This window comes from Bacillus sp. XF8 (assembly GCF_017498755.1).
In the GTDB taxonomy this organism is placed as follows: domain Bacteria; phylum Bacillota; class Bacilli; order Bacillales; family Bacillaceae_G; genus Bacillus_A; species Bacillus_A bingmayongensis.
In genome coordinates this window covers 57,672-112,728 of the sequence record NZ_JAGDQK010000027.1, presented here as the reverse complement: position 1 = coordinate 112,728, position 55,057 = coordinate 57,672, and the positions used below count along the sequence as shown (strand labels likewise).

The following is a 55,057-nucleotide window of genomic DNA, read 5'->3' as shown; positions in this document are numbered from 1 at the left end:
ATCTAACAAAAGTATCCAACACAACTGTGCGAAAGACTGTGTTAGAATACATTCATTACTACAATTGTGTGCGAATTCAGGAAAAATTAAACTACCTATCCCCTAAAGAATATAAGGAACAGGTAGTTTAGGTGTTTTGATGTGTTTCCCATTTTCAGGGTTCACTTCAAGAAGGAGATAGGGGCTTTTTGTTTTTGAATCATAATTTAGTGAGACTCACGTACTGTTACAATTTTCTTACCTACAAAAAGAATTTGTCCTCCTATAGCCAAAAGTAATATACCGCCTATTATATAAGGCAAATTGATTGGATCTACTCCTTTCTCTAAAAATATTCCGTTTGTCATTGTCCCAATGGAACCGGAAAAATAATTAATAGAGCTAAGTAAAGCAATTGAAATGGTAGCATGATCTGGACTAATTTCTAAGAGTGTTTTTTGCTGGGTAGCTAGTGCCGCCCATCCTGTACTTCCCCAGAGAATTAAGCAGATGGCTAGCAATAATGCAGTTTCATGGAAAACTCCTATAAATATAAATGAGAAAAACATGATCCCCATTAAGTACAGTAATATGATCTTTGGTTTCTTATAGAAATCCATTATAAATCCGATTATAAAACTTCCCGCAATTCCGCCGATTCCCCACATCCAAATAAACAGGATAGATTTTTGAAATCCATATGCAGTAATGATGGTATCTAAGTATGTATACAAACCTAGACTGCAAAAACTTAATATCATTGTGATAAGCATAACGAGTGAAATATCCTTGTTTTTGAACATACTTAGTCGCTCCTTTAATGTTGGCAAAGGAGTTGATTGTATCATAGGGAACTTAGTGAAGAGAGCAAATATCCCGATGATCCCAATTGCCACGATAAACCACATCGCTATGCGCCATTCGTAAATGGAAGCGATATATATACCGAATGGAACGCCAATTACGGTTCCAGCGCTCATTCCGAGTAAAACGGTACTTAAAGCTCTTCCTTTTTGTTTTTCAGAAACTAATTTAACAGCAGCAGCTGATGCTAATGGCGAATATAGACCAGCACCTATGCCCGCTATTCCTCTAGAAATTAATAGAATAACAAACTGATGAGTCACAGCAGTCAGGAAGTTAGAGATTGTGAAAAGGAATAATGCTGCTAATAATGTATGTTTCGTATTTGTCTTTCTCATAAACGTAGCAAACAAAGGCGCCGCAATCGCATAACAGATTGTGAAAATGCTCACGGTTTGTCCAGCAGTCCCAATTGAAACATGAAAATCATCGGCGATTTGAGGTAAGATTCCTGCCATTATATAAGCATCTACTCCTAGTGCGAACATCCCAAATGTTAATAAAAAAATTTTATTCAATGTGATTCCTCCTTTTGATGATTTGTTCTAATTTCATCGTAACGAGTATAATGAAATTAGTGAAATTCATATTTTACATGAAAGGTATGAGTAAAATTCATGACGATAGCTAGATATGAAGTTTTTCAAAAGGTGGTAGAGTTAGGTAATTTTACTAGGGCGGCAGAACAATTAAATATGACACAATCAGCTGTTAGTCATGCGATTGCTAGTTTAGAAAAAGAATTTGGTCATCCTTTGTTACACAGAAATAAGCAGGCTGAAATTAGAAGAACCGAGTTTGCAGATCGTATTTTTCCTCATATTCAAAATGTATTGAAGAGTGAAGCTGCTATTAAACAAGAAGTATCAATGCAGAATAATCGATTGGAAGGTACATTGAAAATCGGAGCATTTACGAGTGCGGCAGCCCAAATATTACCGGCCATGTTATTACATCTTAGACAGAGTTACTCAGGTGTTAAAGTTTTATTATTTGAAGGGACATATGGAGAAGTTATCGAATGGATTGATAATGGTACAGTGGATATAGGATTTGTTTTAGGGTCAAATGTAAATAAACAAATAAAATCAATCCCAGTAAGCAAAGATGAGATCGTATTAGGGTTACCGAAAAATCATTCGTTGATGAATCAAAAAGTAGTGGATATTCAACAAATTGATGGAATGGACTTTATTATGCCGAAAGGTCCGTACCAGCCATTAGTAATAAAAAATTTAGCTGATTATCAAGTACGTCCAAATATTATATTAGAGGTACTTAATTGCGAAACGATTGTGAACATGGTCTCGCAAAAGATTGGGATTACAATGGGACCTGAGCTGTTTTTTAAATCACATAAAAACATTGAAATTAAAAAATTAAAGCAGAAACAATATCGCCATATTCATTTAGCTTTTAAAGAAAAATCACCGATAATTGATGCTTTTTTTGCATGTAATCAATTATCGACCAGTTCCTAGGACTGTATGAAAACTAAAAAAGCCCTCCTTTCGCAAGGAGGGCTTTTCCTGCATAAATTAATTAAATAAAAAGCTAATCGCTGATAAGAAGGCGCAGAATCCTAAAATAACGCCTACTACCTTCATATGACGCTTACGACTCATTACGACAATTGCAATATATTCTCGAATCATCGCATTTGGCCAGTAATAGAAAGCTGTTTTTGAACCGATTCCTTGGCTATTGAGTCCTGCTTGTCTTGCATATAAGCCAGCACGGAACAGGTGGAAATTGTTCGTTGTAAAGATACTTTTGTGTTTATCTGGTTTTAATGAATCCATAATTTGTTTTGAGAAGAGCATGTTTTGATACGTATTTACGGAACGATTTTCTTGTATTGTATGCTCGATAGGAATGCCCTTTTCAACAGCGTATTTTTGCATAGCCTCAGCCTCAGGAAGGTTTTCATCTGGACCTTGTCCACCTGAAAAAATAATTGTGGGCGGAGAAGCGACAGCTGCCTGTTTCCAGTAAAAATCGATCGCCTTATTAATTCTGCTTGCTAAAAGTGGTGGTACTTTATCGTTAATTAATCCACTGCCAAGAACGATAATGAAATCTTGATTGCGTCTTGGTCTGTTAAATTGATACAGAAAATAAGCTGTTAAGAAAGTTGATATATGGAAAAAGAAATATACCATAATCAAAAATATTCCTGAAAAAATCGGCTGAAAATGCGGAGAGAAGAATCGAGTTGGTTCAACTATTAAGGACAGCATAATAAGTAACATGCCCATTCCAGCAATTAAAGTTAAGCAGTTAGATAAACGACGTCCTTCTTTTCTCATTAAAATTCTTGCATTAAGAAATAGTCCAATCATTAAAGTAAATACCCCAAAGGTCAGTATTAAGAAAATGATAATAAACGGTATAACTGCAATGATTCTCAATATCGCATAATTTGAGCTGAAACCTAAATAAAGGAAAAGGATAAGGGATGAACAAAAGAACAAATTAAATAGAAATCCGATTAATAAGCTTCGAGGATCTCTTAAATAAAAGAATAGAAAAATAACGAATAAAATAAGAGTAACGATTCCAAAAAACATAACTTCTGTATACACCTCAATTTTTTATATGAATGACTGCCTCGTTTATTATATATTACATTTCGTAAATAACGTAATTGAAAAATAATTCATGATAAAAATAATGTCTTTTTCTTTTTTGCGGTAAACATGCTATTTTTTTAGGCTCTTTTCATAAACTGAAAATAACATAATGAAAGTGAGTGATATGATGCCTGCTGTTATTGAAGGTGTAATAATTGAAAACTGTAATGGATCACTTAATCTAGGAGATAAATACAATGTACGTCCGATAGTGGAAGAAAAATCATATAGCGGCTCTGGATCATCTAATACAGGGTTTGCTGTGAGAGCCTTGAATGGAATTAGTGCGACAGATGTGTGTGATAAAGATGTGAATGATCAAGGGATACAATTTACACTATAAGCTTGAAATGAAAAAAAGACACTCGCTTTGAGTGCCTTTTTCATTTTAGTGATACCCTTTAGCAGAGTCTTTATGAATTTTCTCTTTAAAGATTGTATAGCTCCATAATTGATATCCGATAACGATTGGTACCATTACCATTGCAACGAAGAACATAATTTTTAAGTTTAATTCACTGCCTGCTGCTTGGTATAACGTTGTACTGTATGCATCGTTAATACGTGATGGCAACATTCTTGGAAACATACCCGCAAAACCAGTTGTCATAAACATAGCGATTGTTAGGCAGATAAATGTGAATGCAAGACCAATTTTATGTTTGTAAACCATAATAATTGCTAGCACGCTCATTAGCATCGCAAGCGCCGGAAGAATGAACAGTACAGGATATTCCGTAAAGTTTTGGAATAAGTTTGTACGGTTTGCAGTTGCCACATAGAAGATGGCTAAAATGATCGCAGCTGCCATTGAAAATGGTTTTGCAATTTTATAAGCACGGTCTGATACTTCGCCAGATGTTTTAATCATGACCCAAAGTGAGCCGGATACGATAAAGATTGCAGTGAAGAAGAGACCACCTAAAATACCGTAATGATTTAATAAGCTGAATAATGTTCCTTCATAGCCGTCTTTTCCGATTTGCAGACCGTAGTATAGGTTTGCAAATGTAACACCGAATAAGAAGGCGATTAAGAAGCTACCAATTGCAAATGCCCATTTACAAGTGCTTTGCCAAATTGGTGAATCATCTTTGTGCATAAATTCAAGCCCTGCTGCACGAGCAAAAAGAGCAAGTAATACTAAAAATAATGGTGTATATAAGTAGCTAAACATATTTGCATATGTGATTGGGAAGGCAGCGAATGTTGCACCGCCCGCTGTAATTAACCATACTTCGTTACCGCCCCAGAAAGGACCAATTGCCTCTTGCATTTGATTTCGTTCTTTCCGATCTTTCGTAACGAACGGGAAAATCATTCCGTTGCCGAGTGCATAACCATCGAGAATAAAGTAAACTGTCCAAATCACGCCCCATAAACCAAACCAAATGACTGCAAGCATATCATGAGACATGAGCGGCACCTCCCTTAGTAGGTTCTTCTAATGCTGCAGGTCCTTTTTTCGCGAACTTCAGCATTAAATATACATCTGCGATTAAGAGCAATGTGTAGAACAATACTAAACTAATTAATGAGAACCAAATTTGTGGAACGGAAATTGGTGAGACAGCTTCAGCTGTACGCATCAATTTGTATACTGTCCATGGCTGGCGCCCTGCTTCAGCAACGATCCATCCAGCGTTAATCGCAACATATGGAAGTAAGACAGACCACATTGTAATTTTTAAGAAACGTTTTGAGTTTTCTAGTTTTCCTTTTCGGTTTAAATAGAAACCAAACCAAGTTAATGCCATGAAGAATACGCCAAGTGCAACCATTAAGCGGAAGCTATAGTAAACAAGGTTTACGTTCGGACGATCTTCTTTCGGAATATCTTTCAAACCGACAATCTCTCCATCAAATGAGTTTGTATAGAAGAAGCTGCCGAGTTTTGGGATTGTTAATAATTCAAAGTTCTCCTCATTCTTCACATCGGGAATTTGGATGATTGAGAAGCCTTGACCTTTACCAGTTTCCCAAACTGCTTCCATCGCAGCACCTTTTGCAGGTTGCATTTTTGCAGCGAATGCACCGGATTGGTGACCGATGAAAGGTGTTGCAGTTGCCGCTAATAATCCTAAAACTAAACCAAATTTAAATGATTTTTTAAAGAACTCCACATCGTTTTTACGTAATAAATGATACGCACTAATTGCCATAACGAAGAAAGAACCAACGATATAACAGCCAACAACTGTATGGAAGAAGATGTGCCATGCATATGGGTTGGTAACAAGTGCCCAGAAATCATTTAATTCAGCACGGCCGTTACGTACTACGTAGCCAACAGGATTTTGCATAAAGCCGTTTGCCGTAATGATCCAAAGTGCGGAAATATTTGTTCCAAGCGCAACCATCCACATACAAAAAGCACGGAACTTTGGTGAGATTTTATCTTTACCGAACAACCAAATTCCCATGAAGGTAGATTCTAAGAAGAAAGCAACAAGTGCTTCGATTGCGAGTGGTGATCCGAAAATATCCCCCATATATTTCGAGTACTCTGACCAGTTTGTCCCGAATTGGAACTCCATTGTAATACCGGTTATGATACCCATTACGAAGTTGATCGTAAATAGCTTACCCCAGAAATTCGCCATTTTTCGATATGTTGGATTTAATGTGCGTGCATATTGTGTTTCCATACATGCTACTAAAATAACAAGTCCGATTGTCAAAGGTACAAACAAAAAGTGATAAAAGATAGTAATTGCAAATTGAAAACGACTCAGTAACAGAACGTCGGACATAATAAAGTTTCACTCCTTTTTAACATTATCTACATCCAGTTTATAGTGAAAATATAGAAGGAGCATGGGGGAGTTGTTACAGAGCTGTGTGTATATTTTGAAAGAATTATGTCGATTATCTGAAAAATTATATATTTGCAATAAAGTAATATCCTTTTGGGATTTTTTAGATTTTGGTACAATTAGTACGTAGTTTAAATGAGAGAAAAGAGGGTTTTTTACTATGAAGTCATTAGAAGAAATTTTGCAGTATAATGAAAAATTCGTTGAAGAGAAAAAATACGAAGAGTATGAGACAGGAAAATTTCCAAATAAAAAGATGGTAATTATCTCTTGTATGGATACACGTCTTGTTGAACTATTACCAAAAGCAATGAATATGCGTAATGGCGATGTGAAAATTATTAAAGTAGCGGGCGCTGTTATTTCACATCCGTTTGGAAGTATTATGCGTAGTATTTTAGTTGCTGTATATGACCTTGGTGCAGATGAAGTATGTGTTGTTGGTCACCATGATTGTGGTATGGCAAAAATACAGGCAAGCAGTACAATTGAAAAGATGAAAGAGCGTGGCGTAACAGAAGAAAAATTAGATACACTTCGTTATTCTGGAATCGATTTAGAGAAATTCTTACAAGGATTCTCAAGTGTGGAAGAAAGTGTAGAGCATAGCGTGTCAGTACTTCGTAACCATCCATTACTTCCAACAGAAGTACCTGTTCATGGTCTTGTGATCCATCCTGATACAGGAAAATTAGATTTAGTTGTGAACGGCTACGAAGCTTAAGAGTTTACTTTGTCATCCTTTTTATCTGGGACTGGATCAAATCCTCCTGGATGAAAAGGATGACATTTTAATATACGTATTAGTGTGAGCCAGAATCCTTTGAAAGCACCGTGCTTCTGAAATGCTTCTAATCCATAACTTGAGCATGATGGATAAAAACGGCATGTAGGTGGTGTCATCGGGGAAATAAATTTTTGATAAAAGCGTATGATTCCGATAAAAATCTGTTTCATAACGGTCTCCTTTCCAGCATATTCTTCTAGTATTATAGCACGGGCTATACATAATACTTTACTAATTCGAATTTCCGTTATATCATATTGGATATAGCGGAATTAAAATTAAAGCGGGAGAGATGTTTTATGCCATCAGTAGAAAGCTTTGAATTAGACCATACGATTGTAAAGGCACCTTATGTAAGACATTGTGGTGTTCATAAAGTAGGTAGTGACGGTATTGTTAATAAATTCGATATTCGTTTTTGCCAACCAAATAAACAAGCGATGAAACCAGATGTCATTCATACGTTAGAACATTTATTAGCATTTAATTTACGTAAATATATTGATCGTTATCCGCATTTTGATATTATCGATATTTCACCAATGGGTTGCCAAACAGGATATTATCTTGTTGTAAGCGGAACACCAACTGTTCGTGAAGTTATTGATTTATTAGAACTGACATTAAAAGATGCGGTTCAAATTACAGAAATTCCAGCTGCAAACGAAACGCAGTGTGGTCAAGCGAAGCTTCATGATTTAGAAGGAGCAAAACGCTTAATGAATTTCTGGTTAAGCCAAGATAAAGATGAGCTTGAGAAAGTATTTGGTTAATAGATAAAAAAGCTGCCTGTGAAAAGGCAGCTTTTTTACTTTTAGTAAGAATGTAGTTTGCTAGGTGAGAGATAATATCTTTGCTTGTACTTTGTAAAGAGTCTGGAATGTCTCTGCGAGCTATTCAACTATCGACAGCATATGCGGTATGGACTGGAATCGGGACATTAGGAGCAGCGATTGTCGGTATTGTATTCTTTCGTGAACCGAAAAATACATTTCGAATATTTTGTATCATCGGCATTATGGGAATAATCGCTAGTCTCAGGTTATTGAGTTGATGTTTAATATTTCTTGTTGCTTCGCTTAAATCATGTTTTAGACAACAAAATAAATATACTATTATTTTGTTGTCTGTACTACGAACAACAGAAGGATATTAAGAAAGACTAGGATTATAGGAAGGACATGCTCATTATTTTACTATGAAAAATTTATATATTATGTAAAATAAAGGAGTGGTTTAAATGAGGCGTCTCTTTATTTTTTAGTATGTTTAAAACTTTATAAATGGATGGTGTAGTTAAGATGTTGGGTAATTTAATTCATTCAATTTTAGTCTTTTTAGAAGGACTGGGCTATTGGGGCGTTATGCTTGGACTCATGATTGAAATCATTCCAAGTGAAATTGTATTAGCTTACGCAGGATATTTAGTATCATCAGGAAGTATATCATTTTTTGGTGCTATTGTATTCGGTACAATTGGTGGTGTTATAGCGCAGTTATTTATTTATTGGATAGGTCGTTATGGAGGCAGACCAGTACTTGAACGTTATGGGAAGTACATTTTCATTCAGAAAAAGCATATTAATCATGCAGAAGCATGGTTTAATCGCTATGGGACTGGTGTTATTTTTACAGCGCGCTTTATTCCTTTTGTACGCCATGCGATTTCAATACCTGCAGGGATTACTAAAATGTCGCATGCACGGTTTATTACCCTTACTACGCTTGCGATCATTCCATGGTCAACTTTATTTGTATATTTAGGGTGGAAACTGGGGGAAAGATGGGAGAATATCAATGAAGTAGCAGGACCTTATGTTAAATATTTTGCTATAGCTGCAGTGGGTATTGCTGTTGTCTATTTCATTGTAAAAAAAATTATGAAACGACGTGGTTAGTAATCTATATGAAAAAGACAGTTTAAGTACGGTCTCTCTTCTTTTGACTATCGAGAAGTGTTTTATGTTAGTAAAAGATGTTGTTACATATGTAAACAGTTTGCTTCAAGTCAAAAAGGCTATATTTCTACAGTATGTAGGGATATAGCCTAATTCTATATCGTTGTATCCTCTTTGTTGAACGAGAGGAAGTGTTTTTGTTTCGGCAGAAACAGTAGAATCCCCCACCTCAAGCTCATGTAGAGGTAGGTGGGGGTAGTTCAATAATAGTTAGTACAGAGAGTACTAATACGAGAACGACAATAATGATCCCGATTATTAAGATTTTAATCATCCATAATTATCCTTTTCTTCAGTTTACCATCAAATCCAATTCGTTTTACATAATTTTGTAATTGTTGAAAACAATAGAAATTAAAAGGGTGAAAGAAGGGCGTTATATGGATAATAAGAAAACTTACTATATATCAGTAGGGAATGGTCAAATTTCGCAAGTGAAAACGGCAGATACATATAGTTTTGAGATTTATGCAACGGATGAGGAAATCATTCAGCTTCGGGAGTATTTCGATCAAGCATATCGTGAAGATCTTGGTTCGTTTGTACGTTCTCACGTTCCATATGTTGAGTATCATCATGATTCGAATAATGATCGTTATGACGAACAGCTACAGAAAGCATATCAGATGATTTATGATCTAGGGAATCATGAAACGAAAGAATTAGTCGCGCAAATGGGAATAATCAATGGATTATAGTTGGATAACATTATGCATATGAATGAGAATTGTGCTACAATTTGTGGTAGGAAAAACTTGTAACCATCAATAGGGGAGTAATGGCATGTACAAATTTAAAGATTATTACCACAACACTGTACAATTATCGTTTGAACGTTACCCATTTTCTCCTGAGCCAAAGCATGTTTGGGTTGTATGCCGGTACGGGGATCAATGGTTATTAACGCATCATTTACGCCGCGGTCTTGAATTTCCAGGTGGCAAAGTAGAAATTGGGGAAACACCGGAAGAAGCGGCAGTTCGAGAGGTTCATGAAGAAACCGGCGGCATTGTTTCTGATTTAACTTACTTAGGACAATACAAAGTATCTGGAAAAGACAAAATAATCATTAAAAACATTTATTTTGCAACAATTAGTGCGGTTGAACAACATACGCACTATGAAGAGACAAAAGGGTCTGTTCTATTAAAAGAAATCCCTGATAACATCAAAACTGATAGGAAATTTAGCTTTATTATGCGTGATGATGTATTAGCACGTACGATGAAACATATAGAAGAAACCGGCTGTTTTACGAAGTAAAGGAGCCGGTTTCTTTTTTGTTTAGAGAATAAAACGAATGAAAGAAAAGGCAAAGATACAAGATAGGATCCCAAACAAAATTTTTCTTTCTTTACGCAAAACAAAAGACAAAGAAAACGAAAATAGTGAAATTCTTTGAAGTAATGTGAGAAGATCGTGGGAATATAAAAAATTCAATAACACAGTGACTATTATTAGAAATAGCCAAGAATTTTTCTTTTGAATAAGACATATTCACTTTATACTAGCATGAAAAATTGGTGAAATATGGATTATTTAAGTTTTACAAATGAAAGTACCTCAAGCAAATCCCGAGCCACATGAGAATGTTCAAAATCCCCCCAAAATGAATTCTTCTTCCAAACAGCAGTTATACCAGCATTCTCCGCTCCAATTACATCATTTTCCGGATGATCTCCAACGTAGATACATTCCTTCGCTGTTACGTTTAATTGCTGAAGGGCACGCTCAAAGATAGCTGGATGTGGTTTCTTAATACCTTCTGCTTCCGAAACGAGAATTGTATTTGTATAAGTATGTAGTTGTAAAGCGCGAATATTATTCATTTGAAATTCAGTCATGCCATTTGTGATAATTCCTACTTTAATATTTTTGTTTTGTAATTGCTGTAGTAATTCATGCATATTAGGAAAAGGAATGCAGTGGTTTGCAAATCCTATTACGTAGTCATGCAAGAGCTGTTCGGCTGTTAGAGTTATAATGTTATATTCTTTGAGTAAGGTAGTATATACTTTATCTTTCCATGTGTAGCCGTTATTATCGAGCTCAATAAAACGAGAACAGTATTCAGCTTTATTTATCTTGGTAAAATGATGAGCATAACGATCATATTGATCCTTAATGAAATGCTGCAAAGAACGACGTCTATCTAATAGTGTTCCATCTAAATCGAACAGTACTGCGCGTATCATAATAGTCCCTCCTAAGAAAATGGTAAACTCTATCAAAATAATTATCGCATATTTCTAAAAAAATGATTATGATATGTTTGTAGAATGGAACGCTGGAGGTTTATATGGGGAAATTTTGTGGAAAGTTATTATGTTTAATTTTAGCAATTGGTTTTGCGGCAGGATGCAGTAAAGAGGTAAAAGTTGCCGAAAAGAAAGATATATGCAAAGCCGAAGATGATTGTACGAAACTTGGAGATGACATGGTTCAGAAAGTATATAAGAAAATGGAGAGTCTATCTCAGCTGGAAGAACCAGAAAGAAATATAGAGGAATTGGAAGAAAGTACGGAAGAGAATTCCGGAAAGATAGAAAGTATTAAGGAAGCTGAAAAAAAGAAAGATGATGATGAAAACTATTTCTTTTTAGCATCTTATTATATTGATGAGGAAGACATCATAGATCCTTATTTTGAAAAACTGGATAAAAAACGTTTAAATAAAGTGTTTGTCGATGATAAAGAAGCGAAGGAAGAAATAATTGGGCAACATGAGGATAAGGATTATCATGAAACGCTATGGGAAATTTATCGTACGTTAATTCCGCCTAAGTATCGAGAGAATATAAAAGAGTTTGATATTGTGACAGATGGATATGATGGGATTGTTGCTCATGTGACTCCTAGTATGGAGAATCCGAAAGATTGGGTGTTAGGTTTAGATACGCTTGATTCAGGTGTGAATATAGATGAAGTGATGAAGACGTTAATTCATGAGACGGCTCATGTATTAACGCTTAGTGATAAACAAATTCCAGTAGATGAAAAGTATGTAAAGGCGTTTGAAGAGGAGAAAGATGTTTCTTCTTATCAAAATAATTGTAAAAATCTTTTCCTACAAGAAGGGTGTGCGAAAGCGGATTCGTATATTAACAAATTCTATGATTCTTTCTGGAAACCAATTGAAAGTGAATGGAAAGAAAAGCAAATTGAAACAAATGAAGATGCACAAATACAATTTTTCGAAGAGAAGCATGATCAATTCGTTTCCGAGTACGGGACAACGAATGTAGCGGAAGATATTGCAGATACATTTACAGCATTCATTTTACAAGATTCAAAGAAAGTGAAGGAAGGAACAGAGTTAAAGTATAAAAAAATCGCGTTCTTCTATCAGTTCCCTGAGCTCGTAAAAATGAGAGCGGAAGTGTTATCTGGGTTATATGAAATTTCGCAAAAAGTAGAAGAATAAACAGTAGTAAAAGCAACCAAAATATAATGAGGTTGCTTTTTTTACATAGAAGAAGGAACTAGAATTTTCAAATAGAATAGGTATGAAAAGAAAGTTGTCACAAAATTGACACAATCACAATATACATGTTGTAGATGCAATGAATTCATTCTCAAGGAGGGAGATCGTATGAAAACCATTCTTGCTATTGCTGGCCTTATTTGGGTAATGTCGCATGGGGTTCCGATTTTCGAAGGAGAACAAATTCGCACAGCGCTAGATAAACAATTTAGTGAGTATCATGTTATAGATCGACAAGATAATATTGTAAAGGTACGTGTGAAAGATTGTTTTCATACGGTCACGATTCAAGGGAGTACTGTAATTAACGATACAGAAGTATGTGATCCAAAATAAATTTTATTGTATACGTATTAATACAATTTGAAAAAGAAGCTGACCCCGGCATATTGTTTGGAGTCAGCTTCTTTTTCTTTTCCCTACAATTAATTTCTCAAATCCTTCAACAAACACATACATAAGAGTAGCGAGGACACATGTCAGTAACACACTCAGTAGTACGAGCGTAAAGTTAAACACTTGGAATCCGTAGCTAATTAAATAACCGAGTCCTTGTTTTGAAACGAGCAGTTCACCGAAAATAACACCAACCCATGATAATCCAACGTTTACTTTTAAAGTTGAAATGATAGCGGGAAAGGAAGACGGTAAAATAACTTGTTTATAACATTGCCATTTATTTGCACCGAACGTATCCATTACTTTTATATAATTAGAATCAACTTCTTGAAATGCACTGTAAATAACAAGAATGGTGATGATGATAGAAATAATGACTCCCATTGCGATTGAAGAGGAAATGTTTGGGCCGAAAATAACGATAATAATCGGACCAAGCGCTACTTTCGGCATCGCATTGAGCACAACAAGGTATGGGTCTAATACGCGAGCGATAAGAGGTATCCACCAAAGAACGGTTGCGATGATTGTCCCGAGCACTGTACCTAGAATAAAACCAATACCCGTTTCAAGTAGTGTCGTCCATATGTGAATCCAAAGTGATCCATCTCCCCATTTACTTAAAAACAACTCCCAAATACTTAAAGGAGAGCTGAAAAGTAAGGGATCAATCCACTCCTGTTTACTAGAGATTTCCCATAATGCAAAGAAGAGAATGAGAAGTAATAATTGTAAAGAGGCAGCTGTCCAAGTGCGCTGGCGTTCTTTTTTTCGAAATTGTTCATGTAATTGCTTTATATTATCCAAGGTTCTCCAGCTCCTTCCATATGGATTGAAAAAGAGATGGAAATTCAGGATGGTGCCTTGCTTTTAACGGTGGTAAAGAACGGATGCTTTCTGGTACGGTAAATGTTTTGGCAATTTTGCCAGGGTTTGCTTGAAGCAAGTAAATACGATCACTCATTGCGATTGCTTCTTCAATGTCATGTGTGACGAGAAGGGAAGTTTTCTTATACTTGTGCAATAAAGAAAATACGAGCTCCTCTAATTTTAATTTCGTTTGATAATCAAGAGCTGAAAATGGTTCATCAAGCAAAAGGATTTTTGGATTTGTTGCGAGTGTACGAACGAGTGCTGCACGCTGGCGCATACCACCGGATAATTCCTGAGGGGATTGCTTTTCTACACCTTGCAGGCCGACTTGCTTTAAAAGTTGTAATGTATGTTCTTTCGTTTCCTCCCCATATGTTTTTGTAACGTGTAGCCCAAGCATGATATTTTCTTCAATCGTTTTCCAAGGGAACAAGTAATCTTGCTGAAGCATATAGCCCATTTTTGATGTTGATTTTATTACTGGCTCATCATCTAAAAAGACAGTGCCTTCAATTGGTTTTAACAGTCCCGCAATAATAGAAAGGAGCGTTGTCTTACCGCAGCCACTTGGACCGAGAAAGGAGATGAATTCTCCTTCGTCTACGTGTAAGTTAATATCTTCTAGGACGAGCCGAGCATTTTCCTTCGAAAAAAAGCATTGTGAAACATGAGATATGTGTAAGAAACTCATCGTATTCGCCTCTATTTCTTAATAACGCTTTCGGCAATTTTTGTATTGACGAGCGCCTCATGTGGAACTTCTTTTTGTAGTTCACCAGCTTCTTTCATAATCGTTTGCAGTTGCTTCCATTCTTCCGCGTCTAATAATGGATTCGTCGCATAGGAATGTTGTTTTTTATAACGCTCGATTACTTTTACCGTAATATCTTTTGAAGTATCTTTAAAAAGTGGTGTAACAGCCTCGGCAATTTCTTCAGGACTATGTGTATCTATCCATTGCTGTGCTTTATATAATGCACGTGTGAATTTCTCCGCTGCTACTTTGTCTTTCTTTAAAAAGCTTTCTTTTGCCATAAATGTTGTATATGGAACAGTTCCAGATTCAGCACCGAAAGAAGCGACGATATAGCCCTTTCCCTCTTTTTCAAAAATGCTTGCGGTTGGTTCAAACAGCTGTACAAATTCCCCTGTACCAGATGCGAAGGCATTAGCGATATTCGCGAACTCGATATTTTGAATTAAATTTGTATCCTTGTGTGGATCAATACCATTTTTCTTCAAAACGTATTCTCCAACCATTTGCGGCATACCGCCCTTACGTTGACCAAGGAAAGTAACGTCCTTCACATCGTTCCAATTAAAGGAATCTAACTTTTTACGTGAAACTAAAAATGTACCATCAGTTTGCGTGAGCTGTGCAAAGTTAATAACCGGATCTTTTGCTCCTTGCTGATGAACATAAATGGATGTTTCAGAACCGACAAGTGCAATGTCAATTCCACCAGATAACAGCGTGGTCATCGTTTTATCTCCACCAGCTGTCGTTTGCAGGTCAATATCTATTCCTTCATCTTTAAAGAATCCTTTTTCGATCCCAACATAGAGCGGGGCATAGAAGAGAGAATGTGTAACTTCACCAATGCGAATCTTTTGCGTCTTTTGCTTAGTGTCGTCTTTTTTACTACACGCCACAAATGTAAAAACAGTAAGTACAAGTATACAAAAAACAGCTATGAATTTTTTCAATACGTGACACCTCCTAGAAATGAATCTACTGCTATGATATGGAGGGAAGTGCCTAGAGGTGAGTGGACATAGAAGGAATTTTTTGGATGATAAAGAAGTACAAATATAAGGGGTGATAAAAATGAAGTATGAATATGATGATAGCATGCATTTACATCTTGATTATTTTGGAGATGAGTATGATGTGGAATCGATTGCTTATAAAAGAAAACATGAAGATGTGTGGGATGTCTTTTTTAACTTTGCGTTTTATGGGATTCCGCTAGTTGGAATACAAGAAGAGGGATATAGGGATGAACACTCAGGGTATTACGTATTTTCTGTACATGCCAATGACTTAAGCTGGGAATTTGGTAGTGCTAAGTTTGAAGAATGGCTTTTGGAGCATCGTATATTAGAGAAAGTGGTACAGAAATAGGTTGATCGACTTTCTTGTTTTGTTATTTATCTTTGTAGCAGGATTTCCCCCGCATTAACGGGCAGTAAGCCCCCCGGCGACTAAAGTTTTACTTTGTAGAATGAAGTTGAGTATGTTCACCTCAATTTTCAAAAAGACATACGTTTGTAACATTGAAATGCTACAACAGTCTTTAAATAGTATCTTTTTAGGAAGATAAATTTAGAGGTGAACATATGAAAGCGAACTTAGAACACTCCAAAATAAATAGAATGGATTTGAACGAGGAAATACCTTCTTTGGAACAAGTCAAAGGGGGTACTTCCTTATTGCGGTTTAGAAGAATAGGTATCATTTCTCTCATACTATTCATTCTTCCGATAACAATTTATATATATGCTTTTCATTTTGAAACGAATTCATTGTCAGTCACATGGAATGATATTGAGAATCCAAATATTCCAGAAGGTTTTCATGGTGTGAAAATCGTACAGTTTTCAGACACGCATTTTGGACCAAATTTTCCTCATAAACAGCAACAAATGTTAGTAGATAAAATCAATAAGCTAAAACCTGATATTGTAGTTTTTACAGGTGATTTAATAGACAAATTTGGAGAGTATACTGCAGAAAGAACGCAATCACAAACTATTCTATCTCAAATCAGGGCCCCTCTTGGAAAATATGCAGTGTTCGGCAATCATGACCGAGGAGGTGGCGGGGGATACTTATACAAATCGTATATGGAGAAGGCTGGCTTTACTGTTTTGAATAATGAAGTGAAAAAGGTTAAAGCGGCAAATGGTGATTATATTACCATTTCTGGTCTGGATGATTTCTTACTTGGAAAACCAAAAGTTCAGCCTACTCTTCAGCATCTTAGAACAGAGGATTTTAACTTACTATTAGTGCATGAACCGGATGCTGTAGAGCAGATATTTGAATATCCAGTGGACCTTCAAATATCTGGTCATAGTCATGGTGGACAAGTACAGCTCCCGTTCATAGGTCCTATCATTACTACTTCATTAGCAAATAAATATGTAGAAGGGCTTTATTCATTGGAAGGAAAGAGTGAGCCATTACAGTTGTATGTGAATCGTGGTATTGGTACGACTAGAATGCCGGTGAGATTTTTAAGTAAGCCTGAGCTCTCTGTTTTTGTATTAAAGAGAAAGGAGAGAATTTGAGTATATGAGATGGACAAATTGGTAGAGTTCAGAGTGTCGGTTAATAAGAAAAGAGGTTATCCTAAAATTGAATTTTTAGGATGATCTCTTTTTTTACCCCGCATTAACGGGCAGTAAGACCCCCACCTCAAGATTCAGAGAGAAATGAGGAAGATAGGTGGGGGACAACTGCCCGTAAAAGCCCGATTCGTTCAACTAACCATCAGTGGGGGACGAAGAAAACCTCCACTGATGGAAGTTTCACTTTATTTTGTAAGAGAAAGTTTATTCATGAAACTATTTTATGTCACTAGATAACGTGATAAAATTTTAGTTACTGTGCATATAATCATAAAAAACAAATGTGTTTGTTAGTAGGTTTTGTAATATTTTGATTAGGTTCATATTTTTAGGAGTCATACAATTGGTAGAGTTGTATATTGTGAATATTCACAGAATTTTTAGAGAAACATGGGGGTGACTGCTAGATGCCCAAACCATTAAAGAAAAATAGTCGCTATATGGTTGGATTGGACAGTCTAAGGGGCCTAGCTATACTAGGTGTTATTTTATATCATATCAATTTTAATTGGATGCCTGGAGGATTCTTAGGTGTCACTGTATTTTTTGTACTTTCGGGTTATCTAATTACAGATATTTTGTCCATAGAATGGAAGAGAAATAAGAGGATTGACTTGAAGAATTTCTGGCTCCGTAGGGCAAGGAGATTACTTCCTGGAATGCTTGTCATGCTTGTAATTGTTTTAGCATGGATTACAATTTTTCATAGTTCTTTGTTAGGAAAGATGCGAGGGGATTCATTAGCAGCTTTATTGTATTTCAGTAACTGGTGGTATATTTATCACAAATTATCATACTTTGAGAGTTTTAATCAACTTTCACCGCTAAATCATTTTTGGTCGTTAGCTGTTGAAGAACAGTTCTATGTAGTTTGGCCATTTATCATTAGCCTTGTGTTTTATTACATAAAAAAGAAATCACGTATTATTTTATTCATCATTTTAGGAGCAGTTGCTTCCGCATTAGCAATGGCAATTCTGTATGAACCAGGAGCTGACCCAAGCAGAATTTATTATGGTACTGATACGAGAGCTTTTTCCTTATTGATTGGAGCAGCACTTGCCTTAATTTGGCCGAGCAGTAGGCTTGCAAATAAAATTATTCCAAAAGCACGTCTCATTCTTGATGTAGTTGGAGGAATTTCTCTTATTATTATTCTCGTTATGTTTTGGAAGACGAATCAGTATGATCCGTTTCTATATCGCGGAGGCATGGTCATTTTATCGATTGCTACTGCCTTGTTAGTGGCGAACCTTGCTCATCCAGCTAGCCGAATCGCTCAATTTTTAAGGTTTAGACCACTGCGCTGGATGGGGGTACGATCGTACGGGATTTATCTTTGGCATTATCCGATTATCACATTGACGAGTTCGAAAGTGAATGCTGGAGAATTTCAGCTTACAAGAGCAATTCTTCAATTTTTACTTATTATAGTAGTTGCACAAATTTCATGGAAGTTTATCGAAAACCCAATACGACAAGGTGCACTACAGAACATTCAGTTTAGAAACTTAAGACCTAAAAACTTAGCTTTAGGCGGTAAGTTAGCTTTAATATGTGCATTATTTGTTTCTTCGATAGCTGTTTTTGGATTATCAACAGCTAGTAAAGCGAAGGAGAATCCTCAAAAAGATAAGGTGGAAACAGTACAAACGGAACCGGCGAAACACCCAGTTGCAGTTCGGGAAAAACCGGCTGATGAACCACCTCAAAATAAGGAACAACAAGAAGCTCCTGTGCAGCTTAAAGATCCTCAAATGGTTACAGCTGTAGGTGATTCCATTATGATTGACATCGCTCCGTATTTAAAAGATACTTTTCCTAATATTAGGATTGATGCGGAGATTGGTCGCCAGCTGTCGAAAGCAATTCCTGCGGTAAAGCAGCTAAAGAATGAGGGGAATTTAGGGGATCATGTCATTGTTGGATTAGGTACAAATGGAGCCTTTACTAAGGACCAATTAGTATCATTAGTAAAACTGATTGGGAATGAACGTAAAATTGTATTAATCAATACGAGAGTACCACGTCCATGGGAATCATTAGTGAATGAGAAATTAAAAGAAGTAGCATCTGAATATCAAAATGTAACGCTAATCGATTGGTATTCAGCAAGTGCTGGAAATAAGGCGTATTTTGAACCGGACGGCGTACATTTAACGAAAACAGGTGCAGAAGCATATGCATCACTTGTGACAAAACAAATAAATCAAGCGAACCAATGATTTGATTCGCTCCAGAGGGAAAATCCGTAGGTTAATTGTAATAAATGGATAAAAAAGAACTTGTAGATATACTACAAGTTCTTTTTTGACTTATATTTAATAACAGGGGGATAAACAGATAACACAGCTCAAACACAAAGAACGGGGAGTTCTATTTTCAGTTAACCTGACAAGTTCAGTATATAACATATAGAAGCATTTTTACGTGTACATTATTGAAAATTATGTGAATTATCAAACTGACGAGTGAGAGTTTGTTCCATTCATTCATATTTCATAACGAAAATAGCAAAGAAGAAACGGTACGTTTTCTTCTTGTTGATTGATACACCAGAAACAAAACATCCACGTTTAGGTGTACAACCACTTGGACATGAAGCAAGTGCATTTACGAAAAAATATGCAAGTGTAGAAAAGCCAATTCAACTTGAAATTGATGTGAGTGATCGTGACGAAGATGGAATTGCTTGTGATAAATAAAATAAAAAGAATTCGCTTAGGAGGCGGATTCTTTTTTTCTTTTAGTAGCACAAATGTATAAATGAGGTTGAATTTTTCTACATTATTCGATATTACTTTGGTTAAACACCATTGTCGTTTATTATAATAATGTGTGTTAGTAATCATATAGAGAAAGTATATAGCTTTTGAGGAAGTGTTAAAGTGAAAAGAAACTTTATCTCATTTCAAGAAGAAAAGAAAAGTGCTTTGCTCTTTTTATGGGTATTGAATATTGTATGGGTTATATATGAAATAGTTTATTCTATTATGCTAGAAGATTCTGTACCACTTATAAGATTAGATGTTCAAGTTCCAAAGTTTTTGTATACAGTTGGCTTAATAGTATGTAGCGTATATATGATGAAAAAGAAACAGGTATATCGTATTAAGTATGTATATTTGATTGCATATATGTGTGCAGAAATTTTTAATTTGTACTGGTATGCAATCCACAATAAATTAGCATTTGATGATGGGAATATACTTGAATTTGTTTTTATTTTATTTGTGCCAATTTTTATGAGTAAAAGATACTTACTGTGGATATTTTTGATTATTATGGGGAAATATAGTTCGTTTTTGGTCCTAGGAAAAAAAGAGGCATTTATGCCGTTGGTTATGTATAGTCTTTTATTATTTGTAACGTATTTCTTATTGAATCGATTTTTACAGTACCTTTCTGCTGTAAATAATGTAATGATAGAAAAACGAGAGTCTGAAAAGCTCGTAGTTATTGGGAAAATGGCAGCGTCTGTTGGGCATGAAATTAAAAATCCACTTTCATCATTAAGGGGATTTACACAATTACAGAAAGAGAAATATGCAGATGATAAAGTGTATGAACATATGATTGATGAAATTGAGCATATAAACAATATGGTAAGTGAACTTATGGCAATGGCAACTTGTAAGCCTTCTACCTACAGTAGTCATTTAATAGAAGAAATTGTATCAAATGCGATGAAAGAAATGAGTGCAGAAATCAACAGAAAACAGCTGTATCTAACTTATGATGTTGCATCTGATCCAATAAAAATAGATTGTGATAATCGTAAATTAAAAGAAGGATTTCTATACATAATAAAAAATGCAATTGAAGCAATGGAACATGGTGGAACACTTTGGATACGAATCAAGAAAAGAAATGAAGATCGTGTAATAGTAAGTATCGTAGATAATGGGTGTGGCGTGCAGGAAGAGAACTTAAATCGTATAACAGAACCTTTCTATACGACAAAGAAAGGTGGCATAGGTTTAGGGCTTACTGTTGCTTGTAAAATTATTGAAGAACATAATGGGGAAATACATATTACGAGTAAAAGAAACGTAGGAACGACAGTAGACATTATTTTACCTATATAAATACAAATTGAAAAACCGACATAAAACCATTCTTTTTAGGTGGGAGAGAGCATCCGACCATGCATAGAAGCGGTCAGATTCTCTGCCCTATACCAAGTGAAAACAAAGAGAGAAAACGAGTGCAGGTCACCTTTTGTTCTTCATAACACCGGCTTATATGTTGGAAAACCAAAATGGATATATAGAAGGCAAGATTAGTAAAGTATGTGTATTGTAAATAAAGGAGTTACTACATGGACAGTGTTTATAAATTAACAAGAGAAGAGATTCGAACGTTAAAGCTGTTTTTAGGTTTATTCTTTGCGACTTTTTTTATCTATGATGTTGCATATTATTATATTATGCCTAAGCTAGAAGGGGGAAGAGATGGGGCTCCAATTCTAGAAAGAGGTTTAGGGATATGGTTGTATATTCTCATGATTATATTGGTGTTTGTGGGAATATATGTGGCGAAGCGACAGAATCCATATACTGTGAAATATATTATTTTCATAGGGTATAATCTATTAGATTTCATTCATAACTTTATTATTTACTATGGAACAGATTTAGAGTTTGATGCAGGAAATATAGTAGAAGGATTTTTCTTCCTTTTTGCACCATTCTTTGTGAATAAACGCTATTTTTGGTTAGTAGCGGTAGGGACAATAGTAAAGTATGCCCTAATGGGTGTGGTTGTGCATTCTTTTATTGTTCTCATTCCCATTGTCCTTTGTAGCTTGTTTTCCATTATAGGATGGATTGTTTTATTGAGATTCCAATCTTATATACACACAATTGAAATGACGCATAAGGAATTGCAAAAGTCGGAGAAAATGGCTGTAATCGGAAGAATGGCAACAGTTATCGGTTTTAAAATGCGTAATCCATTAAGGCTTTTAAAAGGCTTTATTAGAGGACAACAAGAAAAGTATCCTGAGGATAAAGTATATTGCGATATTATGGAACAAGAAATGGAACGAATTGATATTATAGCAAATGATTTGATGATATTAGGAAATTCAAAATCAAAAGCATGTGCACTTCACGATATAAAAGAGATGATTTCATATGTTGAGCGTATTATTGGCGGAACAGCAGCTCAGCAAGGAATTACAATTCATACGACTTATAGTGAAAAAATGCCTCTTATTAAATGTGATGATGTACAGCTGAAACAAGTATTTTTAAACTTAATAAAAAATGCAATTGAAGCTATGCCAACTGGTGGAACGATTACAATTCAGGTAGCTGTAAAAGATGCTATGATCATTCGGGTCACAGATGAAGGTTGTGGCATACCAAAAGACAAAATTTCTAAGCTTAGTGAAGCTTTTTATACAACGAAAGAAGAAGGAACTGGCTTAGGGTTAATGGTTACATATAAGATTATTGAAGAACATAAAGGCAAGATACAATTTGAGAGTGAAGTTGGAGTTGGAACTACGGTTGAGATTGTGCTCCCAATTTCGCGATAAAGTAAAAAGAGAAAATCCGTTCAACAAACGAATGTTCTCTTTTTTTGATGTCATAAGCCTTACATACTATTTGGGGTCTAGTAGTCTTTAAGTTTTCAAGTTAGCGATTTGCATGAAGAAGGATTACTAACAGATTGCTTTAGGATTATATCATATAAAGTATGAAGAAATGATATGCAATATTTCATATTATAGTTTAGAACAACGTAGCCTATTGATAGGTAGATGTTTACATAGCAAAAAAGGAAGCGGTTATCTTTGTAGAAACCGCCAAGTAAGAAAGCTAGCAAAAAAATAGGAGATTCCCATAGCTAAAAAACTATTTTTTACACCCGCATACCATGATGAAGATTCATGTAGAATGATGCCCATAATTGCTATCCCAACTAATGCGCCTAATTGCCGATTTACATTTAAAGTGGCCCCCGCTATATTTCCATGTTCACGACCAGCAGTTTGCATAACAGCCGTTGTCATGGCAGGAACAGAGATACCTATTCCAAGGTTGACGATCGCATATATGATTGCTAACAACCAATAAGGTGTGTCTGGTGAAATAGAAATTAAAAGAAATGAGCCTAAGCTTGCAATAAGTAAGGAAATGAGCATCGGTAATTTGAAACCGAAGCGAGGGGCTAGCTTAGCAAATAAGAGATTCCCGATTACAAAGACAGTCATCATTGGTAATAATTCGAGTCCAGCTAGAAAAGGACTAGCGCCTCGTACATATTGAAGAAATAAGCCGAACATAAAAATCCCACCAAACAATGCAAAGTTAATTAAAAAGCCGACGATATTTGCCGAAGAAAATTGTTGGTTATGAAATAATGAAAATGGAATAATCGGTTGCTTTGAATTACGCTCGGTAACGATAAACAAACTAGCAGCTATAATTGTACCAAGAAATCCACCTAGTATTTGTGGTGATGTCCAGCCGTAGGAAGGCCCTTCAATTAGACTGAAAGCTAGGCTAGCTACAGTAATCACACCTAATCCATGGTTGAGAAGATTTAGTTTAATTTGTTGGTGTGGTGAAGCGGAAATAACATAATAAGCCATGAAGATACCAATGATTCCAATTGGTAGATTGATGATGAAAATACTCCGCCACCCAAAAGAGTTTACGAGTACTCCTCCAACGAAAGGCCCAATTCCTGAAGCAACTGAAACGATAGCGGACCATAGACCGAACATTTTTGCGCGTTGTCTTTCATTTGGATAAGAGGCGGCAAGAAGATTAAGAGAGCTCGGCATGAAAAGTGCAGCCCCAACACCTTGCAGAATCCGTGCGGTAACAAGACTATTTGCAGATGATGCAATAGAACAGAAAAGTGAAGCAAGAACGAAACAAACGAGTCCAATTATATACATATGTTTCGCACCAAAATGATTTGCAAGTGATCCACCGATGAGGAGTAAAGATGCGAACGATAAAATGTACCCATCGACAATCCAAGTTGCGCTGGAAATTCCCATATGTAAATGATTTTGAATATCAGCAATCGCAACATTTACGACGGTTACATCTAGAGTGGCCATAATAAATCCCATTGCGAGTGCAAGTAAAGTTATGATACTAGAAGATTTCATCTGTTTTGTTTCTACATGTACTACTGAGTTTGTGCTCATTTCCAATCCCCCTAATAGATATTTACTAATATTTTCCTAAACACTATAATAAATAAAGTGCTTTATTTATGGAAGTACTGATTTTTTATATAGCTACTTTACTTTTGTATAGTTAAGGGGATGGATACAATGTGCGGAAAAGAAGAGCAACACATATTAAAGTGCTCCATTGAAAAAACGATGAGTGTAATCGGTGGAAAGTGGACGTTTCTCATTTTACGAGATTTATTTTATGGGCCAAAGCGATTTGTAGAATTAGAAAAATCACTAATCGGTATTAGTCCAAGAACGCTTTCATTACGTTTAAAAGAATTGGAGAATGAAAAAATTATAGAAAGAACGGTTTATTCAACAATGCCACCTCATGTGGAATATTCTTTATCAGAAAAAGGACAAACACTTCGTCCGATTTTTGATGCGATGAGAGAGTGGGGAGATTTGTGGGGCGTTTTAGAGGAAGAGGAAAAAAAGAATACATCACTCTCAAATGAGTGATGTACTTTTCTTTTTATACTGTGGTTAGTTTTGTATCAAGTAAAGGAACAAAATCTTGTATTTTGTTTATAAGATAATCAGGTTGTACAGAGAACTCTGGAGATTGATAGTTTGGTAACCATTGAACACCAATTGTAAGTACACCTGCATTCTTCCCTGCAAGAATATCTGCGTCACTATCTCCTATGAATACTGCTTGTTCTTTTGTTATGTTTAATACGTTTAAGACGTGGGCGATTCCTTCTGGATCAGGCTTTGGTTTTACGACGTCATCTCCAGTGATGATGCAATCAAATAAGGAATGTAACTCCAATGCCTCCAAAGAAATATTTAAACTTCTTCGAGCCTTTCCTGTTACGATGGCTAACTGGAATCCTCTTCGCTTTAAATCTAATAAAAGATTAGCTATTTCAATATTTTTGTCTACGTACTTATGATGTTTTTCTTTATACCATTCATAATATTTTTCAGTGGCAGCTTCTTTATGGTGAGAAATCAAATTAGAATGAATAATACCGACTTCACTTGGACCAAACATGGAAAGAATATCTGATTCGGTTAAAGTTTTATTGTCAAACTCCTGAAAAACGTTTTGAAATGAGTAATAACATAAAGGTAATGTATCGGCTAATGTTCCATCAAAATCAAGAATAATTGTACGCAGCATTTTCCCACTCCTTTAAACATAATTGTTGGTGAAACTTTAAGGTTAAGTGAAAATAAGTCAATTTAAGTGTTTTTATGTGTTATAATTAAAGTAACTTAAAATGACTTAAAAGTAAATAGAATCAGGTGATAAGATGAATCAAGATGAAAGATTAATACGAATAACAGATTACTTGAATGACCATAAAACAATGAGTTTGAAAATGATGTGTGAGTTGTTTCGTGTTTCAAGAGATACAGCACGAAGAGACATTGTGAAGCTTACAGATGAAACCGCAATTGTTCGGACGCACGGCGGAGTAGCGTTACCTTCTTTTCACCATAAAATTTCGGATTACGTAAATCGTGAAGAGAAAGAGGCTGAGTATAAGGAGCCTATTGGAAAAAAGGCAGCGTCTTTTGTACAAGACAATGAAATCATTTATCTTGATGTCTCTACCACGGTTAATTGTATGACACCCTTTTTAGAAGCAAACAATGTAACTGTTGTGACGAATTCAATTGATACGGTGAATCATTTAGCAGGTAATTCGAACGTAAATATTCATATTTTGGGTGGACAATTAAATAAACAATCTCGTCACGTAACAGGATTTGCAGCTATGGAAAAGTTAAAGGATTATCATTTTGACAAAGTATTTATTGGAGCGCCTGGGTTTACAGAAGATGGTGTTTACTATGCGTTTGAAGAAGATATTTATTTTAAGCGCGAGTTAATCAAACAAACGAACCAAGTATTTTTACTCATTGATGCTACAAAGTTTAACCAGCGTCAAAACTTTAAAGCATTGCGGTTAGAAGCGATTGACACGATTGTTACAAATGGTAACATTCCAGAGCGTTTAAGTGATGTTGTGAAAAATCATGGTATTGAAGTCGTGCTGGGAGAGTAGTACAAGAAAAAGGGGGACATGGAGATGAAGGGAATTATCTTTGATATTGATGGCACAATTCTAGATACGGAGAAGGCTGTATTGTATTCATTGCAAACAACATTGCGGAATGAAGGGATTCATTACGACTTAGAAGAGTTACGGTTTGCATTAGGAATCCCTGGAGTTGCCGCGTTACAAAAATTAAGTGTAGCGAATATAGAAAGGGTTCATGAGAAATGGATTAAGAATATGGTGGAATTTAAAAATGAAATAAAGGTTTTCGAGGGAATCGAAGAAGTGATACAAGCGGTAGCTCCATATGATATTCGAACAGGAATTGTCACTTCGAAAACAAGACAAGAATTTGTTGATGATTTTGAACCATTTGGACTACACGGACATTTTGAACATTCTATTTGTGTGGAGGATACAAACAAACATAAGCCACATCCAGAACCATTAGTAACATGCTTAAGACAATTGAATATTGATGCTAGCGAAGCAATCTATATAGGTGATTCCCTGTATGACTTACAATGTGCGAAACAAGCTGGAACAAAATTTGGTTTAGCTTTATGGGGAGCGAAAACAACAAAGGGATTTGAAGAAGCCGATTATGTTTTTCAAACCCCTCATGAGATTTTGAAGGTAGTAAAAAGAGATATGTAGATTCAGCTACATATCTCTTTTTAAATGAAAGAAAGTGTGAGAATTCGCATTTAATACCACCATCGTTTTTGAGGTAGCAAAACAACGTCTGCGTCAAAGTTTTGTATAAACCAATCACGCATTAATGTTTTCTTAACTAAATATTCAGAAGCTGAATGTGACACACCGATAAGCGACATATTTGTTTCTTTCACATAATCCATAATTAATGAATATTTGTATCTGCCGTAATCATTATCGATGTGACAATGAATTTCTCCAGTGATATAGGCTTCAGCGCCTTTTTCTTCTGCTTCTTGGAGAAGATCTATTTTATCACCGCATCCAGCGATAATTGCAACTTTTGTGATAGATTCATGGCGTTTGCCTTCGAAGTCTACATATGGAATATAGAAGAGTTCTTTTAGATGTTGTTCGAGGTTTCTTGTTGTTGTTTCATGTATTTCGCAAATGAGTCCACATGGTATATCTTTATCATCATAAGCAAAACCATCTACTACATCGGCCTTTAGAGCTTTAGCAATCGCAATGCTTGTTCCATATGTTTGATGATGATCCATTGGGCCATGGCATGTATAAACAGAAAGATCTTTATCTTTGATTTCTTGTAAATAGTGCGCTGGGATTGGTACAAAGCCTCGTCCAGATTTTCCGAGAGGATCACCGCATTCCATTACAAGGGGGTGATGCATAAAAAGTAAATCACCTGGTTTCGATTGTGAGATGAATTTTTCAAGAACATCATCTGTTGGGAATACTGCTAAAAAGACAGTATTTACAGTTTCAGCACCTTTTATCATAAGTCCGTTAAAATTCTCTACAAAGTCTGCTTCAAAAAATTGTTGCCAAGGAAAATCGATTGGATCGTATACAGCCGGAATAAAGCGACTGAAGGCACCGTCTTTTCCGTATTTTTTGATTTGAAATAAAGAATCTAGTGCAGGTTGGATTTCTTTTAAAGCTGGCATAATACATCCTCCTTTATCAAATACATTGTATAGTAGTCTTAATTTTCTGTATACAATAAATGGATAGAATTTATAAAAAGAATGGTACAATATAAGAATTATCCCGCTATTTGCGGGCAGTAATACTCCCACCTCAAAATTCGGCGAAAGCATTGTCCAGCTCTAGCGGCTAGAATCTCCGGTCGTTTCGCCCCCTCGGACGAGGCAAAAAGCGCCTCTCTGTCGGGTGCTCCAACGTCCTGCGATTCTGAGCGAGTCGCTTCCGCTTTTCTAAAGAAGTTAGGTGGGAGATAAACTGCCCGTAAAAGCCCGATTGGTGCGGGCTGATAATCAGTGGGGGATGGAGAAAACCCCCACTGATTAAAGTTTCACTTTATGTAAAGAGGTAGGAGGAAATGGTATATGTACGTTACTGTAACAGATGCAGCATATAAAAAAATTATGGATACGATTCCAAGTGAAGCAAAGTTTATAAAGTTGTTTTATGATAATGAAGGATGCGGCTGTGTGATGAGTGGAATTATTGATTTAGTGGCTGTATCAGAAAAAGATGAACGTGATGTAGAGATTGAATCAAATAAATTGCAGTTTATTGCGGATCGCACAAAGCTTGTTTTTATGGATGATAAGTTGACTGTTGATTTACATGAATCAGGGGGACATTTTCAACTGAAAAGTCCAAGTCAATTTTATAATCCAAACATGAAACTTCATATTCGAGTGTAACTGATTAAGAAGGAGCGAATCATAAGCTCCTTTTTCTTATGAAACTTTTTAGCTAATTAAATGTACATTAGATTGAATTTTCTGTATAATCTTTTGTGCGGAGGGGATACGCATGAGAAGATGGGGGATTGAATTATTACTTTTAAGTGTTGTTATTATTTGGGGTGTAAATTATACAATTGGAAAATACGGACTTGAAGAATTTTCAGCAATTGAGTTTACTGCGCTCCGGATGATTGCAGCAGGACCGCTATTATTATTACTTACATTTTATATTGAAAAGTCATTGCATATGGAATTAAGAGATATACCGAGGCTCATTGTAGTTAGTGTTGTGGGAATTGTGCTGTATCAAACATTATTTATGGAAACCATCAAATATACATCCGCTACGAATGCTTCCTTACTCATTTCTATTTCACCTATTTTTACAACGATGTTTGCGGTTTTTTTGAAACAAGAGAAGTTTTCCCAGAGAAAGTTAGTCGGTTCTATTATAGCCTGCACTGGTGCAGCGCTTGTGTTATTAGCTGGACATTCACTTGCTGGTTCTTTTTATGGAAATGGAATTGGGCTCATTACATCGATATGCTGGGGGCTATATCCAGTTTTAGCAGGACCACTTATCAAAAAATATTCAGCACTCCGCGTGACGGCATGGTCAGCAGTTGTTGGAGCGATTCCGCTCGTTATACTGAGCGGATGGCATACTTTTTCGTTGCCATTTCAAATTGAACAAGGGATGTCATGGTTTGCGCTATTATATTCTATTTTCTTTGTAACGGTATTCGGTTTAGTTATGTGGTATATTGGAGTTCAAAAAATTGGGGCTTCTCATACGATGGTGTATATGTATATTACGCCATTTGTTGCAGTTGTATTTGCGGCGGTATGGGCGAAGGAACATATTTCGCTGCAACAAATGATTGGCGGATGTATTATTTTTCTCGGTTTATGGTTTGTGAAATCTGAAAAACTTGAGACGCAGTCTGCCATATCAGAACATATATCAAAATAGGAAAACAGATCAGTTATGGTCTGCTTTCCTATTTTTTTATTTTTGGTAAAAATATAAGGAACAAAATAGCAGTAATAAGTGGAATTAAGTTGAGACATGGTATGCGAAACAGTGCAATGAGAATAATACCCGGGAGAAGGACACCGAGGACGGCATAGAAAATACTATGTTTTTTTGTGTACCAATATAACGAGAGTCCTATAAGTGCAGGGATAATAAGGTGAATGAGAGCCATTAAAAAATAAATCATTAGAAGCCCCCTTTTTTGTGTACTTACTACATGCATGTAAATTGAAAAACTGACGTAAAACTTTTCTTTTTAGGCGGGGGAGAGGAGCCGCTTATGCATAGAAGCGGTCAGATCCTTTTTTCGCTCCATGCCGAGTGAAAACAAAAGGAGAAAACGCGTGGAGGTCTCTTTTTGTTTCCAAGAACATGGTTTATATATTGGAAAATTAAAGTGGATATATATACATCATATCCATATTTTTGTAGATTGATATCATTTTTTTGTAAATCTATGAAAAAATGTTTGCAAAAACGTCACAAATTGCTCCTGCTTCCAAACTAGAAATCTTGTATAATATTATTTCTGAAAAATATTTTAACAACGTAAACATAGTGGTTATGTTGTTTTTTCTTTGAATGTAACAGATAAAGTCTGATGATATGTAAATAAGATGATAGTGATAAAGGAGAACTGCATGATTAGTATGTCACTAAGGTCATTTAAAATCCAAATGTATTATTTGCTAGGCGCGATGCTATTAGGATGGGCGATGACACCTTTTTCTGCTCACTTTTTAGGCGTTGGGATTGGTTTACTCGTTAGTATGTATTGTGTTTGGATTTTAGGAAGACGTATTGAAAAGCTTGGAGATAGTATTGTAAAAAAGAGTAAAGCACCAACACTTGGTATGATTAATCGGTTCGCAGCAGCGATACTAGGCGCGATTATTATGTATGAGATTGAACACCATATGGTCATGTGGGCATTTGCTGTGGGGATTATGGGTGGTTATTTCTTAATCGTTATTAATTTAGGATACTATAGCATGAAAGATGCGAAGAAATAAATACAAGAACCTTTTCTTTTAGGTGGGAGAGAGCGTCCGACCATGGGTAGAAGCGGACAGTGCCTTTTTTCGCCCCATGCCATGTGAAAACAAAAGAAGAAAGTGAGTGGGGAATCTGCTTTTGTTTTCAAAGCCGCGATTTATATGAGGAAAAATCAAAGTGAATATATAGAAAGAAGCTTACGTTTTTAGCGTAAGCTTCTTTTTTATGTAAGTATGTGTAACCTGTAAAGCCGCATGGGTTTTGTCGGTGAGTACGCGAAACTTTCAGGTTACAATATACTTATTCATATGAGTAAAGGTCATTCAGACAGTAAAGGTTCAATTAAGCGATTGGGCCACCTAATTTGATAATGTTTTCAGAAACGTTCTCGAACTTCTTGAAGTTTTCTTTGAATTTACCTGCAAGTTCGATTGCTGTTGCTTTGTAAGCAGCTTTATCAGCCCATGTTTGTTCAGGCATTAATACTTCATCAGGTACGCCTGGTACATGAAGTGGTACTTCAAGACCGAAGACGTCATGCTTCGCTGTTTCAGCGTTATCAAGCTCGCCGTTTAATGCAGCTTGCACCATTGCACGAGTGTAACCTAAGTTCATACGTTTTCCAACGCCGTATTCGCCGCCAGTCCAGCCAGTGTTCACTAAGAATACTTTTGCATCATGTTTCTCGATCTTTTCACCAAGCATTTCAGCATAGCGAGATGCATCGAGTGGTAAGAATGGAGAACCGAAGCAAGTTGAGAATGTCGCTTGCGGAGACGTTACGCCGCGCTCTGTTCCAGCTAGTTTACTAGTGTAACCGCTTAAGAAATGGTACATAGCTTGCTCTTTATTTAATTTACTGATTGGAGGTAATACTCCAGATGCATCAGCAGTTAAGAAAATAATTGTATTTGGATGTCCTGCAACACTTGGTACTACGATATTATCAATCGCATGAATTGGGTATGCAGCACGCGTATTTTCTGTTAATGCAGTATCATTATAATCTGCAATACGTGTTTGATTATCAATTACAACGTTCTCAAGCACTGATCCAAATGTAATTGCATCAAAAATTTGTGGCTCTTTTTCATGAGAAAGGTTAATACATTTCGCGTAGCAACCGCCTTCAATATTGAACACACCGTTATCAGACCAACCGTGCTCATCATCACCAATTAATTTACGGTGTGGGTCAGCAGATAATGTTGTTTTACCTGTTCCAGATAAACCGAAGAATAGAGCAACATCGCCTTCTTCACCTACGTTTGAAGAGCAGTGCATAGATAAAATATCTTGTTCTGGAAGTAAGAAGTTCATAATAGAGAAGATAGATTTTTTCATTTCTCCAGCGTATTCAGTACCACCGATTAATACGATGCGTTTTTCAAATGAAACCATAATAAATGCTTCAGAGTTTGTGCCGTCAATCGCTGGATCTGCTTTAAAGCTTGGTGCAGAGACAATTGTAAACTCAGCTTCATGATTCGTTAATTCTTCTTCAGTTGGACGAATAAATAATTGATGTACAAATAAATTGTGCCATGCATATTCGTTAACAACTTGCAATGGAAGACGATAGTTACGATCAGCACCAGCGAACCCTTTAAATACGAATAATTCTTCTTTTTCTTTTAAGTATTCCAATACTTTTGTGTATAATTTATTAAAATGTTCTTCAGAAATCGGTTGATTTACAGGTCCCCAAGCAATTTTGTCTGCAACCGATGCTTCTTTCACAATGAATTTATCTTTAGGAGAACGTCCTGTATATTTTCCTGTAGAAGCAGAGACGGCACCAGTAGAAGTTAATTTTCCTTCGTTTCTCATTAGTACTTTTTCCACTAATTGTGGAACGCTTAGTTGAATCTGTGCGTTGCTTCCGTTCAGTAATTCATGTAATCCAATTTGGACATTCACAGTACCCATATTTATATACCATCCTTTTCATTTTAATGAAATTTTTCTCGTAATCCCCATCAAGAGTATAACACAATTATATAAATAATGTATACTATTTATTTATTTTTGTTTGTGTGAATGTATTATTTTCCTATTAATATTTTGTTCGACACGAAATGCGAAAAACTTGTAGGAATATGTGAATATTAATTGACAAATGAATATCATTTCTTTAGTATAGGTTGGGACGGATACTCTCTTATCCCGAGCTGGCGGAGGGACAGGCCCGATGAAGCCCAGCAACCTCACTTGTAACGGTAATAAGCAAGTGAATAGGTGCTAAAACCTGTGCGAGGCGAACGGTCTCGAACGATAAGAGCGAAGGGCAAAAAGCAGTATGCAAGTAGCAAATTAAACCTTTCCTCTATAATTAGGAAAGGTTTTTCTTTATACTTGTGTGGGAGAATAAATGAATGTCGCAGTTTGTGGCAAATTAAGGATGAGTTCCGTACAATATATACAATTACTGTAGGGAGGTTTACCACATGACAAAACAACGTCATCTGTTCACATCTGAGTCTGTAACTGAAGGACATCCAGATAAAATTTGTGACCAAATTTCTGATTCAATTTTAGATGCGATCTTAGCAAAAGACGCAAATGCACGTGTAGCTTGTGAAACAACAGTAACAACTGGTTTAGTATTGGTAGCGGGGGAAATTACGACTTCTACTTATGTAGATATTCCAAAAATCGTCCGTGAAACAATCCAAGGTATCGGTTATACTCGTGCAAAATACGGATTCGATGCAGAAACTTGTGCAGTTTTAACATCTATCGATGAGCAATCTGCTGACATCGCTATGGGTGTTGACCAAGCGTTAGAAGCACGTGAAGGTCAAATGACTGACGCTGAGATTGAGGCAATTGGTGCAGGAGACCAAGGTTTAATGTTTGGTTTCGCATGTAATGAAACAAAAGAATTAATGCCACTTCCAATCTCACTTGCTCACAAATTAGCTCGTCGTTTAACGGAAGTTCGTAAAGATGAAACATTAGAATATTTACGTCCAGACGGTAAAACGCAAGTTACAGTTGAGTATGATGAAAATGGTAAACCAGTACGTATCGATACAATTGTAATTTCAACGCAGCACCATCCAGAAGTTACATGGGAAGAAATCGATCGTGATTTAAAAGAACAAGTAATTAAAGCTGTCGTACCAGCAGAATTAATGGATGAAGAAACAAAATTCTTCATTAACCCAACTGGACGCTTCGTAATCGGTGGACCACAAGGTGATGCTGGTTTAACAGGACGTAAAATTATCGTTGATACTTACGGTGGATATGCTCGTCACGGCGGCGGTGCATTCTCTGGTAAGGATGCAACAAAAGTTGACCGTTCTGCAGCATACGCAGCTCGTTATGTTGCGAAAAACATCGTAGCAGCTGGCCTTGCTGAAAAAGCAGAAGTACAACTTGCATACGCAATCGGCGTAGCACAACCGGTATCAATTTCAGTTGATACATTCGGCACTGGTAAAGTATCTGAAGAAGTACTAGTAGAGCTAGTTCGTAGTAACTTCGATCTTCGCCCAGCTGGTATCATCAAAATGTTAGACTTACGTCGCCCAATTTACAAACAAACAGCAGCTTACGGACACTTCGGACGTACTGATGTAGATCTTTCATGGGAACGTACAGACAAAGCAGCAGCTTTAAAAGAGCAAGCTGGTCTATAATATAAAAAGGAAAAAGCTTTGCGTTTTTACGCAAAGCTTTTTTATTTGTAATTTGTCTGCAGTAAGGCGAAAAGCTCAATATCATGCCATTTTCCATTTCGAAATACAGCTTCTTTACACGTACCTTCATGTTGAAATCCAAGTTTTTTATAAAGGTGTATCGCTTTATCATTAAATGAAAATACACGTAAGGATATACGGTGTAAGTTTAATTCTAAAAAGGCATAGTCTAATAATAAAGTTAATGCTTCTTTTCCGTACCCTTGCCCCCAGTAATCTTTCTTTCCGATATCGATGATACATTCTGCATTTCGATTATGTGGGTCAATATTAATTAAAGATGTGATTCCGATTGGAAGGCTACCCTTTTTCTGTTCAATAATATAACTTTTTGAGGTGGAAGAGTGAATGATTTGTTTGCAAAACTGTTCTGTTTCCGAGAAAGAATATGTATCGAGATTGAGACTGGTAGTGCTCATCACTACTATATCATTTCGCCAATGGTAATAGGTTGGAATATCACCTTCTGAAAATTTTCGTAAACGAATCCGATTTGTTTCGAACAAGTGAAAAACCTCCTTTATTTCACTTCATTACTGTGGGTTTTACGTACTCCAGCACAAGAACTGCAATACACTTCTAGCTCAAGTTCAATATACTTTTTTATATTTGCCATTCCACTCGCTGGAAAAGGCATATGAATCTAAGCTTTTTTATACGTTTTTATTTCTTTCCCGCATGACTTACAAAGTGTCGTTTTTTTACGGAACATGGGATATCATCCTTTCTTCTGACGCGCTTTTCCAGCACAAAATGCACTGCATAGTAAAAAGAGTGTTGCAAATCCGATTCCACCCATCGTTGCATTTGGTACAGCATCTTTTAACGCCATCCCAGCACTGATGGAAGCGACAAATAGAAGGATAAATACGGTTGTGAGTTTTTGATAAAGTTCCATGAATGAACCTCCTAAGTATGAAAGTTTATTTAGTATGTATCTGGTTATTTCGTACGATTTCTAATCCATTGAAATAAAAATGCTAAAACAAGAGGAAGCACGGTACTTGATAATAGCGACTAGAGCCGTTTAGCATGAATACGTATAATTTTAGAAAATTGATATCTAATCTATGGGTAATGAGTTGAAAGGGAATTAGAATTATAAGAAAAGGAATCCATGGGACATGTTGTTTAAGATTATAAAATAGAGGTATAGAAAAAATCCCTTTTTATGGTTATATATACTTATATTGTATCATAATGTTTCGGTCATTCACTAGATAATTGTAGATATGTGATGTATCTCATATTTGATAAAGTATTTATACGATATGATAAAATTATGAGTAGTTATAAGAAGGAGAGGATAAATATGAGCGTAACAGAACATAAAAAACAAGCGCCGAAAGAGGTGCGCTGTAAAATTATTACGGTCTCTGATACACGTACAGAAGAGACGGATAAGAGTGGTAAGTTACTACAAGAATTATTACTAGAAGCAGGACATACGGTAACTGCTTATGAAATTGTAAAAGATGATAAAGAAAGTATTAGGCAAGCTGTATTAAGTGGATATCACCAAGAGGATGTTGATGTTGTATTAACAAATGGAGGAACAGGCATTACAAAGCGTGATGTGACGATTGAAGCCATTTCAGCATTGTTAGATAAAGAAATCGTTGGCTTTGGTGAATTGTTTCGGATGATTAGTTATTTAGAAGATATCGGAAGCGCGGCGATGTTAAGTAGAGCAATTGGCGGAACAATTGGAAGAAAAGTTATCTTTTCAATGCCAGGTTCTAGCGGGGCAGTTCGCCTTGCGATGAACAAATTAATTTTACCAGAGCTAGGTCATATTACATTTGAGCTGCATCGTCAATGAAAAGGCTTGCTGGAATTGTATTAGCGGGTGGTATGTCGAGACGCTTTGGTGAGCCAAAAGCATTGGCAAGCTGGCAAGGACATACTTTTATCGAGCATATCGTTCAAGTGATGCAGACTACCGTGCAAGATGTAGTTGTGATTAGTCATCCTGATATAAAAGAAAGGATCGTTACTTTAGTAGACGTTCCTGTTATAGAAGATATTCCTTCCTATAAAGGAGAGGGACCGCTTGCTGGGATTGTATCGGGGATGGCGCATATAGAGGCGGAGTGGTATATCATTTCGCCTTGTGATACGCCGAATCTTTCAAATGAGTGGATTACAGCATTAGTAGGACAAATAAGTGGTGAATATGAGGCAATTGTTCCGGTTATTGATGGAGGAAAGCAGCCACTATTAGCGGCGTATCATTATAGTATAAAAGAAAAAATATACACATTGTTAAACGAAGAAAAACGAAGTATGGGACAACTTTTATCACAGTGTAACGTAAAGTATGTGATGGAAGAAGAATGGAATGTAGCGAAAGAATTGTTTATGAATGTAAATACACAAGAGGAATATTTGCGGTTACTTAAAGAGAAAAAGACCAAAAAGGTATGACGTTATAGAGTCATACCTTTTTCTTTTATGAGTATTACGGATGAGTTGAACTTTCCTATTACGCAAGTAGTTCAGCATTGTTTTGCTGAAGCACTTCTTCATATTGCATGTATAAACCGTGAAAAATCTCATCCCAGCTTTGTGTAGCAGCATAGGCACAAGCAGCTATGCTCATTTGTTTACGCATTTCATCGTTATTTAGTAACTGATAAATAGATGATAAAAATGATTCCGTTTTTTTAGGTCCACAAAGAAAACCTGTTTTTCCATCTGTAATAATATTTTTTACTCCGCCAGAATTTGCACCAATTACTGGTGTACCACATCCGAGCGATTCGAGTACGACATTGCCAAACGTTTCTGTGGCCGATGGAAATACCATAAGGTCAGAGCATGCATAAGCTTCTGCTAAGTTTTCCCCTTTTAAATATCCTGTAAAGGTCACGTTAGTTGTTGGTGTAGCTTCACGTAGTTCTTCGGCAAGGGGACCGTCTCCAGCAATAAGCCAATGAATATCACCTTTTCGTTCTTTTAGTGTTGTGTGAATGAGTGTACGAAGTGTTTCAATATCTTTTTCAGGGGCAATGCGTCCGACATAGGAAAGAATGTATGGAGCAGTAATATTATATTTTTTTCGGAATACGTCTTTATTGTAAGCCGGATGGAAGAGTGAACAATCTACTCCGCGTCCCCAAATATATAAATTTTGAAATCCTTTTTTTGCTAATTGCTGTAATGTTTCGGGAGAAGGGACAAAGTTTTTTTGCATGTGGCTATGAAACCACTTTAAATAATTCCATAGCATATTGGAGAAAAATTCAATTTTATAATATTGCAAGTAGGCGTCAAAGTCTGTGTGATAGGAACCGACAAGAGGAATGTTTAATTTTTTCGCGTAATACATGCCACATAGCCCCATATTAAAGGGAGTAGCAATATGAATGATGTCAGGTCTAAAGCTAAGAAGTTCCCGCTTAATGCGCGGGGTAGGAAAAGCAATTCGACATTCTGGATATAATATTTTCAGCGGGATACTTCTCATCTTATTCACATTGGCTACGAAGTCATCTTCTGCTGTATGCTGCGGTGCAAATACGGAATAGGAAATATTTTGTTTTTGAAAATAACGGATCAAACGATCTAATGTTTTTGCTACACCGTTTACTTGCGGTGTAAATGTATCAGTAAATATGGCGACTCTCATCCAATCTCTCCTTTACATGAAAAGTGGAATGAATTGATAAAAAGAGATGATGCCAGAACATGTGCCAAGGCACATACCTACAAATACATCTGATGGATAATGAAGCCCGAGATAGATGCGGGAAATTCCTACAATCATTGCTAATGGAAGTAAAAAGACTGCTAAGTTTGGATCATAACAAATAAATGGAACGGCAACTGAAAAAACAGCTGTTGTATGACCGGACGGAAATGAATGATCTTGTAATGGATGTAATGGGTATTTTGCATCTTGAATTGTTAAATAAGGCCGTTTACGTGGGTACCATCTTTTTAATATTTGCACAGGGATATGACTAATTGCTAATGAAAGAGCTGCTGCAATTGCGGCAGTGTGCAGAAGTCCTTTTGAAAAGATAAGAAAGCATAACGTGAGTGAGATAGAAAAGATTGCACCACCGATATGTGTAATCGTGCGGAAAAAGATATTTAATGTTTTTTGATCAAAGTAACGGTTAATTCCTTTGAAAATGTAACATTCTATTTTATATAAGGAGCTGACCTTCATGAAAACTCTCCCCTTCATTTACATATATATTCAGATGATATCTTTTATTTTAATAAGATTTTATTGAGGGAATAATAAGATTTTGTAAAGAAAACGTTAGAGTTTTAATGAAAAAAGCTGCCATTATAGTGGCAGCAAGTAACGGCTATTTTTGCAGTGACTTATAGTATTGTCCTTTTTCAACATACTGTTTGCGAATGCGCTCCATATCTTTTCGATCTTCATCTGTTAATTCACGAATGACTTTTGCCGGACGACCGAAAGCGAGTGTGTTAGGTGGAATTTTCTTTCCTTGTGAAACTAAGCTACCAGCACCAATGAATGCACCTTCGCCAATTTCAGCGCCGTCTAAAATAATGGATCCCATCCCGATTAAAGCATCTTTTTTTAAAGTACAGCTATGTAAAATAACTTGATGTCCAACGGTAACATCGTCTTCTAAAATAAGGGGATACTGTGGACTTTGGTGAAGCGTACATTGATCTTGTACATTTACTCTGTTTCCAATGATTGTTGGAGACACATCACCGCGAATAACCGTATTAAACCAAATGCTTGATTCTTCGCCAATTGTAACATCACCTGTAATCGTAACGTAGTCAGCGATAAAAGCACTACTCGCAATTTTCGGATTTTTATCTTTATAAGGATATATCATGTAAAGCCTTCCTTTCCTAGAAACTAGTTTTAGTGTATCAAATTACGGAAAAGAGTGAAATGGAGGAGTTTCGTATGTGGAATTATGAAGCGGAAGCAGCCAAAGCCGTAATCGTGATTGTGCACGGTGCGATGGAATATCACGGACGTTATGAGGCGCTAGCAGAAATGTGGACTCATTTCGGGTATCATGTTGTTATGGGGGATCTTCCAGCTCATGGAACAACTTCAAGAAATAGAGGACATATTGACTCATTTGATGAATACATAGAAGAAATAAAATTATGGGTGAAAGAAGCAAGAAAATATCGGCTCCCTATTTTTTTATTTGGACATAGTATGGGTGGTCTTATTGTCATTCGAATGATGGAAGAAACGAAGAGAGAAGATATAGATGGAATTATATTGAGCTCACCATGCTTAGGTGTTTTAGCGGTACCTGCTGCTCCGCTTCGAGCTGCTTCAAAGTTGTTAAATATTTTCACGCCAAAACTCCAATTTCCCACAAATCTTACAGTCGAAATGTCAACGCGAAATAAAGAAGTTCGTGATGCAATGGAAAATGATTCGTTGTTCTTGCGCAAGGTGTCAGTTCGTTGGTATAGTGAATTGATAAAATCTATTGAGATTGCTCATGAAAAAATAGATGAGTTTCCAGACGTTCCGCTCTTGCTAATGCAGGCGTGTGAGGATAAACTTGTAGATAAAACACGTGTCCGTAAATGGTTTGATCGGTTGAAAATAAGTGATAAAGCATATAAAGAATGGCCGAATTGTTATCATGAGCTATTGAATGAGTATGAGAAAGATGAAATTTTTAGTTATGCCAAAGCATTTATGGAAACACATTTAAATAATATAATACAAACAAATAAATAATGATTTGTACATTTAATAGAGGAGATGAAGGAAGAAGTGAACGTACCGAGTAATCCCATAACGCTCATGGCGAAAGTATACCGTGATGTGTTTCCGGTTGTACACCATGAGCTAGCGATGTGGAAAGAGCGTGCCTACCATATTCCAAATGATGAGCTTCATAATCAGGCAATTGCAAGTATTGAACATAAAACGTTTCATTGTGAAGGCGGTGGTATTTTAGCGCTGCTTGCAAATGAACACCGTGAGGAATGTATTCGTTTTATTGTGGCGTATCAGACGATTAGTGATTACTTAGATAACTTATGTGATCGTAGTACATCGCTTGATCCGAATGATTTTGCTGCACTACATGAATCAATGCTGACTGCATTAACACCAGAGAGTGAAGGAAGTAATTACTATCGTTATCGAGATGATCAAGATGATGGTGGTTATTTAGATGAGCTTGTCGCAACATGCCAAGATGTACTAAGAAAAACAAAGCATTATGAAAAGATTGCACCAATTCTTCACGAGCTTGCTTGTTATTATTGTGATTTGCAAATTCATAAGCATGTGGAACTAGAAGAGCGAGAACCACGCTTGCAAACATGGTTTGAAGCTCATAAGGAAAACGTACCACCGATGAGCTGGTTTGAATTTTCCGCATGTGCAGGATCAACACTTGGAATCTTTTGTCTCGTGGCATATGCGTTTCATGATGAATTACTTGATGAAGATATTGCGAAGATTAAGCAAGGTTATTTCCCATATGTACAAGGGCTTCATATTTTACTTGATTATTTTATTGATCAAGAAGAAGATCGCATCGGCGGAGACTTAAATTTCTGTAGTTATTATGAAAATGAACAAGTTATATTAGAGCGAATGAAGCATTTTGTAAAAGAAGCAGAAAGAAATATTGGCGACTTACCACATGCGAAGTTTCATCGCCTTATTAGTCGCGGTCTCCTTGGAATTTATTTATCTGATCAAAAGGTATCAGAGCAAAAGAATATGCAGCAAATGGCACGGCGCATTGTGAAATATGGTGGATTCACTTCACGATTCTTCTATTGGAATGGAAAGATGTACCGAAAGAAAATGGCGCAGTGATAGAAGGATGAAAAGACGTGTATATGAAGCACGTCTTTTTCTATTGTTTTTTACAAGAAGAGTGACATATCCTTGTAGTGTATCTTGTTTTGACATTATATTCTGATTTCTAGATAATAGAAATATAATAGTTTGAAAGGGTGGGATTGAAGTGAAGAATATATTAGATCAAGCCAAAGAGAGACTATTGGAAGATGAAAATATCGTATCGTACCTGCAATGTTCTTTAGAAACTTTCATATATCGGAGTGTCATGCGGCCTGTTGTATTCGTTTTGACAAATAGAAGGCTCTTTTTCTGTGGGCCTGATATTGCTGGAAATACATTATTTGAAGAATTTTCATTTGATAACATATCCACTATAAAAGTGAAAAAAGATTTGTTTGGAACGAAAATTTCAATCCAGCATGATACAGAGTGGATTAAAATAAAACACATTCAACATAGAGATCCTAGTGGATTCGTAAAAAAAATTGAAGAAATGATGGTAGCTTAAAAACTGTCCCTGAAGTAATGATTTACTTGCTTTGGGGCAGTTTTATACAAATAAAAACCTATATGTGGCAGCTCATGTAGAAAAAGCATTTGTACAAAATATACAAATGCTTTTTCTTATATTTTTTGTTCTTTGATTTTATAGAATAGGTATAGTAAAAACTCAACTATGAAAATGATAAGAACAGATAAGCCAAATAAAGGCATGATAATTCCTAATAAAATCATAATGAGTATGAAAGTGAATGTACTTTTCTTATTTTTTTGCTTTGGCGGTGCACAGAGCTTTCCTTTCGGTTTTCTCGCTAACCACATTTTCATTCCTAAATAGATGAGAAGTAATAAAGATAATGCTGTTAATAAGCATAGTATTTTATTTGGCCATCCGAACAAATGCCCTTCGTGAAGAGGGATACCATAAGAAAACCATTGTGCAAATAATCCGTAGTTGCGATAGTCAATTTTGGAAATGAGAGTGCCGCTATATTGATCGAAATAAGCAGTGGTTTCTTCATTTGGTGATACGTGCATGCCTGTAATACCAGACCCGCTAGATTTTGAAACGGTAAATACTCCTTTCGAATCATCGGGTAATGCAATCACATAAGGTTTTTTCATTTGAATGTTCTGTTTTAGTTCATCGATTGTAAGAGCTGTTTGTTCACTTACACTTGATTGCGGTGGTGTTTCTTGTCTAGTTGCCCACGGTAATTCTTTAAACTGAGATTCTGGCGGAGCCATATATAACTTTGGGTATCCGAGCGATTCATTAGAAGTTGCGATGCTATAAATTTGTTTTCCCATAAAAGCGGACCAAGGTAATCCTGTTAGTATTAAGAGAATGAGTGGAATTGTAAATACAATCCCAATTATCCAATGCAGTCGCTTAGAGTGTTCTCTAGCATTGGATACTGGAGTGTTTTTGAAACTTTTTATACTCATATATAAACCAGTAACAATTAAAAAAATGGTCCAGCAAGCAGCTAATTCAATTAAGTAGTTTACAACTGTACCGCCAACGAGAAGAGAACTATGCAACTCACGCATGATATTTGCGAATGTTTCATTCGCATTTTGATCTCCAACAATTTGATTCTGCTTGTCCAAATAAACATATTTTTGATCGCCTGTATATTCATTTTTCATTGTGAGTCTTGTATTATATTCATTTTCAAAATAGCTAATTTTCGTTACGTTATAGTGAGGATATTTCTTTTCTGTTAGCGAAATGGATTCAGTCATAGAAAGAGATTCTGTTTGATGACTATTTCCGAAATATAAATCCTTATAAATGAAATTTTCAACTTCCTCTCGAAACAGATATCCAATGCCACTAAGTGATAAAGTAATGAGCAGTGGTGCTATGAAGAGGCCGGCGTAAAAATGCCACCGCCAGAAAATATAGTGAAGCGATCGATTTAGTTTCATACTTTAGTTCCCCTAACCTTCCTTATATGAATCAAATACGTATTTAATATAACGGGATTAAGTGTGATTATTTTGAAAGAAGTGTGAAAAAAACAAAAAATCTTAGGGAAATAGGAAAAGACGTACAGCATGTGTACGTCTTTTTGTTCTTGGCGTATAGAATATGTATGTAATTTACAATTGATTTGCTAAATATTTATGAACAACCGCCTTAGCAAGACAAAACGATGAGTCCACAAAGCAAAGGTTATTTGACCCTGCGTTTGATACAACATTTAAATCGGTACAAGCTATAATAACGACATCCACTGCTTCAGATAATTCCATACAAAGTGTATGCCATAATTCGTTTGCTTTATTGATGTTCCCTGTTTTTATGCTAGAGATAATTTGAGTGATAATTGTTTGCCAGCTATTTTTATGTATATAATCCATACCATGTTTTACAATCCGATCTTGATATATGCCAGATTGAATAGTTGCATCGGTCGCTAAGAGAGCTACTTTTTTTATATGATTTGGTATTTCTTTTAGTGTTTCATCTACCATATTTAAAACAGGAACTGACACTGAATTTTGTAACTGATCAAAATATAGGTGAGCGGTATTACATGGCATGGCAATAAAATCGACACCCGTACTTTCAAGTTTTTGTGCACCAGTTATAATCGCTTGTTCCATAGCCTTATGATCAATCGGTCTATCGATATAAAATGGTGTTGGACAAGAATAAATCATCATATGAGGGAAGTCCATATCATGTTTTGCACCATATATTTTTTGACATTGCTCAACGACTGTATCAACGAATGGACCTGTTGATTTTGGCCCCATTCCTGCTAGTATTCCGATCATTGTTGTACCTCTCCTTAATTTCATAATCTAAAGTTAGAAATTCTTGTTTTTATCTACATGTTCCTTCTTTTTCGTACAAGATAAAGGAATAAGCCTATTAATACAACTGAATATGCAAGTGCCCATACAGTAAGCCAAAGTACGTGCGTAAGCAAATGATGTTCATATTGCCCAAGCATCATAAAACCATTGATAGGCGGGAAGAACCATAATAGTTCCGGCATGTCTTTTTTGAGACGAATAGACGCAATCGTAATCAGTAATACAAATGAAAGGCTAAGCCAAGCTGTACTTGCTTTTTTTATGATATTTCGTGTAAATAGTGTTGCAATTGAAATGCCGATTATAGATAAAGAAATGTGTGTAAGGATGCCAGTTATAAATAATGAGACTGTCATTTTTTCGTTAAACATTTGAAAGGCAATTGGATATATAACAGATATAAGGGATAGAACGCTACCAATGAGAAATACTGCTACATATTTACCAAGGTATAAAGTCCATATGTTCTTTGTATGTGAAAGGGTAATTTGTTCTTGAACAGGATCTTCCGTATGAAACAGCGTAATGGTAATCCAAGCTGAAAGTAAATAGAGTGTAAGGGAAGTTTCTAAATATGTTGCAACAATCGGATTTGGCTTATAAGCATAGAAAAAGAGTAAACTTATGATGTACATCGCAATTGGCGGAACATACTTGTACGATTTTGTATAATCAAGAAAATTGTAACGAATGAGCGCGAGCATAGGGATCCTCCTTTCGGTTAAGGAATTTAGGTTGTAGCAATGTAATGAACGCATCGTTATGTAATAAGTATTGAAGTATGTCATTTGTATAAGTCTTTTCAATTTGTAATTGAATGAGGTGCTGATTTGCGTTATATGTAACATGTATATAGCCGGATTGCTTCTGTAACTTTGTGATAGAAAAAGTGTGTGGTACCGTTGCTTCTATGTAAGTATGTTCTTTCGGGATTGCATCAAATGTTAAAAGTTTATCCGCTGCAATTGTATGATTAGCGAGTGTCACAATTCGGTCGGCAAAGTTTTCTAATAGCTGTTTCTCATGACAAGTGAAGAGAATGGTAAGACCTTGTTTTTTCAATGAGAGCAATATATGTTCAAGTTCTTCTTGGGACCTTGGATCAAGTCCAGAAAGCGGTTCATCTAAAATTAATATATCAACATTACTAAGGAGTGCTTGCATGATACTGGTTTTTTGCTTCATTCCTTTTGAAAAACTTCTTATAACGGAATGATTAGCGTGTTGTAAATGAAAAGTTTCTAGTAGTAAAGGGATTTTGTTCTGTAAATGCTCTTTCGATAGGCCGTGAATACGACCGAGATGGTACAAATAATCTTCTAGCGTAAAACGAATATCCTCTGGAAAATGTTCTGGTACATAGCCGATTTTCATATCTGACTGTTTTTGGATTGTTCCTGTGGTAGGAGAAATAAATCCAGCAATGATTTTGAGTAAAGTGCTTTTTCCGGTACCGTTGCCGCCGATAATGGCAACCGCTTGTCCTTTTGGAATTGATAAATGGATGTTTTCTAGTATCATCTGTTTGTCGTATTTCTTTTGTATACCCTTTAGTTCTAACAAAATGGTTCCCCCTCTTCTTATATCCATTATATGGTATATTTTATTCTTGGAACAATAAAAAAAGCGCCGATATATTTAGCGCTTCTCAATTGCCACGATAAATGGCGGGTTATTTTGTTGATTGATGAATCCGTAACGAAGTACGTGAGCTTGTTTTTGATCGAGCTCTTCGGCAAATTGCAATACAGCATCGCGTTCTACTTGTCCTTCTGGATGTCCGTGATAAATGACAAGGATGATGATGCCTTCTGGTGCCATGACTTCTAATAATTGTTCAATGGCAGCTATTGTTGAGTTTGGCTTTGTTACAATATGTTTGTCACCGCCGGGCAAGTAACCTAAGTTGAAAATTGCTCCTGTTACTTTACCTTTTGCTTCTTCTGGCAAGACGGATAATAATGTATCATGGCTATCGTGAATTAAAACAGTTCGTTCTTCAAGTCCTTTTTCTTTTAGGCGAACAGTCGAACTTTCAATCGCTTCACGCTGAATATCAAATCCAAATACTTTCCCGTTTTCTCCAACAATCTCCGCTAGAAAACAAGTGTCGTGACCGTTGCCAAGCGTTGCGTCTACAGCAAAATCACCTTCTTTAATAGCTGTTTGCAAAAGCGTGCGTGCAAACGGCAATACACGTTCTAATTTCATACTGGTTTCACCTCGTTTGCGTATTTTCCTTGCCAGCTTCCGCGGCGTACAAATTCCGCATCGATGGAATTTAATACTTCCCATTTATTTAAACTCCACATAGGGCCAATCATTAATTCAGGTGGACCGTCACCTGTGATGCGGTGCACAATCATCTCTGCTGGCATGATTTCAAGTTGGTCAACAACAAGGCTTACGTAATCCTCAAGAGAGAGAAATTCTAGTTGTCCTTTTTCGTATTGCTTTACCATTGGCGTTCCTTTTAATAAGTGAAGTAAGTGAATTTTAATTCCTTGTACATCCAGTTTTGCTACTTCACGTGCAGTTTCCATCATCATGTCATAGTCCTCAAGCGGAAGGCCGTTAATAATATGGGAACATACTTTAATGCCGTGCTTACGAAGTTTGTTTACACCTTCTACATATGATGGATAGTCATGGGCACGGTTAATGAGATTCGCAGTGCGCTCATGAACAGTTTGTAGTCCAAGTTCTACCCAAAGGTATGTGCGTTTATTTAAATCAGCTAAATATTCAACAACATCGTCAGGCAAGCAGTCTGGACGAGTTGCGATGGAAAGACCAACAACGTCTTTTTCTGCTAAAAGTGGTTCGAATTTTTCTTTTAACACTTCTACTGGAGCGTGCGTATTTGTATATGCTTGGAAATAAGCAATACACTTTCCGTCTTTCCATTTTGAATGCATTTTTTCTTTCATTTCATGATATTGCGTTACAACATCCTCGCGGCGATCACCAGCAAAGTCACCAGAACCAGCGGCACTGCAAAATGTACAACCGCCATATGCGACTGTGCCATCACGGTTCGGACAGTCAAATCCAGCATCTAATGAAACTTTAAAGATTTTTTCGCCGAATTCTTTTCGTAAGTGATAATTCCACGTATGGTAACGTTTATTGTCATTTGTATATGGAAAAGGGTTTTGAACCTTCATTACATATCCCTCCTAAAGCCTAAAATGAAACAAAATCCATTATAACATACTCATAAGGTCGATATGGAAGGGACACACTAAAGGGGAATTAAAGGCAAGGAGGAAACAAAATGGCAGAGCGTCAATCACTTGAAGAATATATCACGCAAGCTGAGCAAGCGATAGAATATGCAAAAGAGCAATTAGATATCGGAAGTAGACAAGAGCATTACAATACAATGGAGTATTCTGATGCACAATTACAATTAGAACAAGCTTATAATGATTTACAAATTATGCAGCAACATGCGAATGATGAACAGCGTGAGCAGTTAAATCGTGCACGTATGGCAGTTCGTCAATTGCAGCACCAAATGATTATTACACCGCACTAATAAGGAGTGAATATAATGGCAAAGCGCTCAGATCAAAATAACCCAGAGCAAAAAACGCAAAATGGACATAACGCTGAGTTTTCAAATGAACTCGATCCAGTTGTTGAAGCAAAACAGCGTAATCGTAAAAAAGGACAACCGCAAAAATCGAAGCAATCAGAGTAAACCAGGTCGAAGTATGACCTGGTTTTATTTTTTTGCATTTTTTCATACTTACATTATAATTAAGTTTCAATAAGAAGAGTAACGGAGGAATAAACAATGATTGCACATATTGGTACAGTAGCGATTTACGTAGATGATCAACAAAAGGCACTTGAGTTTTGGACAGAGAAAGCGGGATTTGAAGTATATCGTAACGATCCGATGGGACCAAATGCGAGCTGGATTGAAGTAGGACCAAAAGGGACACGTTCTCACTTAGTCATTTATCCCAAAACAATGATGCCAAATGCAAATGAGTTAAAGGCATCTATTGTATTTGTAACAGAAAATATTACAGAAACGTATGAAACAATGAAGAATAACGGTGTAGAATTTACGCAAGAGCCAAACGAAATGCCTTGGGGTACATTCTCTATCTTTAAAGATAATGAAGGAAATGAGTTTGTTTTAAAAGGTTAAAATGATAGAAGGAAAAGCTGAGCTTACATGGCTCAGTTTTTTTATGTTCTTCATGGTAATATGTGGTATATTCTATATAGAGAGAAATATTAAAATAATTAGTTTCTTATAAAACACGACGGGAAAAACTAAAGGGCAGGGAACATAGATGAAAAATACTATGGAAACAAAAGTTGCTAATGTACAGGAGAAACTCAATGTATTTGGTAGCAAATCTTTTTCTCAACCAGTAATTGCAGGGAGTGTTGGTGTGAAAGGCGCCGCATCTTTCAAAGAAGATGTACAAGCTACTGAATTCAGTGTGATCGGTGATTGTGTAATTCGGGGAAGTTTAACCGCTAAAAGCTTTAGCAATTCTGGTGCATGCAAAATTAAAGGGGTAAGTCAGTTTAATGAAATGAAAAACATCGGTAGTTGTAGATTAGGAAAAGTGCAGGCGAAACATATATATTCATCAGGTACTTTATCGGTGAAAGAAGATGTGCATGCAGAATCATTTACAGTACAAGGGGCTGTTCGAGTACATGGAAATCTACAGGCGAAAAAGATTGGAATACAATTTACTTCACCTAGTGAATTGCAAAATGTTGAAGGCGATATAATTATGATAGTGCCATCTCGTAAATTTATATCTCTTACAAGCTTTATTCCAGGCATAAAGAAAAGAATTGCTTGTAAAACGATAACAGGGAACGACATTACTTTGAGTAAAACAGAGGCATCCCTTGTGTCTGGTTATCATATAAAAATTGGTTCAAATTGCAACGTGGGTGAGGTTGAATATAGCGGCACATTAGATATAGATCCGAGTGCGAGCGTTGGAAAGATAATACGGCTGTAATGTAAGTTTTTTAAGTGAAATGAAAATATATATCCTAAAATAACAAGCGGCTACATATGCTACGTGTTTACATGTAACATATGTAGCTGTTTTATTTATATTACAAAAATGTAAGGTAAATGTAATGTAAAACAATGGCAGATAACCTCGAAAAGGCGCAGAATGGGAAAAGAAAAAACAAACGTAGGAGGATATATATGAGCAGATCAGTTGTAGACGTAAAAAACGTCCAAAAAGTATACGGTAAAAAAGGCGAAAGCCAATCGCACGCATTAAAAGGTGTATCTTTCTCCATTCAAGAGGGTGAATTTGTTGGAATCATGGGACCGTCTGGTTCAGGGAAAACGACGTTACTAAATGTAATTTCAACATTAGATAAGGCAACGGGCGGCGTTGTTGAAATTGCTGGTACGGATATTACGAAGATGAAACAAGGGGAACTTTCTGACTTCCGTTCTCAAAAGTTAGGATTCATTTTCCAAGACTTTAACTTACTAGAAAATCTATCAATTTATGAAAATATTGCATTACCACTTTCTCTACAAGGTGTTTCTTCTAGAAAGATTGGACCAAAAGTAGAAAAGGTAGCGAACATGTTAGGAATTTCAGAAATTCTTCAAAAGTATCCATCTGAAGTATCTGGTGGACAAAAACAGCGTTCAGCAGCAGCGCGTGCGCTTGTACATGAACCGGCAATCATTTTAGGAGATGAACCAACAGGAGCACTAGATTCTAAAAATGCAACAAGTCTTTTAGATGCGATGACCAATCTAAATGAAGAACAAGGTGTTTCAATTATGATGGTTACTCATGATCCATACAGTGCAAGTTATTGTCAGCGTATTTTGTTCATTCAAGATGGTGAGTTATATAAAGAGATTCACCGTGGTGGTACGCGTGAAGCGTTCTATAAAGAAATTTTAGATGTGCTTGCAGACTTAGGTACACAAAAAGCATAAGAAAGGAGGGACAGGCATGTTATTTAAGCTTTCTATGTCAGGACTAAAAAGTAAGCTGAAAGATTATATCGTCTTACTTGTTGGTCTTGTCATGTCAATTTCAATTTTTTACATGTTTCAAACGTTAGCATTGAATAAGGCGTTTATTGAAGCGAATTCTGTAATCAGCAGTATTCAATTCGTCTTCCATGCAGGTGCGGTACTATTAGCTATCATTACATTCTTCTATATTTTATATGCCAATTCTTTCTTGCTATCACTTCGTCAAAAAGAATTCGGTATGTATATGATGTTAGGAGCAAAAAAACATAAGGTTACAATGCTTATGTTTATTGAAACAATTGTATTAGGAGCAGCATCTCTTGTAGTTGGTATTGCAGTTGGTGTAGGGCTAGCGCAAGGAATTGGTAAACTACTTATGCAGCAGCTTGAATTTACTGCAGGTGGCTACCATGCATTTTATGTTCCATCTATGCTGGTTACATGTATTTTCTTCTTAGTACTATTTGTTTTATCAGCAATTATGAATAGTATCAAATTATCACGTATTACGGTTCTGCAATTGGTTCATGCAGATTCAAAAACGGATCGTGTTTCTGCAAAAGGAGCAAAGACTGTTGCATTTGCAGTCGTTGGAATTATTCTACTAGCAATCGGCTATGCTTCTATGGTTTACATGGATAAGTTGGCGCAAATGGGAATTATCATTGCATTAATTACTGTAACGTCCGGAACTTACATGTTATTTGGAACATTCCTTCCGCTTATTATTAACAAGCTTAAAAGTAATAAAAAGCGTACTGAAAAAGGACTTAATGCCTTTACATTTGCACAATTAAATTTCCGTATTAATAGCTTAACAAAAGTACTAGCGACAGTAGCGATGTTAGTTGCGCTTGGAGCAGGTGCAATTTCAGGTGGTATGGCGTTCAAGAATAACGTAATGATTACTGTCGATGGTTTTGCAATTTATGATGTCGCAATTCATAACCCAACAGCAGAAGAAAAGAAAATTTTAGATGAAATTACATTTAAAGAGAAAAGTGAGTATCGTTATAAAACAGACGATAAATATGTTTATTATTTAAAAGAAGATTTAGAGAAAAATCGTCCTTTGGTACAAGATCTTAAAAATACTAAAGGAATGAAGGATATTGGTAAAGTGAAACGAGCTTCTGAAGAACTGCCAGTAGGGGCAATTTCAAGTTTCAGTCAGGAGAAATCTGATAATGTGATTCCACAAGAGTGGGATAGTGCATTAAGAACGATTCAACCACTATATGTATACCCTGATCAAACAATCAAAATTGTAGATCAAAAAATGTATGATGGTTTGCAAGGTAAAGAGGGTATTGCATTACTTGGAAAAGTAGATGATTTCTTAACATATAAAAAAGAATGGAAAAAAATTGACGAGTTGCAGCTAGCTAAATATAAAAATGTACAAGAAGGCTCCTTGCAAAGTAAAAATCAATTCTATGCTGGATTTTACGGTATTGCGAGTGGAACAGTATTTATGGGATTCTTCCTCGGAATTGCTTTCCTAGCAATGATGGCAAGTTGTTTAATGTTTAAAATTCTTTCTGGGGCATCAAGCGATATTACGCGTTACCAAATGCTTCGTAAAATTGGGGTTCGTCGTGAATTATTAACGAAGTCCATTTATAAAGAGTTATTCTTAGTATTCTTATTCCCAGCGATTGTCGGGATTGTACACGTACTAGTTGGTATGAACATCTTCTCGTTCATCCTAATTGATCCGTACTTCCGTATTTGGCTTCCGGTTATTATTTTCGTAGTCATTTACGCAATTTACTACTTCATTACAGTTCAATTGTATAAAGGAATTGTTCTTCCGAAAGAAGACTAAGATTTAAAAAATACCGAGCAGAGGGTGCTCGGTATTTTTTATTTTGTTTCCAATGGAAAATGCATGTGTTTTCAGAAAAATAATAAAAAATACTTGTTATGTTACTTAATTATAGTATATTATATAATTAAGTAACATAAAGTTATGGTATAAGGAGGTGAGAATTGAAAAGTTAGAGAAACGAAAGGAGGAATTCTACTTGCATAAAGAAGATGGATCTTTACTTGAAGTAATAGGCTTAATGCTGAGGTCAAAAGATGTTTTACTATTTTCATCTTTATCTCTCATTATTTTTCTAGTTTCAACTTATTTTTATAATAGTAAATTTCCAAATTATAAATATCCGGAATTTTTCGGGATATTAAAGTATATTGCTCCAGTTGTTTAGCTTGGAAAATTTCAATAACAGATTAAATTAAGGAATTATAAATAGATAATGCATGGAAATCTTCTAATATGGTAAGGTAAAATGAACAAGATAATTAGAAAATTTACCGATCATAAGATGAGGAGAATACATGTATGGAATGTGTAGAGGCGTTAAAAGATATAAATCAAATTCAGGCTATGAAAAAATATTTAAGAGAGCATTCAGAACGTGATTACCTTTTATTTGTTATTGGGATTAATACGGGCTTGAAAATTACAGAACTATTAAGTATTAAATTCGAAGATGTATTAAATGAAGATGGAACTGTTAAAGATTTTTACTCTCTTCCTGTGAAAGATGAAAAATTTAAACAAGATATTTATTTAAATACAAAAGTAAAAGAAGCACTTTTGGATTACGTACAATCTTCTGTTGTAGAAAGAGGGAATTACGTATTTCAATCTAATAAAACAAAAAATCCGATTACGCGCCAGCAAGCTTATCGTGTTATTCATCGTGCAGCTGAAGCAATTGGGATTTCTGGTAAGATTGGAACGAATTCAATGCGAAAAACATTTGGATTCCATGCGTATAAAAGAGGAATAGCGATTGCGTTTCTTCAAAAGCATTTTCATCATGCGACTCCATCAGAAACATTAAAGTATTTAGGAATTTCGAAAGATGAAAAGTTTAAAACAGAAATTGATGTGGATTTGTAAAAGGGAAGAGCCTTAACTAAAAAATTTTAGGAGGCGTGTATATGAATATTAGAGAAAGTGAACTTCCGGGTATTGGATGTAAATTTGAAGTCATAACAAAAGGTAATGAAAAAATGGTTATCGTTATTCATGATGATGGGCGAAGAGAAATGTATCATTTTGATACTGATCATGAAGAAAGTATTTCAAGCATTTCTCTTCGTGACTCTGAAGCGAGGCAAATCGCTGCCATATTAGGCGGAATGGTGTATAGACCGCAAGCTTTAGATACGATTGAAATGGCTTTTGAAGGCTTATCGATTGAGTGGTTTAAAGTGGAAAATAATGCGCCAGCGATTCAGCAAACAATCGGTAGTTTAAGTATTCGAAAAACGTATAACGTAACTGTCATTGCTATTTTGAAGAAGAATATGAAGAAATTTTTTAATCCAGGCCCAGATTCTATTATTGATGCAGGTGATATGTTGGTATTATCAGGAGAACGGCATGAAGTGAAAAGAATCATTAAGGAGTTACTTTCAGCAGGAGGTGATTCATAGTCGATGGATACTTTAATTTTTGAAGTTGGAACTGCGTTAGTATTAGTGGCGTTTGCGGCTATCCTTGCTGCAAGGTTGAAGTTCTCGATTATTCCGTTTCTCATTATCCTCGGTATGTTAGTGGGACCACATGCTCCAGACTTAGGAATTATAGACTTAAGGTTCATTGAAAGTGGAGAAGTAATTGCTTTCCTTGGCCGTATTGGTGTCATATTCCTTCTGTTTTATTTAGGGTTAGAATTCTCAATGAAAAAATTAATTAAATCAGGAAAATCAATCGCCATTGGAGGCACAATTCACATATCACTTAATTTTACATTAGGTCTACTTTATGGATATGTAATGGGTTTTCCTCTATTAGAAACATTAATTATTGCCGGGATTATTACAATCTCATCAAGTGCAATTGTAGCGAAAGTAATTGTTGATTTAAGAAGAACAGGTAATAAAGAAACAGAGCTAATTTTAGGAATCATTATGTTTGATGATATCTTTTTAGCAGTATATTTATCTGTCGTTTCAGGTTTAGTGCTCGGAGGCGCGACTTCATTTGTAGGAGCTCTGACATCTGTTTTAATTGCGCTAGGATACATGTTACTATTCTTCGTGATTGCTAGAAAAGCTACATCGTTCTTGAATAAAGTATTAGATATTTCGTCGAATGAAATCTTTATTATCGTCATATTCGCTATTTTATTCTTTGTAGCTGGATTCTCAGAAACAATCCATGTTGCTGAGGCGATTGGAGCTTTATTATTAGGACTTGTCTTTTCTGAAACAGAGCATAGTGATCGAATCGAGCATCTGGTAGTTCCGTTTCGTGATTTCTTTGGAGCTATATTCTTCTTCAGCTTCGGTTTAAGTATAGATCCTTTTTCGTTAGGTGGAGCTGTTTGGCTAACTTTAGGAGCGGTTTTGATAACTATCATCGGTAACTTTACAGCTGGAATGATTGCTGGACGTAAAGCCGGGTTATCACATAAGGCTTCTACGAATATCGGGTTAACTCTTGTATCACGCGGAGAATTCTCCATTATTGTCGCTAATATTGGGATAGCTGGTGGCTTAATGGCAACAATTAAACCATTCTCAGCCCTATATGTTTTAATATTGGCATCGTTAGGACCTTTACTAACGAAGGAATCTGCGAGAATATATTCTCTATTGGACAAAATATTTAAATGGAGCTCTAAAGAAAGTGCAAAACGGAAAAAAGAAGTTGGATGATTTTTTGTAAGAGAACGATTCCAGTGTTATGGAAGTTAGTTCAAAAAACTTTAAATTGGGTAGGTTATTCATTCTTAAATGGATACTAAAGGCAGTTGCCAAGAATGATTATATAGAGTAAAATCCTGTATTAAAAGTGTTATTTTTAATACGGGATTTTTATTTTGAGTTAAAATGATATTTTGATATAGATTATAATGTGAACGAGAGAGGGTGATTCAATTGGCTAAAA

The 55,057-nt window shown here is 35.9% G+C and carries 63 protein-coding genes, 2 pseudogenes and 1 riboswitch; of the genes and pseudogenes, 39 read left to right on the top strand and 26 right to left on the bottom strand.

The features are described from left to right. The coding region (locus J4P91_RS17390) for an IS3 family transposase (RefSeq protein ID WP_207995116.1) at positions 1–131 on the top strand (131 nt) is incomplete at its 5' end. Between the two features lie 75 nt (positions 132–206). On the opposite strand, the gene J4P91_RS17385 is transcribed toward J4P91_RS17390, so the two are convergent. Further along, a complete protein-coding gene (locus J4P91_RS17385; RefSeq protein ID WP_207995112.1) occupies positions 207–1,361 on the bottom strand; it encodes an MFS transporter in 1,155 nt (384 codons plus the stop codon). 99 nt (positions 1,362–1,460) lie between these two features. Between J4P91_RS17385 and J4P91_RS17380 the strand changes: the two genes are divergently transcribed. Further along, a complete protein-coding gene (locus J4P91_RS17380; protein ID WP_207995111.1) occupies positions 1,461–2,324 on the top strand; it encodes a LysR family transcriptional regulator in 864 nt (287 codons plus the stop codon). A 57-nt stretch (positions 2,325–2,381) separates the two neighbouring features. Here J4P91_RS17380 and J4P91_RS17375 read toward each other — a convergent pair whose 3' ends face one another. Further along, on the bottom strand, positions 2,382–3,413 hold the full coding sequence (locus J4P91_RS17375; protein ID WP_207995110.1) for a YdcF family protein: 1,032 nt from the start codon (positions 3,411–3,413) through the stop codon (positions 2,382–2,384). Positions 3,414–3,585: 172 nt separating this feature from the next. Here J4P91_RS17375 and J4P91_RS17370 point away from each other — a divergent pair, with 172 nt between their 5' ends. After that, positions 3,586–3,819 carry a spore germination protein gene (locus tag J4P91_RS17370; protein ID WP_279538651.1) on the top strand — a complete coding sequence of 78 codons (234 nt, stop codon included), beginning with the start codon at positions 3,586–3,588 and terminating at the stop codon, positions 3,817–3,819. A gap of 45 nt (positions 3,820–3,864) precedes the next feature. On the opposite strand, the gene cydB is transcribed toward J4P91_RS17370, so the two are convergent. Together cydB and cydA are read right to left on the bottom strand one after the other, a co-directional pair. Further along, positions 3,865–4,893, bottom strand: coding sequence for a cytochrome d ubiquinol oxidase subunit II (cydB, locus tag J4P91_RS17365; RefSeq protein ID WP_207995108.1), 1,029 nt, complete (start codon positions 4,891–4,893; stop codon positions 3,865–3,867). Further along, positions 4,883–6,229 carry a cytochrome ubiquinol oxidase subunit I gene (gene cydA / locus J4P91_RS17360; protein WP_017153721.1) on the bottom strand — a complete coding sequence of 449 codons (1,347 nt, stop codon included), beginning with the start codon at positions 6,227–6,229 and terminating at the stop codon, positions 4,883–4,885. Before cydA ends, cydB begins: the two co-directional genes overlap by 11 nt. Before the next feature lie 223 nt (positions 6,230–6,452). Here cydA and J4P91_RS17355 point away from each other — a divergent pair, with 223 nt between their 5' ends. Beyond that, positions 6,453–7,016 carry a beta-class carbonic anhydrase gene (locus tag J4P91_RS17355; protein WP_017153722.1) on the top strand — a complete coding sequence of 188 codons (564 nt, stop codon included), beginning with the start codon at positions 6,453–6,455 and terminating at the stop codon, positions 7,014–7,016. Here the strand turns inward: J4P91_RS17355 and yidD are convergent. Further along, positions 7,013–7,249: a membrane protein insertion efficiency factor YidD gene (gene yidD / locus J4P91_RS17350; RefSeq protein WP_017153723.1), complete on the bottom strand. Its 237-nt coding sequence runs from the start codon at positions 7,247–7,249 to the stop codon at positions 7,013–7,015. The genes J4P91_RS17355 and yidD overlap by 4 nt on opposite strands. A 129-nt stretch (positions 7,250–7,378) precedes the next feature. Here yidD and luxS point away from each other — a divergent pair, with 129 nt between their 5' ends. The 5 genes and pseudogenes from luxS (at position 7,379) to mutTA (ending at position 10,300) form a co-directional block, all read left to right on the top strand. Further along, entirely contained in the window at positions 7,379–7,852 is a 474-nt protein-coding gene (luxS, locus tag J4P91_RS17345; protein WP_016116785.1) for an S-ribosylhomocysteine lyase LuxS, read from the top strand. A gap of 107 nt (positions 7,853–7,959) precedes the next feature. Then, positions 7,960–8,133, top strand: a pseudogene (locus J4P91_RS17340) (DMT family transporter); the annotation flags it as partial. A gap of 247 nt (positions 8,134–8,380) precedes the next feature. Beyond that, the gene (gene uptA / locus J4P91_RS17335) at positions 8,381–8,977 is read left to right on the top strand and encodes an undecaprenyl phosphate transporter UptA (RefSeq protein ID WP_207995107.1); all 597 of its coding nucleotides are present in this window, start codon (positions 8,381–8,383) and stop codon (positions 8,975–8,977) included. A gap of 440 nt (positions 8,978–9,417) precedes the next feature. After that, positions 9,418–9,735, top strand: coding sequence for a hypothetical protein (locus J4P91_RS17330; RefSeq protein WP_017153730.1), 318 nt, complete (start codon positions 9,418–9,420; stop codon positions 9,733–9,735). 85 nt (positions 9,736–9,820) lie between these two features. Continuing rightward, complete coding sequence (gene mutTA, locus J4P91_RS17325; RefSeq protein ID WP_017153731.1) at positions 9,821–10,300, top strand: antimutator 8-oxo-(dGTP/GTP)ase; 480 nt, start codon at positions 9,821–9,823, stop codon at positions 10,298–10,300. Positions 10,301–10,572: 272 nt separating this feature from the next. Here the strand turns inward: mutTA and J4P91_RS17320 are convergent, their stop codons facing one another. Next, entirely contained in the window at positions 10,573–11,232 is a 660-nt protein-coding gene (locus J4P91_RS17320; RefSeq protein WP_207995106.1) for an HAD family hydrolase, read from the bottom strand. Between the two features lie 104 nt (positions 11,233–11,336). Here J4P91_RS17320 and J4P91_RS17315 point away from each other — a divergent pair, with 104 nt between their 5' ends. Next, positions 11,337–12,461 carry a recombinase family protein gene (locus J4P91_RS17315; protein ID WP_207995105.1) on the top strand — a complete coding sequence of 375 codons (1,125 nt, stop codon included), beginning with the start codon at positions 11,337–11,339 and terminating at the stop codon, positions 12,459–12,461. Between the two features lie 168 nt (positions 12,462–12,629). After that, positions 12,630–12,857: a hypothetical protein gene (locus J4P91_RS17310; protein ID WP_207995104.1), complete on the top strand. Its 228-nt coding sequence runs from the start codon at positions 12,630–12,632 to the stop codon at positions 12,855–12,857. A gap of 63 nt (positions 12,858–12,920) precedes the next feature. On the opposite strand, the gene J4P91_RS17305 is transcribed toward J4P91_RS17310, so the two are convergent. The 3 genes from J4P91_RS17305 to J4P91_RS17295 are packed head-to-tail and all read right to left on the bottom strand — an operon-like array spanning position 12,921 to position 15,500. Continuing rightward, complete coding sequence (locus J4P91_RS17305) at positions 12,921–13,727, bottom strand: ABC transporter permease (RefSeq protein WP_207995103.1); 807 nt, start codon at positions 13,725–13,727, stop codon at positions 12,921–12,923. Beyond that, the gene (locus tag J4P91_RS17300; protein WP_207995102.1) at positions 13,720–14,484 is read right to left on the bottom strand and encodes an ABC transporter ATP-binding protein; all 765 of its coding nucleotides are present in this window, start codon (positions 14,482–14,484) and stop codon (positions 13,720–13,722) included. Before J4P91_RS17300 ends, J4P91_RS17305 begins: the two co-directional genes overlap by 8 nt. Positions 14,485–14,495: 11 nt before the next feature. Beyond that, entirely contained in the window at positions 14,496–15,500 is a 1,005-nt protein-coding gene (locus J4P91_RS17295; RefSeq protein ID WP_207995101.1) for an ABC transporter substrate-binding protein, read from the bottom strand. Positions 15,501–15,621: 121 nt separating this feature from the next. Between J4P91_RS17295 and J4P91_RS17290 the strand changes: the two genes are divergently transcribed. From J4P91_RS17290 to J4P91_RS17265, 6 genes are all read left to right on the top strand, one after another. Continuing rightward, positions 15,622–15,918 carry a DUF3986 family protein gene (locus tag J4P91_RS17290; RefSeq protein WP_207995100.1) on the top strand — a complete coding sequence of 99 codons (297 nt, stop codon included), beginning with the start codon at positions 15,622–15,624 and terminating at the stop codon, positions 15,916–15,918. A 215-nt stretch (positions 15,919–16,133) separates the two neighbouring features. Further along, on the top strand, positions 16,134–17,087 hold the full coding sequence (locus J4P91_RS17285; RefSeq protein ID WP_374192053.1) for a metallophosphoesterase: 954 nt from the start codon (positions 16,134–16,136) through the stop codon (positions 17,085–17,087). 467 nt (positions 17,088–17,554) lie between these two features. Beyond that, a complete protein-coding gene (locus J4P91_RS17280) occupies positions 17,555–19,372 on the top strand; it encodes an acyltransferase family protein (RefSeq protein WP_207995099.1) in 1,818 nt (605 codons plus the stop codon). A 315-nt stretch (positions 19,373–19,687) separates the two neighbouring features. Further along, on the top strand, positions 19,688–19,852 hold the full coding sequence (locus tag J4P91_RS28955; protein WP_307802541.1) for a thermonuclease family protein: 165 nt from the start codon (positions 19,688–19,690) through the stop codon (positions 19,850–19,852). Positions 19,853–20,035: 183 nt separating this feature from the next. Then, positions 20,036–21,235: an ATP-binding protein gene (locus J4P91_RS17270; protein ID WP_207995097.1), complete on the top strand. Its 1,200-nt coding sequence runs from the start codon at positions 20,036–20,038 to the stop codon at positions 21,233–21,235. Positions 21,236–21,468: 233 nt separating this feature from the next. Further along, positions 21,469–22,692, top strand: a complete 1,224-nt coding sequence (locus J4P91_RS17265) for an ATP-binding protein (RefSeq protein ID WP_207995096.1) — start codon at positions 21,469–21,471, stop codon at positions 22,690–22,692. A gap of 252 nt (positions 22,693–22,944) precedes the next feature. Here the strand turns inward: J4P91_RS17265 and J4P91_RS17260 are convergent, their stop codons facing one another. Further along, positions 22,945–24,321 (bottom strand): MFS transporter, encoded by a 1,377-nt coding sequence (locus tag J4P91_RS17260; RefSeq protein WP_207995095.1) that lies wholly within the window; start codon positions 24,319–24,321, stop codon positions 22,945–22,947. Positions 24,322–24,450: 129 nt separating this feature from the next. On the opposite strand from J4P91_RS17260, the gene J4P91_RS17255 reads away from it, so the two are divergent. Then, positions 24,451–24,816: a winged helix-turn-helix transcriptional regulator gene (locus J4P91_RS17255; protein ID WP_207995094.1), complete on the top strand. Its 366-nt coding sequence runs from the start codon at positions 24,451–24,453 to the stop codon at positions 24,814–24,816. A gap of 13 nt (positions 24,817–24,829) precedes the next feature. Here J4P91_RS17255 and J4P91_RS17250 read toward each other — a convergent pair whose 3' ends face one another. Next, positions 24,830–25,483, bottom strand: a complete 654-nt coding sequence (locus J4P91_RS17250; RefSeq protein WP_207995093.1) for an HAD family hydrolase — start codon at positions 25,481–25,483, stop codon at positions 24,830–24,832. A gap of 133 nt (positions 25,484–25,616) precedes the next feature. On the opposite strand from J4P91_RS17250, the gene J4P91_RS17245 reads away from it, so the two are divergent. Next, positions 25,617–26,375, top strand: a complete 759-nt coding sequence (locus J4P91_RS17245; RefSeq protein WP_207995092.1) for a DeoR/GlpR family DNA-binding transcription regulator — start codon at positions 25,617–25,619, stop codon at positions 26,373–26,375. A gap of 24 nt (positions 26,376–26,399) precedes the next feature. Continuing rightward, the gene (locus J4P91_RS17240) at positions 26,400–27,026 is read left to right on the top strand and encodes an HAD family hydrolase (protein WP_207995091.1); all 627 of its coding nucleotides are present in this window, start codon (positions 26,400–26,402) and stop codon (positions 27,024–27,026) included. Between the two features lie 50 nt (positions 27,027–27,076). Here the strand turns inward: J4P91_RS17240 and J4P91_RS17235 are convergent, their stop codons facing one another. Continuing rightward, complete coding sequence (locus J4P91_RS17235; protein ID WP_207995090.1) at positions 27,077–27,994, bottom strand: Nif3-like dinuclear metal center hexameric protein; 918 nt, start codon at positions 27,992–27,994, stop codon at positions 27,077–27,079. 402 nt (positions 27,995–28,396) lie between these two features. On the opposite strand from J4P91_RS17235, the gene J4P91_RS17230 reads away from it, so the two are divergent. Together J4P91_RS17230 and J4P91_RS17225 are read left to right on the top strand one after the other, a co-directional pair. Continuing rightward, positions 28,397–28,720, top strand: coding sequence for an iron-sulfur cluster biosynthesis family protein (locus J4P91_RS17230; RefSeq protein WP_017153751.1), 324 nt, complete (start codon positions 28,397–28,399; stop codon positions 28,718–28,720). Positions 28,721–28,832: 112 nt separating this feature from the next. Beyond that, positions 28,833–29,738, top strand: a complete 906-nt coding sequence (locus J4P91_RS17225; RefSeq protein ID WP_207995089.1) for a DMT family transporter — start codon at positions 28,833–28,835, stop codon at positions 29,736–29,738. A gap of 28 nt (positions 29,739–29,766) precedes the next feature. Here J4P91_RS17225 and J4P91_RS17220 read toward each other — a convergent pair whose 3' ends face one another. Next, positions 29,767–29,988, bottom strand: coding sequence for a hypothetical protein (locus J4P91_RS17220; RefSeq protein WP_207995088.1), 222 nt, complete (start codon positions 29,986–29,988; stop codon positions 29,767–29,769). A 454-nt stretch (positions 29,989–30,442) separates the two neighbouring features. On the opposite strand from J4P91_RS17220, the gene J4P91_RS17215 reads away from it, so the two are divergent. Then, positions 30,443–30,814 carry an ATP synthase subunit I gene (locus tag J4P91_RS17215; RefSeq protein WP_017153754.1) on the top strand — a complete coding sequence of 124 codons (372 nt, stop codon included), beginning with the start codon at positions 30,443–30,445 and terminating at the stop codon, positions 30,812–30,814. Between the two features lie 325 nt (positions 30,815–31,139). Here the strand turns inward: J4P91_RS17215 and pckA are convergent, their stop codons facing one another. Then, positions 31,140–32,726 (bottom strand): phosphoenolpyruvate carboxykinase (ATP), encoded by a 1,587-nt coding sequence (gene pckA / locus J4P91_RS17210; protein ID WP_207995087.1) that lies wholly within the window; start codon positions 32,724–32,726, stop codon positions 31,140–31,142. Positions 32,727–32,955: 229 nt separating this feature from the next. Beyond that, positions 32,956–33,078: riboswitch (SAM riboswitch) on the top strand. Between the two features lie 166 nt (positions 33,079–33,244). Here pckA and metK point away from each other — a divergent pair. After that, positions 33,245–34,444, top strand: coding sequence for a methionine adenosyltransferase (gene metK, locus J4P91_RS17205; protein WP_017153756.1), 1,200 nt, complete (start codon positions 33,245–33,247; stop codon positions 34,442–34,444). Positions 34,445–34,485: 41 nt separating this feature from the next. Here metK and J4P91_RS17200 read toward each other — a convergent pair whose 3' ends face one another. From J4P91_RS17200 to J4P91_RS17190, 3 genes and pseudogenes are all read right to left on the bottom strand, one after another. Beyond that, positions 34,486–35,010, bottom strand: coding sequence for a GNAT family N-acetyltransferase (locus J4P91_RS17200; protein ID WP_207995086.1), 525 nt, complete (start codon positions 35,008–35,010; stop codon positions 34,486–34,488). 14 nt (positions 35,011–35,024) lie between these two features. Then, a pseudogene (locus tag J4P91_RS17195) lies at positions 35,025–35,216 on the bottom strand (hypothetical protein). A gap of 6 nt (positions 35,217–35,222) precedes the next feature. Beyond that, positions 35,223–35,402, bottom strand: coding sequence for a hypothetical protein (locus J4P91_RS17190; protein ID WP_207995085.1), 180 nt, complete (start codon positions 35,400–35,402; stop codon positions 35,223–35,225). A 414-nt stretch (positions 35,403–35,816) separates the two neighbouring features. Here J4P91_RS17190 and J4P91_RS17185 point away from each other — a divergent pair, with 414 nt between their 5' ends. Then, positions 35,817–36,326, top strand: coding sequence for a MogA/MoaB family molybdenum cofactor biosynthesis protein (locus J4P91_RS17185; RefSeq protein WP_207995084.1), 510 nt, complete (start codon positions 35,817–35,819; stop codon positions 36,324–36,326). Then, entirely contained in the window at positions 36,323–36,931 is a 609-nt protein-coding gene (locus J4P91_RS17180; protein WP_207995083.1) for a molybdenum cofactor guanylyltransferase, read from the top strand. The genes J4P91_RS17185 and J4P91_RS17180 overlap by 4 nt, the downstream gene beginning before the upstream one ends. Before the next feature lie 58 nt (positions 36,932–36,989). On the opposite strand, the gene J4P91_RS17175 is transcribed toward J4P91_RS17180, so the two are convergent. From J4P91_RS17175 to J4P91_RS17165, 3 genes are all read right to left on the bottom strand, one after another. Further along, positions 36,990–38,135, bottom strand: coding sequence for a glycosyltransferase family 4 protein (locus J4P91_RS17175; RefSeq protein ID WP_207995082.1), 1,146 nt, complete (start codon positions 38,133–38,135; stop codon positions 36,990–36,992). A 12-nt stretch (positions 38,136–38,147) separates the two neighbouring features. After that, positions 38,148–38,681, bottom strand: a complete 534-nt coding sequence (locus J4P91_RS17170) for a phosphatase PAP2 family protein (RefSeq protein WP_207995081.1) — start codon at positions 38,679–38,681, stop codon at positions 38,148–38,150. A 145-nt stretch (positions 38,682–38,826) separates the two neighbouring features. Continuing rightward, positions 38,827–39,339, bottom strand: coding sequence for a gamma carbonic anhydrase (locus J4P91_RS17165; RefSeq protein WP_017153764.1), 513 nt, complete (start codon positions 39,337–39,339; stop codon positions 38,827–38,829). A 74-nt stretch (positions 39,340–39,413) separates the two neighbouring features. Between J4P91_RS17165 and J4P91_RS17160 the strand changes: the two genes are divergently transcribed. The 3 genes from J4P91_RS17160 (at position 39,414) to J4P91_RS17150 (ending at position 41,811) form a co-directional block, all read left to right on the top strand. Continuing rightward, the gene (locus tag J4P91_RS17160; RefSeq protein ID WP_207995080.1) at positions 39,414–40,217 is read left to right on the top strand and encodes an alpha/beta hydrolase; all 804 of its coding nucleotides are present in this window, start codon (positions 39,414–39,416) and stop codon (positions 40,215–40,217) included. Positions 40,218–40,253: 36 nt separating this feature from the next. After that, positions 40,254–41,315: a tetraprenyl-beta-curcumene synthase family protein gene (locus tag J4P91_RS17155; RefSeq protein WP_207995079.1), complete on the top strand. Its 1,062-nt coding sequence runs from the start codon at positions 40,254–40,256 to the stop codon at positions 41,313–41,315. Between the two features lie 151 nt (positions 41,316–41,466). Next, positions 41,467–41,811: a PH domain-containing protein gene (locus J4P91_RS17150; protein WP_207995078.1), complete on the top strand. Its 345-nt coding sequence runs from the start codon at positions 41,467–41,469 to the stop codon at positions 41,809–41,811. Between the two features lie 116 nt (positions 41,812–41,927). Here J4P91_RS17150 and J4P91_RS17145 read toward each other — a convergent pair whose 3' ends face one another. From J4P91_RS17145 to mnmL, 6 genes are all read right to left on the bottom strand, one after another. Further along, positions 41,928–43,238 carry a PepSY-associated TM helix domain-containing protein gene (locus J4P91_RS17145; RefSeq protein ID WP_207995077.1) on the bottom strand — a complete coding sequence of 437 codons (1,311 nt, stop codon included), beginning with the start codon at positions 43,236–43,238 and terminating at the stop codon, positions 41,928–41,930. Between the two features lie 174 nt (positions 43,239–43,412). Further along, the gene (locus tag J4P91_RS17140) at positions 43,413–44,093 is read right to left on the bottom strand and encodes an aspartate/glutamate racemase family protein (RefSeq protein WP_207995076.1); all 681 of its coding nucleotides are present in this window, start codon (positions 44,091–44,093) and stop codon (positions 43,413–43,415) included. A 53-nt stretch (positions 44,094–44,146) separates the two neighbouring features. Further along, entirely contained in the window at positions 44,147–44,839 is a 693-nt protein-coding gene (locus tag J4P91_RS17135; protein WP_207995075.1) for an ABC transporter permease, read from the bottom strand. Next, entirely contained in the window at positions 44,808–45,701 is an 894-nt protein-coding gene (locus tag J4P91_RS17130) for an ABC transporter ATP-binding protein (RefSeq protein WP_207995113.1), read from the bottom strand. The genes J4P91_RS17135 and J4P91_RS17130 overlap by 32 nt, the downstream gene beginning before the upstream one ends. Before the next feature lie 72 nt (positions 45,702–45,773). After that, positions 45,774–46,346 (bottom strand): tRNA 5-(aminomethyl)-2-thiouridylate-methyltransferase MnmM, encoded by a 573-nt coding sequence (mnmM, locus tag J4P91_RS17125; protein ID WP_207995074.1) that lies wholly within the window; start codon positions 46,344–46,346, stop codon positions 45,774–45,776. Beyond that, positions 46,343–47,302 (bottom strand): tRNA modification radical SAM protein MnmL/YtqA, encoded by a 960-nt coding sequence (gene mnmL, locus J4P91_RS17120; RefSeq protein ID WP_207995073.1) that lies wholly within the window; start codon positions 47,300–47,302, stop codon positions 46,343–46,345. Before mnmL ends, mnmM begins: the two co-directional genes overlap by 4 nt. Positions 47,303–47,412: 110 nt before the next feature. On the opposite strand from mnmL, the gene J4P91_RS17115 reads away from it, so the two are divergent. The 10 genes from J4P91_RS17115 to J4P91_RS17070 all read left to right on the top strand — a co-directional run bounded on the left by J4P91_RS17115 (position 47,413) and on the right by J4P91_RS17070 (position 54,825). Further along, on the top strand, positions 47,413–47,676 hold the full coding sequence (locus J4P91_RS17115; protein WP_003208776.1) for a YtzC family protein: 264 nt from the start codon (positions 47,413–47,415) through the stop codon (positions 47,674–47,676). 15 nt (positions 47,677–47,691) lie between these two features. Beyond that, entirely contained in the window at positions 47,692–47,841 is a 150-nt protein-coding gene (locus tag J4P91_RS17110; RefSeq protein ID WP_017153776.1) for a hypothetical protein, read from the top strand. Between the two features lie 96 nt (positions 47,842–47,937). Continuing rightward, a complete protein-coding gene (locus J4P91_RS17105) occupies positions 47,938–48,300 on the top strand; it encodes a VOC family protein (protein ID WP_017153777.1) in 363 nt (120 codons plus the stop codon). 148 nt (positions 48,301–48,448) lie between these two features. Then, a complete protein-coding gene (locus J4P91_RS17100; RefSeq protein WP_207995072.1) occupies positions 48,449–49,141 on the top strand; it encodes a hypothetical protein in 693 nt (230 codons plus the stop codon). Positions 49,142–49,338: 197 nt separating this feature from the next. After that, positions 49,339–50,100 carry an ABC transporter ATP-binding protein gene (locus J4P91_RS17095; RefSeq protein ID WP_207995071.1) on the top strand — a complete coding sequence of 254 codons (762 nt, stop codon included), beginning with the start codon at positions 49,339–49,341 and terminating at the stop codon, positions 50,098–50,100. A gap of 16 nt (positions 50,101–50,116) precedes the next feature. Continuing rightward, positions 50,117–51,970 carry an FtsX-like permease family protein gene (locus J4P91_RS17090; RefSeq protein WP_207995070.1) on the top strand — a complete coding sequence of 618 codons (1,854 nt, stop codon included), beginning with the start codon at positions 50,117–50,119 and terminating at the stop codon, positions 51,968–51,970. Positions 51,971–52,169: 199 nt separating this feature from the next. After that, the gene (locus J4P91_RS17085; protein ID WP_207995069.1) at positions 52,170–52,358 is read left to right on the top strand and encodes a hypothetical protein; all 189 of its coding nucleotides are present in this window, start codon (positions 52,170–52,172) and stop codon (positions 52,356–52,358) included. 134 nt (positions 52,359–52,492) lie between these two features. Further along, positions 52,493–53,059 (top strand): tyrosine-type recombinase/integrase, encoded by a 567-nt coding sequence (locus J4P91_RS17080; protein WP_207995068.1) that lies wholly within the window; start codon positions 52,493–52,495, stop codon positions 53,057–53,059. A gap of 41 nt (positions 53,060–53,100) precedes the next feature. Beyond that, the gene (locus tag J4P91_RS17075) at positions 53,101–53,598 is read left to right on the top strand and encodes a cation:proton antiporter regulatory subunit (protein ID WP_017153783.1); all 498 of its coding nucleotides are present in this window, start codon (positions 53,101–53,103) and stop codon (positions 53,596–53,598) included. Between the two features lie 3 nt (positions 53,599–53,601). Further along, positions 53,602–54,825 carry a cation:proton antiporter gene (locus J4P91_RS17070; protein ID WP_207995067.1) on the top strand — a complete coding sequence of 408 codons (1,224 nt, stop codon included), beginning with the start codon at positions 53,602–53,604 and terminating at the stop codon, positions 54,823–54,825. Positions 54,826–55,057: the final 232 nt, after the last annotated feature.

Bases quoted from the DNA above. Each gene is read 5' to 3' on its own strand.
- J4P91_RS17380 (WP_207995111.1), top strand. From the start codon at position 1,461: ATGACGATAGCTAGATATGAAGTTTTTCAAAAGGTGGTAGAGTTAGGT.
- J4P91_RS17375 (WP_207995110.1), bottom strand. From the start codon at position 3,413: ATGTTTTTTGGAATCGTTACTCTTATTTTATTCGTTATTTTTCTATTC.
- J4P91_RS17370 (WP_279538651.1), top strand. From the start codon at position 3,586: ATGAAAGTGAGTGATATGATGCCTGCTGTTATTGAAGGTGTAATAATT.
- cydB (WP_207995108.1), bottom strand. From the start codon at position 4,893: ATGTCTCATGATATGCTTGCAGTCATTTGGTTTGGTTTATGGGGCGTG.
- cydA (WP_017153721.1), bottom strand. From the start codon at position 6,229: ATGTCCGACGTTCTGTTACTGAGTCGTTTTCAATTTGCAATTACTATC.
- J4P91_RS17355 (WP_017153722.1), top strand. From the start codon at position 6,453: ATGAAGTCATTAGAAGAAATTTTGCAGTATAATGAAAAATTCGTTGAA.
- yidD (WP_017153723.1), bottom strand. From the start codon at position 7,249: ATGAAACAGATTTTTATCGGAATCATACGCTTTTATCAAAAATTTATT.
- luxS (WP_016116785.1), top strand. From the start codon at position 7,379: ATGCCATCAGTAGAAAGCTTTGAATTAGACCATACGATTGTAAAGGCA.
- uptA (WP_207995107.1), top strand. From the start codon at position 8,381: ATGTTGGGTAATTTAATTCATTCAATTTTAGTCTTTTTAGAAGGACTG.
- J4P91_RS17330 (WP_017153730.1), top strand. From the start codon at position 9,418: ATGGATAATAAGAAAACTTACTATATATCAGTAGGGAATGGTCAAATT.
- mutTA (WP_017153731.1), top strand. From the start codon at position 9,821: ATGTACAAATTTAAAGATTATTACCACAACACTGTACAATTATCGTTT.
- J4P91_RS17320 (WP_207995106.1), bottom strand. From the start codon at position 11,232: ATGATACGCGCAGTACTGTTCGATTTAGATGGAACACTATTAGATAGA.
- J4P91_RS17315 (WP_207995105.1), top strand. From the start codon at position 11,337: ATGGGGAAATTTTGTGGAAAGTTATTATGTTTAATTTTAGCAATTGGT.
- J4P91_RS17310 (WP_207995104.1), top strand. From the start codon at position 12,630: ATGAAAACCATTCTTGCTATTGCTGGCCTTATTTGGGTAATGTCGCAT.
- J4P91_RS17300 (WP_207995102.1), bottom strand. From the start codon at position 14,484: ATGAGTTTCTTACACATATCTCATGTTTCACAATGCTTTTTTTCGAAG.
- J4P91_RS17290 (WP_207995100.1), top strand. From the start codon at position 15,622: ATGAAGTATGAATATGATGATAGCATGCATTTACATCTTGATTATTTT.
- J4P91_RS17285 (WP_374192053.1), top strand. From the start codon at position 16,134: ATGAAAGCGAACTTAGAACACTCCAAAATAAATAGAATGGATTTGAAC.
- J4P91_RS17280 (WP_207995099.1), top strand. From the start codon at position 17,555: ATGCCCAAACCATTAAAGAAAAATAGTCGCTATATGGTTGGATTGGAC.
- J4P91_RS17265 (WP_207995096.1), top strand. From the start codon at position 21,469: ATGGACAGTGTTTATAAATTAACAAGAGAAGAGATTCGAACGTTAAAG.
- J4P91_RS17260 (WP_207995095.1), bottom strand. From the start codon at position 24,321: ATGAGCACAAACTCAGTAGTACATGTAGAAACAAAACAGATGAAATCT.
- J4P91_RS17255 (WP_207995094.1), top strand. From the start codon at position 24,451: ATGTGCGGAAAAGAAGAGCAACACATATTAAAGTGCTCCATTGAAAAA.
- J4P91_RS17250 (WP_207995093.1), bottom strand. From the start codon at position 25,483: ATGCTGCGTACAATTATTCTTGATTTTGATGGAACATTAGCCGATACA.
- J4P91_RS17245 (WP_207995092.1), top strand. From the start codon at position 25,617: ATGAATCAAGATGAAAGATTAATACGAATAACAGATTACTTGAATGAC.
- J4P91_RS17240 (WP_207995091.1), top strand. From the start codon at position 26,400: ATGAAGGGAATTATCTTTGATATTGATGGCACAATTCTAGATACGGAG.
- J4P91_RS17235 (WP_207995090.1), bottom strand. From the start codon at position 27,994: ATGCCAGCTTTAAAAGAAATCCAACCTGCACTAGATTCTTTATTTCAA.
- J4P91_RS17230 (WP_017153751.1), top strand. From the start codon at position 28,397: ATGTACGTTACTGTAACAGATGCAGCATATAAAAAAATTATGGATACG.
- J4P91_RS17225 (WP_207995089.1), top strand. From the start codon at position 28,833: ATGAGAAGATGGGGGATTGAATTATTACTTTTAAGTGTTGTTATTATT.
- J4P91_RS17220 (WP_207995088.1), bottom strand. From the start codon at position 29,988: ATGATTTATTTTTTAATGGCTCTCATTCACCTTATTATCCCTGCACTT.
- J4P91_RS17215 (WP_017153754.1), top strand. From the start codon at position 30,443: ATGATTAGTATGTCACTAAGGTCATTTAAAATCCAAATGTATTATTTG.
- pckA (WP_207995087.1), bottom strand. From the start codon at position 32,726: ATGGGTACTGTGAATGTCCAAATTGGATTACATGAATTACTGAACGGA.
- metK (WP_017153756.1), top strand. From the start codon at position 33,245: ATGACAAAACAACGTCATCTGTTCACATCTGAGTCTGTAACTGAAGGA.
- J4P91_RS17190 (WP_207995085.1), bottom strand. From the start codon at position 35,402: ATGGAACTTTATCAAAAACTCACAACCGTATTTATCCTTCTATTTGTC.
- J4P91_RS17185 (WP_207995084.1), top strand. From the start codon at position 35,817: ATGAGCGTAACAGAACATAAAAAACAAGCGCCGAAAGAGGTGCGCTGT.
- J4P91_RS17180 (WP_207995083.1), top strand. From the start codon at position 36,323: ATGAAAAGGCTTGCTGGAATTGTATTAGCGGGTGGTATGTCGAGACGC.
- J4P91_RS17175 (WP_207995082.1), bottom strand. From the start codon at position 38,135: ATGAGAGTCGCCATATTTACTGATACATTTACACCGCAAGTAAACGGT.
- J4P91_RS17170 (WP_207995081.1), bottom strand. From the start codon at position 38,681: ATGAAGGTCAGCTCCTTATATAAAATAGAATGTTACATTTTCAAAGGA.
- J4P91_RS17165 (WP_017153764.1), bottom strand. From the start codon at position 39,339: ATGATATATCCTTATAAAGATAAAAATCCGAAAATTGCGAGTAGTGCT.
- J4P91_RS17160 (WP_207995080.1), top strand. From the start codon at position 39,414: ATGTGGAATTATGAAGCGGAAGCAGCCAAAGCCGTAATCGTGATTGTG.
- J4P91_RS17145 (WP_207995077.1), bottom strand. From the start codon at position 43,238: ATGAAACTAAATCGATCGCTTCACTATATTTTCTGGCGGTGGCATTTT.
- J4P91_RS17140 (WP_207995076.1), bottom strand. From the start codon at position 44,093: ATGATCGGAATACTAGCAGGAATGGGGCCAAAATCAACAGGTCCATTC.
- J4P91_RS17135 (WP_207995075.1), bottom strand. From the start codon at position 44,839: ATGCTCGCGCTCATTCGTTACAATTTTCTTGATTATACAAAATCGTAC.
- mnmM (WP_207995074.1), bottom strand. From the start codon at position 46,346: ATGAAATTAGAACGTGTATTGCCGTTTGCACGCACGCTTTTGCAAACA.
- mnmL (WP_207995073.1), bottom strand. From the start codon at position 47,302: ATGAAGGTTCAAAACCCTTTTCCATATACAAATGACAATAAACGTTAC.
- J4P91_RS17115 (WP_003208776.1), top strand. From the start codon at position 47,413: ATGGCAGAGCGTCAATCACTTGAAGAATATATCACGCAAGCTGAGCAA.
- J4P91_RS17110 (WP_017153776.1), top strand. From the start codon at position 47,692: ATGGCAAAGCGCTCAGATCAAAATAACCCAGAGCAAAAAACGCAAAAT.
- J4P91_RS17105 (WP_017153777.1), top strand. From the start codon at position 47,938: ATGATTGCACATATTGGTACAGTAGCGATTTACGTAGATGATCAACAA.
- J4P91_RS17100 (WP_207995072.1), top strand. From the start codon at position 48,449: ATGAAAAATACTATGGAAACAAAAGTTGCTAATGTACAGGAGAAACTC.
- J4P91_RS17095 (WP_207995071.1), top strand. From the start codon at position 49,339: ATGAGCAGATCAGTTGTAGACGTAAAAAACGTCCAAAAAGTATACGGT.
- J4P91_RS17090 (WP_207995070.1), top strand. From the start codon at position 50,117: ATGTTATTTAAGCTTTCTATGTCAGGACTAAAAAGTAAGCTGAAAGAT.
- J4P91_RS17080 (WP_207995068.1), top strand. From the start codon at position 52,493: ATGGAATGTGTAGAGGCGTTAAAAGATATAAATCAAATTCAGGCTATG.
- J4P91_RS17075 (WP_017153783.1), top strand. From the start codon at position 53,101: ATGAATATTAGAGAAAGTGAACTTCCGGGTATTGGATGTAAATTTGAA.
- J4P91_RS17070 (WP_207995067.1), top strand. From the start codon at position 53,602: ATGGATACTTTAATTTTTGAAGTTGGAACTGCGTTAGTATTAGTGGCG.